This is a genomic window from Pseudomonas batumici (assembly GCF_036585405.1).
Classification (GTDB): domain Bacteria; phylum Pseudomonadota; class Gammaproteobacteria; order Pseudomonadales; family Pseudomonadaceae; genus Aquipseudomonas; species Aquipseudomonas batumici.
Genome location: NZ_CP144470.1, coordinates 3,362,104 through 3,419,774, shown reverse-complemented (window position 1 = coordinate 3,419,774; position 57,671 = coordinate 3,362,104). Strand labels below are relative to the sequence as shown.

51 protein-coding genes and 1 pseudogene (2 of these 52 only partly in view) are annotated in these 57,671 nt (G+C 63.5%); 30 read left to right on the top strand and 22 right to left on the bottom strand.

Translation table 11 applies throughout. The annotated features are described in order from the left end of the window. From NUH87_RS15385 to NUH87_RS15375, 3 genes are all read left to right on the top strand, one after another. Nucleotides 1-606, top strand: partial view of a glucan biosynthesis protein G gene (locus NUH87_RS15385; protein ID WP_338521362.1) — the 3' portion only. The gene continues 1,164 nt to the left of window position 1, outside the view; 606 of the gene's 1,770 nt are visible here — the last part of the coding sequence; its start codon lies beyond the left edge, outside the window; the stop codon is at nt 604-606. Continuing rightward, nucleotides 599-3,169 carry a glucans biosynthesis glucosyltransferase MdoH gene (gene mdoH / locus NUH87_RS15380; RefSeq protein WP_338521360.1) on the top strand — a complete coding sequence of 857 codons (2,571 nt, stop codon included), beginning with the start codon at nt 599-601 and terminating at the stop codon, nt 3,167-3,169. The genes NUH87_RS15385 and mdoH overlap by 8 nt, the downstream gene beginning before the upstream one ends. Nucleotides 3,170-3,377: 208 nt before the next feature. Next, on the top strand, nt 3,378-4,175 hold the full coding sequence (locus tag NUH87_RS15375) for a transporter substrate-binding domain-containing protein (protein ID WP_338521358.1): 798 nt from the start codon (nt 3,378-3,380) through the stop codon (nt 4,173-4,175). A 6-nt stretch (nt 4,176-4,181) separates the two neighbouring features. On the opposite strand, the gene NUH87_RS31290 is transcribed toward NUH87_RS15375, so the two are convergent. The 11 genes and pseudogenes from NUH87_RS31290 to ubiE all read right to left on the bottom strand — a co-directional run bounded on the left by NUH87_RS31290 (nt 4,182) and on the right by ubiE (nt 12,400). Then, nucleotides 4,182-4,895: a methyl-accepting chemotaxis protein gene (locus tag NUH87_RS31290; protein ID WP_422393945.1), complete on the bottom strand. Its 714-nt coding sequence runs from the start codon at nt 4,893-4,895 to the stop codon at nt 4,182-4,184. A gap of 144 nt (nt 4,896-5,039) precedes the next feature. Further along, a pseudogene (locus NUH87_RS31285) lies at nt 5,040-6,125 on the bottom strand (methyl-accepting chemotaxis protein); the annotation flags it as partial. 215 nt (nt 6,126-6,340) lie between these two features. Continuing rightward, nucleotides 6,341-7,048, bottom strand: coding sequence for a 16S rRNA (uracil(1498)-N(3))-methyltransferase (locus tag NUH87_RS15365; RefSeq protein WP_338521354.1), 708 nt, complete (start codon nt 7,046-7,048; stop codon nt 6,341-6,343). Beyond that, nucleotides 7,045-7,827, bottom strand: a complete 783-nt coding sequence (tatC, locus tag NUH87_RS15360) for a twin-arginine translocase subunit TatC (protein WP_338521352.1) — start codon at nt 7,825-7,827, stop codon at nt 7,045-7,047. The genes NUH87_RS15365 and tatC overlap by 4 nt, the downstream gene beginning before the upstream one ends. Beyond that, the gene (gene tatB, locus NUH87_RS15355; protein WP_338521350.1) at nt 7,824-8,285 is read right to left on the bottom strand and encodes a Sec-independent protein translocase protein TatB; all 462 of its coding nucleotides are present in this window, start codon (nt 8,283-8,285) and stop codon (nt 7,824-7,826) included. The genes tatC and tatB overlap by 4 nt, the downstream gene beginning before the upstream one ends. Nucleotides 8,286-8,295: 10 nt before the next feature. Further along, a complete protein-coding gene (locus tag NUH87_RS15350; protein WP_338521348.1) occupies nt 8,296-8,574 on the bottom strand; it encodes a twin-arginine translocase TatA/TatE family subunit in 279 nt (92 codons plus the stop codon). 23 nt (nt 8,575-8,597) lie between these two features. Continuing rightward, entirely contained in the window at nt 8,598-8,930 is a 333-nt protein-coding gene (locus NUH87_RS15345; protein ID WP_040063626.1) for a phosphoribosyl-ATP diphosphatase, read from the bottom strand. Between the two features lie 2 nt (nt 8,931-8,932). Continuing rightward, entirely contained in the window at nt 8,933-9,325 is a 393-nt protein-coding gene (hisI, locus tag NUH87_RS15340; protein ID WP_338521345.1) for a phosphoribosyl-AMP cyclohydrolase, read from the bottom strand. A gap of 80 nt (nt 9,326-9,405) precedes the next feature. Beyond that, a complete protein-coding gene (gene ubiB / locus NUH87_RS15335; RefSeq protein WP_338521343.1) occupies nt 9,406-11,010 on the bottom strand; it encodes a ubiquinone biosynthesis regulatory protein kinase UbiB in 1,605 nt (534 codons plus the stop codon). Beyond that, complete coding sequence (locus NUH87_RS15330) at nt 11,007-11,630, bottom strand: ubiquinone biosynthesis accessory factor UbiJ (RefSeq protein WP_338521341.1); 624 nt, start codon at nt 11,628-11,630, stop codon at nt 11,007-11,009. The genes ubiB and NUH87_RS15330 overlap by 4 nt, the downstream gene beginning before the upstream one ends. Next, nucleotides 11,630-12,400: a bifunctional demethylmenaquinone methyltransferase/2-methoxy-6-polyprenyl-1,4-benzoquinol methylase UbiE gene (gene ubiE / locus NUH87_RS15325; protein WP_040063633.1), complete on the bottom strand. Its 771-nt coding sequence runs from the start codon at nt 12,398-12,400 to the stop codon at nt 11,630-11,632. Before ubiE ends, NUH87_RS15330 begins: the two co-directional genes overlap by 1 nt. A gap of 154 nt (nt 12,401-12,554) precedes the next feature. On the opposite strand from ubiE, the gene NUH87_RS15320 reads away from it, so the two are divergent. From NUH87_RS15320 to NUH87_RS15310, 3 genes are all read left to right on the top strand, one after another. Beyond that, nucleotides 12,555-12,830 carry a polyhydroxyalkanoic acid system family protein gene (locus NUH87_RS15320; protein WP_040063634.1) on the top strand — a complete coding sequence of 92 codons (276 nt, stop codon included), beginning with the start codon at nt 12,555-12,557 and terminating at the stop codon, nt 12,828-12,830. 139 nt (nt 12,831-12,969) lie between these two features. Then, on the top strand, nt 12,970-13,392 hold the full coding sequence (locus NUH87_RS15315) for a phasin family protein (RefSeq protein ID WP_338521338.1): 423 nt from the start codon (nt 12,970-12,972) through the stop codon (nt 13,390-13,392). Between the two features lie 10 nt (nt 13,393-13,402). Then, nucleotides 13,403-14,176 (top strand): phasin family protein, encoded by a 774-nt coding sequence (locus NUH87_RS15310; RefSeq protein WP_338521336.1) that lies wholly within the window; start codon nt 13,403-13,405, stop codon nt 14,174-14,176. A gap of 127 nt (nt 14,177-14,303) precedes the next feature. On the opposite strand, the gene NUH87_RS15305 is transcribed toward NUH87_RS15310, so the two are convergent. The 10 genes from NUH87_RS15305 to NUH87_RS15260 all read right to left on the bottom strand — a co-directional run bounded on the left by NUH87_RS15305 (nt 14,304) and on the right by NUH87_RS15260 (nt 27,062). Next, on the bottom strand, nt 14,304-14,924 hold the full coding sequence (locus NUH87_RS15305) for a TetR/AcrR family transcriptional regulator (RefSeq protein ID WP_338521334.1): 621 nt from the start codon (nt 14,922-14,924) through the stop codon (nt 14,304-14,306). A gap of 63 nt (nt 14,925-14,987) precedes the next feature. Then, complete coding sequence (gene phaC, locus NUH87_RS15300; protein ID WP_338521332.1) at nt 14,988-16,670, bottom strand: class II poly(R)-hydroxyalkanoic acid synthase; 1,683 nt, start codon at nt 16,668-16,670, stop codon at nt 14,988-14,990. Between the two features lie 132 nt (nt 16,671-16,802). Beyond that, a complete protein-coding gene (gene phaZ / locus NUH87_RS15295; protein ID WP_338521330.1) occupies nt 16,803-17,660 on the bottom strand; it encodes a poly(3-hydroxyalkanoate) depolymerase in 858 nt (285 codons plus the stop codon). Nucleotides 17,661-17,846: 186 nt separating this feature from the next. Continuing rightward, the gene (phaC, locus tag NUH87_RS15290; RefSeq protein WP_040063646.1) at nt 17,847-19,526 is read right to left on the bottom strand and encodes a class II poly(R)-hydroxyalkanoic acid synthase; all 1,680 of its coding nucleotides are present in this window, start codon (nt 19,524-19,526) and stop codon (nt 17,847-17,849) included. Between the two features lie 257 nt (nt 19,527-19,783). Beyond that, a complete protein-coding gene (locus tag NUH87_RS15285; protein WP_338526717.1) occupies nt 19,784-20,164 on the bottom strand; it encodes a DUF971 domain-containing protein in 381 nt (126 codons plus the stop codon). 63 nt (nt 20,165-20,227) lie between these two features. Next, entirely contained in the window at nt 20,228-21,565 is a 1,338-nt protein-coding gene (gene hslU / locus NUH87_RS15280; protein WP_338526716.1) for an ATP-dependent protease ATPase subunit HslU, read from the bottom strand. Between the two features lie 43 nt (nt 21,566-21,608). Further along, nucleotides 21,609-22,139, bottom strand: a complete 531-nt coding sequence (hslV, locus tag NUH87_RS15275) for an ATP-dependent protease subunit HslV (protein ID WP_040063652.1) — start codon at nt 22,137-22,139, stop codon at nt 21,609-21,611. Nucleotides 22,140-22,279: 140 nt separating this feature from the next. Next, nucleotides 22,280-22,984, bottom strand: coding sequence for an SPOR domain-containing protein (locus tag NUH87_RS15270; protein WP_338526714.1), 705 nt, complete (start codon nt 22,982-22,984; stop codon nt 22,280-22,282). Between the two features lies 1 nt (nt 22,985). Then, nucleotides 22,986-24,722, bottom strand: a complete 1,737-nt coding sequence (gene argS, locus NUH87_RS15265; RefSeq protein ID WP_338526713.1) for an arginine--tRNA ligase — start codon at nt 24,720-24,722, stop codon at nt 22,986-22,988. Between the two features lie 120 nt (nt 24,723-24,842). Continuing rightward, a complete protein-coding gene (locus tag NUH87_RS15260; RefSeq protein WP_338526711.1) occupies nt 24,843-27,062 on the bottom strand; it encodes a primosomal protein N' in 2,220 nt (739 codons plus the stop codon). A gap of 186 nt (nt 27,063-27,248) precedes the next feature. Here NUH87_RS15260 and rpmE point away from each other — a divergent pair, with 186 nt between their 5' ends. After that, on the top strand, nt 27,249-27,470 hold the full coding sequence (gene rpmE, locus NUH87_RS15255) for a 50S ribosomal protein L31 (RefSeq protein WP_040063659.1): 222 nt from the start codon (nt 27,249-27,251) through the stop codon (nt 27,468-27,470). A 289-nt stretch (nt 27,471-27,759) separates the two neighbouring features. Beyond that, nucleotides 27,760-29,028: a malic enzyme-like NAD(P)-binding protein gene (locus NUH87_RS15250; protein WP_338526710.1), complete on the top strand. Its 1,269-nt coding sequence runs from the start codon at nt 27,760-27,762 to the stop codon at nt 29,026-29,028. Nucleotides 29,029-29,237: 209 nt separating this feature from the next. Here NUH87_RS15250 and NUH87_RS15245 read toward each other — a convergent pair whose 3' ends face one another. Then, complete coding sequence (locus tag NUH87_RS15245) at nt 29,238-31,670, bottom strand: penicillin-binding protein 1A (RefSeq protein WP_422393944.1); 2,433 nt, start codon at nt 31,668-31,670, stop codon at nt 29,238-29,240. 206 nt (nt 31,671-31,876) lie between these two features. Between NUH87_RS15245 and NUH87_RS15240 the strand changes: the two genes are divergently transcribed. From NUH87_RS15240 to NUH87_RS15135, 22 genes are all read left to right on the top strand, one after another. Further along, nucleotides 31,877-32,941, top strand: a complete 1,065-nt coding sequence (locus NUH87_RS15240; protein ID WP_040063666.1) for a pilus assembly protein PilM — start codon at nt 31,877-31,879, stop codon at nt 32,939-32,941. Nucleotide 32,942: 1 nt separating this feature from the next. Continuing rightward, nucleotides 32,943-33,509 (top strand): PilN domain-containing protein, encoded by a 567-nt coding sequence (locus NUH87_RS15235; RefSeq protein ID WP_338526705.1) that lies wholly within the window; start codon nt 32,943-32,945, stop codon nt 33,507-33,509. After that, nucleotides 33,506-34,135: a type 4a pilus biogenesis protein PilO gene (gene pilO / locus NUH87_RS15230; protein ID WP_338526704.1), complete on the top strand. Its 630-nt coding sequence runs from the start codon at nt 33,506-33,508 to the stop codon at nt 34,133-34,135. The genes NUH87_RS15235 and pilO overlap by 4 nt, the downstream gene beginning before the upstream one ends. Then, nucleotides 34,132-34,659, top strand: a complete 528-nt coding sequence (locus tag NUH87_RS15225) for a pilus assembly protein PilP (RefSeq protein ID WP_338526702.1) — start codon at nt 34,132-34,134, stop codon at nt 34,657-34,659. Before pilO ends, NUH87_RS15225 begins: the two co-directional genes overlap by 4 nt. A gap of 11 nt (nt 34,660-34,670) precedes the next feature. Then, the gene (gene pilQ, locus NUH87_RS15220; protein WP_338526701.1) at nt 34,671-36,740 is read left to right on the top strand and encodes a type IV pilus secretin PilQ; all 2,070 of its coding nucleotides are present in this window, start codon (nt 34,671-34,673) and stop codon (nt 36,738-36,740) included. 4 nt (nt 36,741-36,744) lie between these two features. Beyond that, complete coding sequence (gene aroK, locus NUH87_RS15215; RefSeq protein WP_040063672.1) at nt 36,745-37,263, top strand: shikimate kinase AroK; 519 nt, start codon at nt 36,745-36,747, stop codon at nt 37,261-37,263. 149 nt (nt 37,264-37,412) lie between these two features. Further along, on the top strand, nt 37,413-38,513 hold the full coding sequence (aroB, locus tag NUH87_RS15210) for a 3-dehydroquinate synthase (RefSeq protein ID WP_338526699.1): 1,101 nt from the start codon (nt 37,413-37,415) through the stop codon (nt 38,511-38,513). Nucleotides 38,514-38,523: 10 nt separating this feature from the next. Continuing rightward, a complete protein-coding gene (locus NUH87_RS15205; protein ID WP_338526698.1) occupies nt 38,524-40,143 on the top strand; it encodes an AAA family ATPase in 1,620 nt (539 codons plus the stop codon). A gap of 350 nt (nt 40,144-40,493) precedes the next feature. Next, nucleotides 40,494-44,942, top strand: a complete 4,449-nt coding sequence (gltB, locus tag NUH87_RS15200) for a glutamate synthase large subunit (RefSeq protein ID WP_338526696.1) — start codon at nt 40,494-40,496, stop codon at nt 44,940-44,942. A gap of 31 nt (nt 44,943-44,973) precedes the next feature. Further along, the gene (locus tag NUH87_RS15195; protein WP_338526695.1) at nt 44,974-46,392 is read left to right on the top strand and encodes an FAD-dependent oxidoreductase; all 1,419 of its coding nucleotides are present in this window, start codon (nt 44,974-44,976) and stop codon (nt 46,390-46,392) included. Nucleotides 46,393-46,506: 114 nt separating this feature from the next. Next, entirely contained in the window at nt 46,507-47,574 is a 1,068-nt protein-coding gene (gene hemE, locus NUH87_RS15190; RefSeq protein WP_338526694.1) for a uroporphyrinogen decarboxylase, read from the top strand. A gap of 636 nt (nt 47,575-48,210) precedes the next feature. After that, nucleotides 48,211-49,671 carry an N-acetylglucosamine-binding protein GbpA gene (gene gbpA, locus NUH87_RS15185; RefSeq protein ID WP_338526692.1) on the top strand — a complete coding sequence of 487 codons (1,461 nt, stop codon included), beginning with the start codon at nt 48,211-48,213 and terminating at the stop codon, nt 49,669-49,671. A gap of 6 nt (nt 49,672-49,677) precedes the next feature. Continuing rightward, nucleotides 49,678-50,265, top strand: a complete 588-nt coding sequence (locus tag NUH87_RS15180) for a cytochrome b (protein WP_338526690.1) — start codon at nt 49,678-49,680, stop codon at nt 50,263-50,265. Beyond that, nucleotides 50,262-50,801, top strand: coding sequence for a type II secretion system protein N (locus NUH87_RS15175; RefSeq protein ID WP_338526689.1), 540 nt, complete (start codon nt 50,262-50,264; stop codon nt 50,799-50,801). The genes NUH87_RS15180 and NUH87_RS15175 overlap by 4 nt, the downstream gene beginning before the upstream one ends. Then, entirely contained in the window at nt 50,802-52,712 is a 1,911-nt protein-coding gene (gene gspD / locus NUH87_RS15170) for a type II secretion system secretin GspD (RefSeq protein ID WP_422393920.1), read from the top strand. It abuts the gene before it with no gap. Further along, nucleotides 52,709-54,172, top strand: a complete 1,464-nt coding sequence (gene gspE / locus NUH87_RS15165; protein WP_338526688.1) for a type II secretion system ATPase GspE — start codon at nt 52,709-52,711, stop codon at nt 54,170-54,172. Before gspD ends, gspE begins: the two co-directional genes overlap by 4 nt. Before the next feature lie 2 nt (nt 54,173-54,174). After that, a complete protein-coding gene (gspF, locus tag NUH87_RS15160) occupies nt 54,175-55,386 on the top strand; it encodes a type II secretion system inner membrane protein GspF (RefSeq protein ID WP_338526687.1) in 1,212 nt (403 codons plus the stop codon). Nucleotides 55,387-55,390: 4 nt separating this feature from the next. Then, entirely contained in the window at nt 55,391-55,831 is a 441-nt protein-coding gene (gene gspG / locus NUH87_RS15155) for a type II secretion system major pseudopilin GspG (RefSeq protein ID WP_338526685.1), read from the top strand. Nucleotides 55,832-55,834: 3 nt separating this feature from the next. Continuing rightward, on the top strand, nt 55,835-56,305 hold the full coding sequence (gspH, locus tag NUH87_RS15150; protein ID WP_040063691.1) for a type II secretion system minor pseudopilin GspH: 471 nt from the start codon (nt 55,835-55,837) through the stop codon (nt 56,303-56,305). Further along, nucleotides 56,295-56,660 (top strand): type II secretion system minor pseudopilin GspI, encoded by a 366-nt coding sequence (gspI, locus tag NUH87_RS15145; RefSeq protein WP_338526684.1) that lies wholly within the window; start codon nt 56,295-56,297, stop codon nt 56,658-56,660. Before gspH ends, gspI begins: the two co-directional genes overlap by 11 nt. Beyond that, a complete protein-coding gene (gspJ, locus tag NUH87_RS15140) occupies nt 56,653-57,210 on the top strand; it encodes a type II secretion system minor pseudopilin GspJ (protein WP_338526683.1) in 558 nt (185 codons plus the stop codon). Before gspI ends, gspJ begins: the two co-directional genes overlap by 8 nt. Then, nucleotides 57,207-57,671, top strand: the 5' portion of a protein-coding gene (locus NUH87_RS15135) for a type II secretion system protein GspK (RefSeq protein ID WP_338526682.1). It continues 396 nt past the right edge of the window; only the first 465 of its 861 coding nucleotides appear in the window; its start codon is at nt 57,207-57,209; its stop codon lies beyond the right edge, outside the window. Before gspJ ends, NUH87_RS15135 begins: the two co-directional genes overlap by 4 nt.

Below are 57,671 nucleotides of genomic sequence, written 5' to 3'. Positions count from 1 at the left end.
GACGTCGGCCAGCCGATGAATTTCGCCTACCGCCTGCACTGGACCACCGACGAAGCGGCCCTGCATTCGCCGGAGAGCGCCTGGGTCAAGCAGACCCTCAAGTCCACTGGCGACGTCAAGCAGTCGAACCTGATCCGTCAACCGGACGGCAGCGTGGCCTACCTGATCGACTTCGAAGGTCCGTCCCTCAAGGCCTTGCCTGAAGACGCGCCGGTTCGCAGTCAGGTCAGCGTCGGCGACAACGCGGAACTGGTGGAAAACAGCCTGCGCTACAACCCGGAAACCCAGGGCTGGCGCCTGACCCTGCGCCTGAAGGTCAAGGAACCGGGCAAGGCCACCGAACTGCGCGCGGCCCTGGTCAAGGACCTCCCCACGGCGGATTCGGCCAAGATCTCGGTCTCGTCCCAGGTGGTCAAGGCCGACAAGGTCGCGGCCAAGCAGCAAGAGAAAGAGAAGGCCCAGGAGAAGAAAGAGCAAGCCCAGGACAAGAAAGAGCAAGCCGCCGCGGCGCCTGCTCCCGAGGCTACCCCACCCACCCCGGAACCGGTGCCGACTGAACAAGTCCTGACCGAGACCTGGAGCTACCAGTTGCCTGCCGATGAGTAACCCGATCGTACAGCCAGAGGCTCTTTCCGAGTACCTGGCGCATTTGCCGATGAGCAATGAGCAGCGTGCGGAGCTGTCGAGCTGCACCTCGTTCGCCGAGCTGCATGAGCGCCTGAGCGCGCAGCCGGCCGTTGACTCCGCCGAGGCCGCGCAGGCTTCGGTGGGGCAGCGCCTGATCCTCGACTCGGCGGCCGAGCTGGAAGACGCCGAGATGCTCGCGGTGGATGCCGCCGGGCGCGTGTGTCTCAAGGCCACGCCGCCGATCCGCCGGACCCGGGTCGTCCCGGAGCCCTGGCGCACCAATATCCTGGTGCGCGGCTGGAGGCGCCTGACCGGGCGCAGCAACCCGCCCGCGCCCAAGGACGATAAACGCGAGCTGCCCCACGCGCGCTGGCGCACCGTGGGCTCCATTCGCCGCTATATCCTGCTGGTGCTGATGCTCGGCCAGACCGTTGTCGCCGGCTGGTACATGAAAGGCATCATGCCCTACCAGGGCTGGTCGTTCGTCGATCTCAACGAAGTGGTGCATCAACCGCTGTTGCAGACCGCCCAGCAAGTGCTGCCCTATCTGCTGCAAACCAGCATCCTGGTGCTGTTCGGGATCCTGTTCTGCTGGGTCTCGGCGGGTTTCTGGACCGCCCTGATGGGCTTCCTCGAATTGCTCACCGGGCATGACAAGTACCGTATCTCCGGCGCCAGCGCCGGCAGCGAGCCGATCGCCAAGGATGCGCGTACCGCCATCGTCATGCCGATCTGCAACGAGGACGTGCCACGGGTGTTTGCCGGCCTGCGCGCGACTTTCGAGTCGGTCGCCGCCACCGGCGACCTGGATCGCTTCGACTTCTTCGTCCTGAGCGACAGTAACGACACCGATATCTGCGTCGCCGAGCAACAGGCCTGGCTGGACGTCTGCCGCGAAGCCTCGGGCTTCGGCAAGATCTTCTACCGCCGTCGCCGTCGTCGCGTGAAGCGCAAGAGCGGCAACCTCGACGACTTCTGCCGTCGCTGGGGCGGTGACTACAAGTACATGGTGGTGCTCGACGCCGACAGCGTCATGAGCGGCGAATGCCTGACCAGCCTGGTGCGCCTGATGGAAGCCACGCCGGACGCCGGGATCATCCAGACCGCGCCACGGGCGTCGGGCATGGACACCCTCTACGCCCGCATGCAGCAGTTCGCGACCCGCGTCTATGGTCCGTTGTTCACCGCCGGCCTGCACTTCTGGCAGTTGGGCGAGTCCCACTACTGGGGGCACAACGCGATCATCCGCATGAAGCCGTTCATCGAGCACTGCGCCCTGGCGCCGTTGCCCGGCAAAGGCGCCTTCGCCGGGGCGATCCTGTCCCACGACTTCGTCGAGGCCGCGCTGATGCGCCGTGCCGGCTGGGGCGTGTGGATCGCCTACGACCTGCCGGGCAGCTACGAAGAGCTGCCGCCGAACCTGCTCGACGAGCTCAAGCGCGACCGGCGCTGGTGCCACGGCAACCTGATGAACTTCCGCCTGTTCCTGGTCAAGGGCATGCACCCGGTGCACCGCGCGGTGTTCCTCACCGGGGTGATGTCCTACCTGTCGGCGCCGTTGTGGTTCTTCTTCCTGGTGCTGTCGACGGCCCTGCTGGCGGTCAACACGCTGATGGAGCCGCAATACTTCATGGAGCCGCGCCAGCTCTATCCGCTGTGGCCGCAATGGCATCCAGACAAGGCGGTGGCGCTGTTCTCCACCACCATCGTGCTGCTGTTCCTGCCCAAGCTGCTGAGCATCATCCTGATCTGGGCCAAGGGCGCGAAAGAGTTCGGCGGCAAGTTCAAGGTGACCGTGTCGATGCTGCTGGAGATGCTGTTCTCCATGCTGCTGGCGCCGGTACGGATGATTTTCCACACCCGTTTCGTACTGGCCGCGTTCCTCGGCTGGGCGGCGACCTGGAACTCTCCGCAGCGTGACGACGACTCCACGCCGTGGAGCGAGGCGGTGCGCCGCCATGGTCCGCAAACCCTGCTGGGTGCGCTCTGGGCGCTGCTGGTGATCTGGCTCAACCCGAGCTTCCTCTGGTGGCTGGTGCCGATCGTCGGTTCGCTGATGCTGTCGATCCCGGTCTCGGTGATCTCCAGCCGGGTCAACCTGGGGTTGCGTTCCAAGGATGAGAGCCTGTTCCTCATCCCCGAGGAATACAATCCGCCCCAGGCGCTGCTGGCGACGGATGAGTACACCCACGAAAACCGTTGGCATGCGCTCAATGACGGCTTTGTCCGGGCCGTGGTCGATCCGCGGCAGAATGCCCTGGCCTGCGCCCTGGCGACGGCCCGTCATGGTCACGCCGAGCCTATCGAATGGCTGCGTGTCGAGCGTGTGCGGCATGCGCTGAAGGTCGGCCCGGCCGGCCTGGACAATCAGTCGCGCCTGCACTTGCTGAGCGACCCGGTGGCCCTGACCCGCCTGCATGCGCAGGTCTGGAGCGAAGACCACGCCGAGTGGCTGGGGGCCTGGCGCGCTTCGATCAAGGCCGATCCCCATGCGCCGCTGCTGCCTCTGCAGCCGGCCACATCGGCGGCCCAGCCCGCCTGACGCCAAAGGGGCCGCGGTGTGACGAACACCGCGGCCCCTTTGTCATTTGGTAACAAAAGACCCGTCTCCCCTCGGTGTTGCCCCGCACCCGAGTACGTTAGGATCGCCCCCCAAAATTGTGCCCGCCAGACCCAGGCGACTGTGCTTTCACGCAGGCGTCGCGGGGCTCGCCGGCACGACCGGAAAAGCGGCCCAGGGGAGTTTCAGGATGAAAAGGTTTCTGTCGATGTTGCTGCTGGGGGTCGTGGTGCTCGCTCATGCGTGTGCGCTGCAGGCGGGGGCCATTGACGATGCGGTCAAGCGCGGCACGCTGAAAGTGGGTACCAATCCCACCTATATCCCCTTTGAGATGACGAACAAGCGCGGCGAAATCATCGGTTTCGAGATCGATCTGTTGCGTGAGATGAGTCGGGCGCTGGGGGTGAAGCTGGAGTTGGTGTCCAGCTCCTACGCCGAGTTGCTCCCCGGTTTGCTGGCGAACAAGTTCGACCTGATCGCCAGCGGCATGACCCTGACCCAGCAACGTAACCTGCGGCTCAATTTCAGCGATGCCTTTATCGTGGTCGGGCAGACGCTGCTGATTCCCCTGGCACTGGGTGGCAAGGTGCAGGGTTTCGAAGACCTGAACGAGGCGGGTTATCGCATCGCCGCCAAGGCCGGGACCACGGGTGAAATCGTCGCCAGGAAAATGATGGGCGAGGCCCAGCTGAGCACTTATGCCAATGAGGAGGAGGGGGTGCGGGCGGTGCTCGAGGGCAAGGCCGATGCCTTTGTCCACGATGCGCCCTACAACCTGGTGGCGGTGAACAAGCTGGGCGACGGCAAGCTGTTGTGCCTGGACCAGCCGTTCACCTATGAACCGCTGGCCTTCGGGCTGAAGAAGGGTGACCACGACAGCCTCAACTGGATCAACCACTTCCTGCACCAGATCGCCGAGGATGGCACCTACGATCGTATCCACGACCAGTGGTTCAAGGCGAGCGACTGGCTGGCTGAGATCGATTGACCGCTCCTACACCTTGAAACGCTCTACCAGGCGCTGCAACTGAGCGCCCAACTGGCTCAGTTGCAGGCTGGCGGCGGCGGTGTCGTCGCAAGCGCTGGCGGTCTGCTGTGACATGTCGCGCACATGCAGCACGCTGCGGCTGATCTGCTCGGCGACGACGCTCTGTTCTTCGCCCGCCGCCGCGATCTGCTCATTCATCCCGAGGATCTGCGACACGCTACGGCTGATGGCCTCCAGCTTGCCGCCGCTGTGGCGGCTCGATTCGACGCTGTTGCGAGTCAGCTTGCGGCTGCTGTCGAGCATGCCCGCGACCTGCTGGGTGCCGCCTTGCAAGGCCGCGATCAGCTCCTTGATCTCCTGGGCCGAGTCCTGGGTGCGTTGCGCCAGGCTGCGCACCTCATCGGCGACCACGGCAAAACCGCTCCCGGCCTCGCCGGCCCTGGCCGCCTCGATGGCGGCATTGAGGGCCAGCAGGTTGGTCTGTTGGGACACCGACTTGATCACGTCCAGTACGCTGCCGATCCGTTCGCTTTCCCGCTGGAGCCCGTCCATGGCCTGGGAGCAGAGCTGCATCTGTTGCTCGAGCTGTTCGATCTGCTCGATGGCATAGGCGACCGCACCGTCACCGTCGCGGGCCTGCTGGTCGGCCTGGGTGGCCGCCAGGGAGGCGGCATCGGCGTGACGGGCCACCTCCCGCACGCTGGCGGTCATCTGTTTCATGGCGGCGGCCACTTGCTCGGTAGCGGCATTCTGGCTGCTGACGCTGGCATCGGTCTGTTCGGTGCTGGTCGACAGGTGCTCGGCGGCGCTCGCCACCCGGGAAGCGCTGGTGCCAATGCCACGAATCAGTTCCCGTAATCCGAGGGTCATGCCTTGCATGGCCTGCTGCAACTGGCCGAGCTCGTCGCGGCGATCGACCGCCACATCGCGGCTCAGGTCACCCGCGGCGATGTGGCGCGCCAGTTTCAGGCTGCGCGACAGCGGGATCAGCAACTGGCGGCTGAGGATCCAGGCGGCGAGGCTGGCGATCAACCAGGCCAGCAGGGCTATTTTCGCCAGCATCCATTTGGCCGCCTGGGCCTGACGGTCGCGGGTCTGGGTCTGGCTGCGGCTCAGTTCCTCGTTGCCGGCCAGCAGCCTGTCGCCCAATCCTTCCATGACGTTGTGAGCGGCTTCGGCGAGTAGTTGTGCGTCCTTGAACTGCTGGAGCGCCTCGCGATAGTGGCGCAGCTCCACCAGCATGCGCTTGTGGTCGTCGGCCAGGGCCGGGGTCAGTGGCATCACTTGTGTCTCAAGTTGTCCCAGGCGGTCGATCGCCCTCAGCGCCTGCTCCGAATAAGCCTGCAGCGAATCGGACAGATAGGCCGGTGCCTGGATGCTGGCGTGGGTGTCGTTGATCAGTTGACGCAGCGCTTCGACCCGTTTGAGCGGCGCCTGCCACTGCAGGTCATGGGTGTTTTTGCTCGCCTCGCGCAGTTGATGGGCTTCGAAGCGGGCCACCGCCTGCGTGGCCTGGATCACGCCGGCATTCATCCGCTGGCGAGCGCGTTCGCGGTCGCGAAGGCTTTCATCGAGATCGTCGAGGGTGGTCTGGAAACCCTGGATTGCCTGTTGTTGGTCGTTCAGGACCTGGCGGTCGCCCGGGTCCGGCAGGCGTGGCAGAAGCCCGCTCAAGAGCTTCTCGATGCCCGCCAGTTGGCGGGTGATCCGGGTGCGGCTCTGTGGGTCGTTCAGCACCCGGAAGGCGATGCGGTCGGCGCGCATGTCGCTGGTGAGGCGGCTGAGCCGGGCAATGCTCGAGAGCGTCTGCGAGCGTTCTATGGTGGTGCCCAGGGCGTGCCAGCCGGTCAGGGTGACCCCCAGGGTCAAGAGCAGTACGAGGCCGAAGCCCAGGGCCAGTTTGAAGCGGATACTGCGGTCGCGCAGTGCGCGGATCAGCCAACGGAACATGGTGAATCTCCTGCCAAACGGATGAGTCCATGGCCCTCACGTGCAAATGCGTGGGGCATGTCCTCTCATCGGCTTGGCGGCGGGAGACGCGACCTGAATGGGCTGTAGGGTAATTCTTTGAAAGATGAAGGTTTTTTCTGTCGGCCAGTCAGCCAAGGCTGAGCACGCTTCCTGTAGGAGCAGCCGGTCGACGCTCCTACAGAGTGCGGGGAGGATCAGAACAGGCGGGCGAGCAGGGCGGTCACGGCGGTCTCGACCCGCAGGATGCGTTCGCCGAGCTGTACCGGTTGCAGCCCGGCCTTGCCCAGCAGGTCGATCTCGTAGGGAATCCAGCCGCCTTCCGGGCCGATGGCCAGGGTCACCGGCTCATCCAGGCCACGTGGGCAGGGCGGGTAGTTGCCGGGATGGCCGACCAGGCCGAGGGTGCCGGCACTGATGGCCGGCAGACGGTCTTCGACGAAGGGCTTGAAGCGCTTCTCGATGATGACCTCCGGCAGCACGGTGTCGCGGGTCTGCTCCAGCCCGAGGATCAGTTGCTCGCGAATCGCCCCGGGCTCCAGGAACGGCGTCTGCCAGAAGCTCTTTTCCACGCGGTAGCTGTTCACCAGTACCACCTTGGGCACACCCAGGGTGGCGACGGTCTGGAACACCCGGCGGAGCATTTTCGGGCGCGGCAGGGCCAGCACCAGGGTCAGCGGCAGTTTCGCCGGTGGCGCTCGATCCAGGCTGACCCGCAGCTCGGCCTCGTTGGCGTCCAGGCGCAGCACCTCGGCGCTGCCCATCAGGCCGCCGATACGCCCCACCCGCAGGCTGTCGCCCACCGCCACCCGGTGGACTTCCTGCATGTGGGTCAGGCGCCGGTCGCGCAGCACGACGAGGTCGGCCGCGATGAAGTCGGCCTCCTCCAATAGCAGCAGGTTCACGTCAGCGGGGCTGGCGGTTGGGCGTCGTTGTCGGCGGACTCTTCATCGCGGTGTTTGCGCACCAGGCCGCCGAACAGCACGCCGATCTCGAACAGCAGCCACATCGGCACGGCCAGCAGGGTCTGGGAGAACACATCCGGCGGGGTCAGGATCATGCCGACCACGAAGCAGCCGATGACCACGTAGGGGCGGATCTTCTTCAGGTATTTGACGTCGACCACGCCGATCCACACCAGCAGTACCACCGCCACCGGGATTTCGAAGGCCACGCCGAAGGCGAAGAACAGCGTCATGACGAAGTCGAGGTAGCTGGTGATGTCGGTCATCATTTCCACGCCGGCCGGGGTCGCGGCGGCGAAGAACTTGAAGATCAGCGGGAACACCAGGAAATAGGCGAAGGCCATGCCGGTGTAGAACAGCACGATGCTCGACACCAGCAGCGGCACGGCGATGCGTTTTTCATGCTTGTACAGGCCCGGCGCGATAAAGCCCCAGATCTGGTGCAGGATCACCGGGATGGCCAGGAACAGCGAGACCATCATGGTCAGCTTGAGCGGCGTCAGGAACGGCGACGAGACGTCGGTGGCGATCATCGTCGCCCCCGCCGGCAGGTACTGGCGCAGCGGAATGGAAACGAAGGTGTAGATCTGCTGGGTGAAGGCGAACAGCCCGGCGAAGATCAGGAAGATCGCCGCGACACAGCGCAGCAGGCGGGTGCGCAACTCGGTGAGGTGCGAAACCAGCGGCATGTGCTGGTCGTTTTCCGGAATATCGCTCATGGGGCTCGCGGCGGCAAAGTAGGGTCATGAGGCGCAGGCGTGCCGCTTGGCGTCGCGCTTGCGGGTTCTGTCGGGTGCGCCGCGGGCTCCACGGCGCCGGCTACCGCTACCGGCTCGGCGGCGCTCACTGGCGTCAACGGGACTTCCGGCGACACCGGCGGCACGGCGTGGATCGTCTGTTCCACCACCGGCTCGGCCGGGGTGCTCGCGGGCGTCGGCGAGAGCATCTTGCGGGCTTCCTGCTCCAGGGACAGGATGTGCTCGTTGTGCAGTTGCCGGCGGATCTCGTCGGCACCGATCTCGCGTTCCACTTCCTGCTTGATCGCGTTGAAGCTGCGCTTCAACCGGCCGACCCACAAGCCTGCCGTGCGCGCGGCATGGGGCAGGCGCTCGGGGCCGAGCACCAGCAGGGCCACCAGGCCCACGAGCAACAGTTCACTGAAGCTGATACCGAACATTAGTCAGTGCTCACGAGTGGTTGCGGGGTTCTTCAACCTTCTGCGCCTGCACGTCGATGGTATGCGGCGTGTTCTGCTGGGTGGTGGCCTGCGGCTGCACCGGCGGCGCCGGTTGCACTACAGGAGGGGCTGTCGGCTCGGCAGGCTTTTCGTCGTCGCTCATGGCCTTGCGAAAGCCCTTGATCGCATCGCCGACATCGGAGCCGAGGTTTTTCACTTTCTTGGTGCCGAACACCAGCACGACGACAATCAGGATAACGATCCAGTGTTTCCAGTCAAAAATGCCCATGGTGCTGCTCCTCTCGAAAGTTGTTAGGCGGACGGACGCGAGGCTTTCTCGACGTGTCCGGAAAGGCCGAAGCGACGATCCAGTTCGTCCAGCACGGCCTGCGGATGCTGCCCCAGTTGGGCGAGCATGACCAGACTGTGGAACCACAAATCGGCGGTTTCGTAGATCAGGTCGCTGCAGTCGCCGCTGATCGCGGCATCCTTGGCGGCCAGGATAGTCTCGACCGATTCTTCGCCGACTTTTTCCAGGATCTTGTTCAGACCCTTGTGATAGAGGCTGGCGACGTAGGAGCTGTCGGCGGCGGCGCCTTTGCGCTCTTCCAGCACCTGGGCCAGACGGTTCAGGGTGTCAGTCATGTTCAGTGTCCTGCGGCGTAGATGCTGTGCGGGTCCTTGAGGACCGGATCGACGATCTTCCAGCCGCCGTTTTCATACACGCGGTAGAAGCAACTGTGGCGGCCGGTGTGGCAGGCGATGTCGCCGACCTGCTCGACCATCAGGATGATCACGTCGGCGTCGCAGTCCAGGCGCATTTCGTGCAGGTGCTGCACGTGGCCCGACTCTTCGCCCTTGCGCCACAGCTTGCCACGGGAACGTGACCAGTAAATGGCGCGATTCTCGGCGGCGGTCAGCTGCAGCGATTCGCGGTTCATCCAGGCCATCATCAGGATGCGCCCGGTCTTGTGATCCTGGGCAATGGCCGGCACCAGGCCGTCGCTGTCCCATTTGATCTCGTCCAGCCAGTCTTTCATCTTCGACTCCGACAACCGGGCACCACCCGCGTGGTTGTGCCTCGGTGAATGAACAGTGTGCCAGCCCACGGCCTGACTGGCTATCGGCGCACGATCAGATACAAGCCCACGGCGACCATGATCGCCGCCGGCCAGTGACCCAGCTCGTGCAAAGGCCCGCTGGAGGCCAGTACCGCGCCGCTGCCCAGGTGCAGGCTGCCGAGCAAGCGCAGGAACCAGTCGTCCGAGCGCCGGTTTTCTTTCGGCTCGGGAGGGGCGACCGGGGGCTGGGCCATGCGTTCCAGCAGGTCGCGGGTCATGTGGGCCAGGTGCGGTAGCTGCTCGATCTGGCCGTGCAGGTTGCCCAGCAGGGTTTTTGGGCTGACGCGCTCGCGCATCCAGCGTTCGAGGAACGGCTGGGCGGTGCTCCACAGGTCCAGTTCCGGGTACAGCTGGCGGCCCAGCCCTTCGATGTTGAGCAGGGTCTTCTGCAAAAGAACAAGCTGCGGCTGGACTTCCATGTTGAAGCGCCGCGCGGTCTGGAACAGGCGCATCAGCACCTGGCCGAAAGAGATGTCCTTGAGCGGTTTTTCGAAGATCGGCTCGCACACGGTGCGGATCGCCGCCTCGAACTCGTTGAGCTTGGTGTGCGCCGGCACCCAGCCCGAATCGATGTGCAACTGGGCGACGCGGCGGTAGTCGCGCTTGAAGAAGGCGAACAGGTTGCGGGCCAGGTAGTCCTGGTCTTCCGGGGTCAGGCTGCCGACGATGCCGCAGTCGATGGCGATGTACTTCGGGCTCCATGGGTTGACGGTGCTGACGAAGATGTTGCCGGGGTGCATGTCGGCGTGGAAGAAGCTGTCGCGGAACACCTGGGTGAAGAAGATCTCGACGCCGCGCTCGGCGAGCAGTTTCATGTCGGTGCGCTGGTCGGCCAGGGTCGCCAGGTCAGTGACCTGGATGCCGTAGATACGCTCCATCACCAGCACTTTCGGCCGGCACCAGTCCCAATGGACCTGGGGCACGTACATCATGTCCGAGCCTTCGAAGTTGCGCCGCAGCTGGCTGGCGTTGGCCGCTTCGCGGAGCAGGTCGAGTTCGTCGTAGATGGTTTTTTCGTAGTCGCTGACCACGTCCACCGGGTGCAGCAGGCGGGCGTCGGCCGAGACCCGCTCAGCAGCCCGGGCGAGCAGGAACAGCCAGGCCAGGTCCTGGGCGATGACCGGCTTGAGGCCAGGACGGATGACCTTCACCACCACTTCTTCGCCGTTCTTCAACTGTGCCGCATGGACCTGCGCCACCGAGGCCGAGGCCAGCGGTTCGATATCGAAGCGGTTGAAGACCTCTCCGACCTTCTTGCCCAGTTGCGCCTCGATCAGCGCGACGGCGGTCTGCGAGTCGAACGGCGGCACGCGGTCCTGCAGCAGCATCAACTCGTCGGCGATGTCCTCGGGCAGCAGGTCGCGGCGGGTGGAGAGGATCTGGCCGAACTTGATGAAGATCGGTCCCAGGTCCTGCAAGGCCAGGCGCAAGCGTTCCCCCCGGCTCAGCGCCAGGGTCTTGCGCGGGAGCCAGCGCCAGGGCAGGGCAAAGCGCAGTGCCAGGAGGAACCAGGGCAGGGGCAGCTCGAACAGCAGGTCATCGAGACGGTAACGGATCACGACGCGCTGGATGCGCAACAGACGGCGGACGGCAAGCAGCTTCATGCGTTATCGCTGGAGTTGAGGGATCGGGAAAGGCGCTCGACGCGCGCCTCGAGACGTTCCAGGTCGAGCTTGACCCGGTCCAGTTCGGCGAAGCGCGCTTCGGCCTCGTGGGTGCCCACCAGGGCACGGGATTCTTCGCTGAGGTATTCAGCCAGGTTCTGCTTCAGGCTGACCAGGCCCTGCCGGTACAAGCCGGCCCGGCTGCGCAAGTGGCCGCTGAGCAGGGGCGTGGCGATCGGGCCGAGCCAGCGCGAGAGTTCATACTCCCAGTCCAGATCCAGGTCCTGGAGGACCCCGGCCAGGTCCAGCAGCACCGCGCTGTCGCCTTCCAGGCTGACCTCGGGGCTGTGCAGGACGGCGGTCTTGTCGCGGCTCAGGGCCAGGCTCAGCAGGCTCGAGGCCGGGGCGCGGAGGATGCAGTCGGCCTCGGTGGCCCAGTGCGCGGCCAGCAGCAGGCCTTGGTCGCTGGGCAGGATGAACAGCTTCAGGGCCGGGCTGGCGCAGTCGACTTCGATGAGCTTGCCCGTCAGGTGGCCCAGGCGGCTCAAGGCCGTGCCGTCGAGGCGCAGCACCCGGTTGAGACCGTGCTCGACGCCGGCGAGAAGGCCGCTGAGCAGCATCAGGGCTTGATGCCGCGATGCAGGGCGACGATGCCCGCGGTCATGTTGTGGTAGGTCACGCGGTCGAAACCGGCCTCCACCATCATCGATTTCAGGGTTTCCTGGTTCGGGTGCATGCGGATCGATTCGGCCAGGTAGCGATAGCTTTCCGAGTCGTTGGTGATCAGCTTGCCGGCCAGTGGCATGAAGGCAAACGAGTAGGCGTCGTAGACCTTGGACATCAGCGCGCTGGTCGGCTTGGAGAACTCCAGCACCAGCAGGCGGCCGCCGGGCTTGAGCACCCGCAGCATGGAGCGCAGGGCGTCTTCCTTGTGGGTGACGTTGCGCAGGCCGAAGGCGATGGTCACGCAGTCGAAATGGTTGTCCGGGAAGGGCAGTTTCTCCGCATCGGCCTGGACGAACTCGACGTTGCCGGCCACACCCAGGTCCAGCAGGCGGTCACGGCCGACCTTGAGCATGGAGGCGTTGATGTCGGCCAGCACCACCTGGCCGGTGGGGCCTACCAGGTGCGAGAACTTGCGGGTCAGGTCGCCGGTGCCGCCGGCGATATCCAGCACCCGGTTACCCGGGCGCACGCCGGACAGCTCGATGGTGAAGCGCTTCCAGAGGCGGTGCAGGCCACCGGACAACACGTCGTTCATCAAGTCGTACTTGGCGGCCACGGAGTGGAACACCTCGGCGACCTTTTCCGCCTTTTGGCTTTCCGGTACGTTCTTGAAGCCGAAGTGCGTGGTGGGTTCGGCATCGCTGCCTTTGCGCTGATCAGTCATGTCGCTGTCACCAGAAGAGAGTGCGGGCATTCTAATCCCGGTGGCCGGCTTTGTCTTGGCAAGGGTGCATGTAAGATAGGCAACCGCCGGGACGTTTTGACGCATTCAGGGTCAGGATTCGCCGGGCAAGACCCGATAGAGCAGGAGTCATTCGATGGCCCGTATTAGTGTTGAGCGCGTCCACCGCCTGGGCAAGGCCGGTGCGCGCGAGAAGGCCGATCAGTTGGCGCAGAAGTTGGCCGGGCAGTATGGCCTGGAGCCGCAGTGGTCCGGCGACACCCTGAACCTCAGGCGTTCCGGGGTCAAGGGCGCGGTGCATGTGGGCGACGAGACGATCCGCATCGATGTCGAACTGGGCCTGCTGATGTCGGCCATGAGCGGCACCATCAAGGCCGAGATCGAAAGGGCCCTGGACAAGGCGCTGGCCTGATACGCCGTTCCTGCTCCCGCGAAGAGGGGAGCAGGGTGGCTTCGGGTTAGGGTGCCCATTCTAATTTTTCTCATTACTTTGTGCATGAGCCCCCATTCCGGTGGGCAGATCCTCCAACCGTTCACCCGTGAGGTGCACCATGGCCAAAGTAAGTCTGAAGAAAAAAACCGACGGTCAGCCAACCGCCCTGGCTGAAGTGAAAGTGTATGCGCGCAAGATCTGGCTGGCGGGTCTGGGTGCTTATACCAAGGTCGGCCGGGAAGGCAGCGAGTACTTCAAGGAGCTCGTGAAAGCCGGTCAAGACGTTGAAAAGGAAGGTAAAAAACTGATTGGCGTGCAGCGTGAAGCGGCCAACAGTCAGATCGACAGCGTGAAGGGCGAAGTCACCAGTCTCAAGGGCAAGGTGGAAGTGCAACTGGACAAGGTCGAGAAAGCCTTCGACCATCGGGTCGCCAGTGCCTTGAATCGCATCGGGATTCCGTCTAAACATGATGTGGAAACACTTTCTGCCAAGCTCGATGAGCTGACGGCATTGCTCGAACGTGTTGCGCGTAAACATTAAGGAGAACGGGATGGCTGGCAAGAAGAATACCGAGAAAGAAGGCAGCTCGTGGATCGGGAAGGTTGAGGAGTATTCCCGCAAAATCTGGCTGGCTGGTTTAGGCGTGTACTCGAAGATCGATACCGACGGCAGCAAACTCTTCGAGTCGCTGGTCAAGGACGGCGAGAAGGCCGAGAAACTCACCAAGACCGCGGTCGACAAGAAAGTCGATGCGGCCAAGGACTCCGCCAGTTCCGCCAAGTCGCGCATCGCCGGGGTCAAGGATCGTGCGCTGGGTAAGTGGGACGAGTTGGAAGGGGCTTTCGACAAGCGCCTGAACAGCGCTATTTCGCGCCTGGGCGTACCGAGCCGCAATGAAGTGAAAGCGCTGCACAGCAAGGTCGATACCCTGACCAAGCAGATCGAGAAACTCACCGGTCAGGCGGTGACTCCGGCCTCGACGAAAACCGCAGCTGCCAAGCCGGCGGCAAAAGCGGCAGCCAAGCCCTTGGTGAAGGCCGCGGCCAAACCCGCTGCCAAGCCTGCGGCGAAAACCGCGGCGGCCAAGCCGGCCGCGAAAGCCGCTGCCAAGCCTGCGGCGAAACCTGCAGCGGCCAAACCGGCTGTGAAGCCAGCCGCCAAACCGGCAGCGGCGAAAAAGCCTGCTGCCGCGAAGCCGGCTCCTGCCGCTGCGGCCAAGCCTGCCGTGGCTCCGGTATCGGCAGCCAACTCCGCTGCGGCTCCGACATCGGCGCCCGCTCCGGCGGCGACACCCAGCGCACCGACTCCAGCCTCTCAAGCCTGAGTCGTTACCCGCTGAATGAAAACGCCCGGCCTGTGAAGGTCGGGCGTTTTTGTTTGGGCAGCGATGAGACCCTTGAGTCTTGCGGTGTCCATCCGGGCGCTATCGCCAGCAAGCCGGCTCCTACATCTCAGTCGTGATCCTCCAGGTAGTGCAGGGCCATCTGCTCCGTCGCCAGCCGCGCCGGGGTCAGCAGGTGTGGGGCCACGAGCATCATGATCTGGTACACCACCAGTCGCACCTCGCCTTCGCGCCCGAGAATCCGCTGGTAATCCAGGGAAAACAGCAGCGTCAGGGTGATCTGTTCCACCAGTTGCCCGAGGGCCTGGGTTTCACTCATCAGCAAGCCTTGCGCCTTCAGCCGCGCCAGCAGCGACGCCAGTGTCCGCTTGAGGGCATTGAGCAGGTTGCGGATGCCCTTGGCCAGCTTGGGCAGGCGCCCGGACAGATTGGACAGGTCCTGGAACAGGAAGCGGTAATGGGCCAGCCGCTCGACGATCAGGTGCAGGAACAACCAGTAGTCCTCGGGTGCCAGCCGGGCGTCGGCCGGTGGGTCGAGCAAAGGGGCCAGTTCGCCCTGGAAGCGCTCGAACAAGCCCAGGACCAGGGGCTCCTTGCCGTGGAAATGGTAGTAGAGGTTGCCTGGGCTGATCCCCATTTCATTGGCCACTTCCATGGTCGAAACGTTGGGTTCGCCTTTCTGGTTGAACAGTTGCAGCGCACATTCAAGGATCCGGTCGCGGGTTTTCATCCAGCCTTCTTAGGTCGTTCCGGCAGTTCGCCACGGCTGCCCGGCAGCCGTGATCGGTCATCGTCAGCGCACCCGGACATAAGTGCCGGGTGCCGCCTCCATAGGGGGGTAATTGGCATTGCCCAGGGCCATCTGGGTTTCACGCTGAGCCCCCGAGCGTTCCTGGACCCACAGCAGCCACTGGCTCCACCAGCTGCCATCGACCTGCTTGCCGTCGTAGTACCAGGCCCGCGGATCGCTGCTCAACTTCGGGTTGTCGACGTAGTTGGCCTTGGGATTGCTCGGCGGGTTGAGGATGCTCTGGACATGGCCGCTGTTGGACAGCACGAAGCGGCGATTGCCCCCCAGCAGCAAGGTCGAGCGGTAGACCGCATCCCAGGGCGTGATGTGGTCGTTGATGCCGCCGACGCTGAAGCTGTCGACCGTGACTTTCTGCAGGTCGATGGGGGTGCCGCAGACTTCCAGGCCGCCCGGATGGCTCAGCGGGTTGTGCTTGAAGAAGTCCAGCAGGTCGCCGTGAAACGCCGCGGGCAGGCGGGTGTTGTCGTTGTTCCAGTAGAGAATGTCGAACGCCGGCGGCTCCCTGCCCAGCAGGTAGTTGTTGACCCAGTAGTTCCAGATCAGGTCGTTGGGCCGCATCCAGGCGAAGACCTTGGCCATGTCGCGGCCATCGAGCACGCCTTGCTGGTAGGAGCGACGCTTGGCCGCTTCCAGGGTCTGCTCGTCGGCGAACAGGGCGGCCGGGCTGTCCAGCTGGCTGTCGAGCAGGCTGACCAGGTAGGTGGCGCTGGACACCCGGCGCAGCTGTCGCTTGGCCAACAGGTGGCCTTGCAGGGCGGCAATGGTCAGGCCGCCGGCGCAGGCGCCCATCAGGTTGACCTCGCGGCTGGCGGTGATTGCCCGGCAGACGTTCATGGCCTCTTCCACGGCCTCGACATAGCTGGACAGGCCCCATTCGCGGTGACGCACATCCGGGTTGCGCCAACTGATGATAAACACCTGGAGGTTGTTCTTGAGGGCGAACTGCACGAAGCTGTTCGACGGACTCAGGTCGAAAATGTAGTACTTGTTGATCTGCGGCGGCACGATCAGCAACGGCCTGGCGAACTGCTTTTCGCTCATGGGCCGGTACTGGATCAGTTCCAGCAGTTCATTGCGAAACACCACTGAACCGGGGGTGGTCGCCACGGACTTGCCGACTTCGAACGAGTGCTTGGTGACCTGGCTGGGCAAGCCATTGTTGTGCAGCAGGTCGTCCATCAGGTGGCTGATGCCGCGCACGATGCTGTTGCCGCCGGTGTTGAACAGCTCCTTGATCGCCAACGGATTGAGCAGGGTGTTGGAGGGGGCCAGGGCATCGTTGAGCAGGGTGAAGATAAAGTGCGCCCGGGCGCGATCGTCGGCGCTCATCCGGCTGTCGTCGATCCAGAGCCTGATTTCTTTCTGCCAGGCCAGATAGGCTTGCAGGCCGCGGCGGTAGAAGGGGTTGAGGCTCCAGGCCGGGTCGGCGAAGCGCGCGTCCTGCGGGTTGGGCTTGTGCAGCGTGTCGCCGAGCAGCACCTTGCCCAGTTGTCCGCCCAGGGCCAGGACATGCCGGGCGGTGTGGAACGGATTGCGCAGGCTATGGGCGGCCACGCTACGCAGGCTGGAAAACAGATCCCGGCCGCGCAGGCCGGTAATCGCACTCTGTGCGTTGATGAACGTGGCGGGTGTGGGCATCGAGCCCGTCGCTGGTTTGTCTCGCATGAGTCAACACTCCTTCGCCATCAAGCTATCAACCAACACCGGGGGGCCGCGCGGACAGGCTCGTCGGTCCCGGACCTCGTTGCGCGACACGGACTTCCTGCCCGTGCACGCCTACTGCCAGGAAAAAGACTGCTAGGTACTCTTGAAAGGCGTCGGGTGCGGGTGCATCACCGCCCGCAGACGTTCTTCCTCGAGGAACTTCATGATGATCGGTGCGACGGCCTCGGCCCGGGTGATCAGGAATAAATGGCCATCGTCGATTATGTGTAGCTGGGCATTGGGAATTCGCCAAGCCAGCAGGCGCATATTGACCAGCGGAATCAGCGGATCGTCGTCGCCTGCCAGCACCAGGGTCGGCTGGTGGATCCGGTGCAGCCAGTGGATGCTGGTCCAGCCCAGGCCCGCGAACAGTTGCCAGTAGTAGCCCAGCTTGCCGGCGGAGCGGACCTTGGCGGCATGTTCGGCGGCCAGGTGCGGATCGCGGCGAAAGGCGCCGCCGTAGATGGTCGGCGCAATGCGGATGACGTGGGACGGCTGGAGGTAGCGCCGCGGACTGGCCATGTTCCACAGCACCTTGGGTTTACCGGGGACCATCACCATGCCGGCGGCGGTGGCGGCGAGGATCAGCTTCTTGCAGCGCTCCGGGTAGTCATGGGCGAACTGCTGCGCCAGGGCGCCGCCCCAGGACACCCCCACCACATTGACCTGGCCGTAATCCAGGTAATCGAGCATGCGCGCGGTGAGTTTGGCCAGGCCCGCGAAGCGATACGGCCGGTTGGGGGTCGACGAGCCGCCGACGCCGGGAACGTCGAAGGCGATGACTTCCAGGTCCGGGTCCAGGGCCTGGACGAACGGAAACACCAGCTCCAGGTTGGCGCCGATGCCGTTGAAGATCAGCAAGGGCGTCAGATGAGGCTTGCCGGGGCGAACCGCGGTGCGGATGGTCTGGCCATCCAGATCGATGGTTCGGAAGATGAACGGTTGCGGCATGCTCGAAGCCCTGTGGTTAAAACCGGTTTTGCTGCCCGGCCCCTGTAGGAGCAGCCGGTCGACGCTCGATTGCTCGCGATGGTAGCCGGGGCACCGCGGGGCATCAGGTTTCCCGCGTCATCGTTGGCCTCCATCGCGGGCAATCGAGCGTCGACCGGCTGCTCCTACAGGGTGAGGGCTGTTGTTCTACCGCTCGTGCACGTAGGTGCCTGGCGCCGCCTCGCCCGCCGGGTAGGCCTTGCTGCCCAGGCTGGTCGGTGATTTCTTCAGTTTGCCCGAGCGCTCGGCCTGCCACGCCTGCCAATGCAGCCACCACGAATCGGTGTGCTTGGTGGAGTTCTCCTGCCAGTCGTCGGCCTTGGCCGGCATCTCGGTGCTGGTCATGTAGCGCGATTTCGGGTTGCCCGGCGGGTTCAGGATGCTCTGGATATGGCCGCTGCTGGAGAGCACGAACTCGACCTTGCCGCCGAACAATTGCGCCGACTTGTAGCAGGACTTCCAGGGCGTGATGTGATCGTTGGTGCCGGCCAGGGAGAAGATGTCGGCATCGACCTTCTTCAGGTCGATGGGCGTGCCGCACACTTCCAGGGCATCGGCGCGTACCAGTGGGTTGTTCTTGAACATCTCGATCAGGTCGCCGTGGAAGGCGGCCGGCAGGCGCGTGGTGTCGTTGTTCCAGAACAGGATGTCGAACACCGGCGGCTCGTTGCCCAGCAGGTAGTTGTTGACCCAGTAGTTCCAGATCAGGTCGTTGGGTCGCATCCAGGCGAAGACCTTGGCCATGTCGCTGCCTTCCAGCACGCCGGCCTGGTAGGAGTGGCGCTTGGCAGCTTCGAGGGTCTCTTCGTCGACGAACAGCGCCACCTGGGTGTCGAGGGTGGTGTCGAGCACGCTGACCAGCAGGGTCAGGGCGTTGACCTTCTTCTCGCCGAGGGCGGCGTAGTGGCCGAGCAGGGCGGTGCAGGTGATGCCGCCGGAGCAGGCACCGAGCATGTTCACGTCCTTGCTGCCGGTGATGGCAGTGACCACGTCGACGGCTTCCTTCAGGGCGTCGATATAGGTCGACAGGCCCCACTCGCGCTGCGCCTTGGTCGGGTTTCGCCAGCTGACGATGAAGGTCTGCACGTGGCTGCGCAGGCAGAAGCGCGCCAGGCTCTTGTCCGGACTCAGGTCGAACACGTAGAACTTGTTGATCTGCGGCGGCACCACCAGCAACGGACGCTCATGCACCTGCTCGGTGATGGGGCTGTACTGGATCAGCTCCAGCACGTCGTTGCGAAACACCACCGCGCCTTCGCTGGTGCCGAGGTTCTTGCCGACCTCGAAGGCGCTCATGTTCACCTGGCTGGGCATGCCGCCGTTGTGCACCAGGTCCTTGGCCAGGTTCGAGAGGCCGTCGAGCAGGCTCTTGCCGCCGGTTTCGAAGAAGCGCTTGACCGCCGCCGGGTTGGCGGCCGTGTTGGTCGGGGCCATGGCCTCGGTCATCAGGTTGATGACGAAATGACCACGGCTGATGTCCTGGGGCGACAGCGCGCTCTCGTCGATCCAGGCGTGCAGTTCCTTGCGCCAGGCCAGGTAGATTTGCAGGTAGCGCCGGTACAGCGGGTTCTGGCTCCAGGCCGGGTCGCAGAAGCGACGGTCGTCGCTTTCCGGTTGCAGGCCGGACTTGCCCAGCAGCACGTTCTTGAGCTCGACGCCGAAATGGGCGACGTGCTTGACGCTGTGGATGGGTTGTTTGATGGCTTGGGTCAGTACCATTCGTGCAGAAGTAAGAAGATCCTTTCTACGCAAGCCGACGACGGGGTTCAGGCCCAGGGTGTTTTCCGAGGCTTGTCTTTGCAGGTCATCGTTGTTCTTGTTACTCATCTACGACGCTCCATTGTCCTGAGACGAGTACCGGGTACAGCTGTGCAAATGGCACGGCGAATGCCACTTGCTTCTGATACCAGGCACTACTGCTCGGGTGACCGTTGATTGCGCATCGTTAAATGCACGGAACTTGCCAGCCCCATTGGTTACCCGAGTTTTATTTATTTCGCAAGCGCGCCAGTCGTTAGCCACGCCGTGGGGGATTGAATCAGATGTGATTAGAAAATGCCCCCCAAAACGACCAGAGGTCCGGGCTAGAGCATCAGCCTGACGACGGACTCGGACGGGTCGCGGGATTTTCCGGCCGCCTGGAGTGCGACAAGATAGTCGGCCCACAGCTCATCCTGGCGACGCGCCAACTCGTAGAGGTAGTCCCAGGTGAACAATCCGCTGTCATGACCGTCGTCGAAGGTCAATTTCAGTGCGTACTGGCCGGCGGGTTCGAGCTTGCTCAGGCCAACATTCAGCTTGCCGAACTGGAGGATAGGTTTGCCGTGGCCCTGGACCTCGGCGGAGGGTGAGTGCACCCGCAGGAATTCGGCGGGCAGGTGGTATTCCTCGTCCGGGCCGTACTTGAGGGTCAGGGTTTTCGAGGCTTTGTGCAGGTTGATGGCGGTGGGGAGTCTGGTGGTCATGGGGCTGCCCGGCAATCGATCAGCGTAGGAGCGAGCAAGCCCGCTCCTACAGGAGGAGTCTCCTTACAGGATATACCGGGACAGGTCTTCGTTCTGCGCCAATTCGCCCAGGTGGCTGTTGACGTAGTCGGCGTCGATGCGGATCGGCTCTTCGCTGTGGGTGCTGGCCAGGTCGCCGGCGCTGAACGAGACTTCTTCCAGCAGGCGCTCGAGCAGCGTGTGCAGGCGGCGGGCACCGATGTTCTCGGTCTTCTCGTTGACCTGCCAGGCGATTTCCGCCAGGCGCTTGATGCCGTCCGGCTGGAACTCGATGGTCAGGCCTTCGGTTTTCAGCAGTTCGCGGTACTGCTCGGTCAGCGAGGCGTGCGGTTCGCTGAGGATGCGCTCGAAGTCTTCCGGGCTCAGGGCCTTGAGTTCGACACGGATCGGCAGGCGGCCTTGCAGTTCGGGCACCAGGTCGCTCGGCTTGCTCATGTGGAACGCGCCGGAGGCAATGAACAGGATATGGTCGGTCTTGACCATGCCCAGCTTGGTGTTCACCGTGCAGCCTTCGATCAGCGGCAGCAGGTCGCGCTGCACGCCTTCACGGGACACATCGGCGCCGCCGACGTTACCGCGCTTGGCGACCTTGTCGATTTCGTCGATGAACACGATGCCGTTCTGCTCGACGGCTTCCAGGGCCTTGGCCTTCAACTCGTCGTCGTTGACCAGGCGTCCGGCTTCCTCATCGCGCACCAGCTTGAGCGCGTCCTTGACCTTGAGCTTGCGGCTCTTGCGCTTGCCCTTGCCCATGTTGGCGAACAGGTTCTGCAGCTGGTTGGTCATTTCCTCCATGCCCGGCGGCGTGGCGATCTCGACGCCGAACGACTCGGCTACCTCGATTTCGATCTCCTTGTCGTCCAACTGGCCTTCGCGCAGGCGCTTGCGGAACAGTTGGCGGGTGTTGGAGTCCTGGGCCGGGGCGGAGTCCTCGTTGAAGCCCATGCGTGCCGGCGGCAGCAGGGCGTCGAGGATGCGGTCCTCGGCGGCGTCTTCGGCGCGATGGCGGACCCTGGTCATCTCCTGCTCGCGCAGCAGCTTGATGGCGGCGTCCGCCAGGTCGCGAATGATCGACTCGACGTCGCGGCCGACATAGCCGACTTCGGTGAACTTGGTCGCTTCGACCTTGATGAACGGCGCGTTGGCCAGCTTGGCCAGGCGCCGGGCGATTTCGGTCTTGCCGACGCCGGTCGGGCCGATCATCAGGATGTTCTTGGGGGTCACTTCGACGCGCAGTTCCTCGGGGAGCTGCATCCGCCGCCAGCGGTTGCGCAGGGCAATGGCGACGGCGCGCTTGGCATCGTCCTGGCCAATGATATGGCGATTGAGTTCGTGGACGATTTCGCGGGGGGTCATGGGCATAATATGTGGGTCCTCAAGCGGGAACGGCAGCCGGACGGGCTGGTTATTCCGCGAGGTCCTGCTCCTCGATGGTGGCGTTGTGATTGGTGAAGACGCAGATGTCGGCGGCGATACCCAGGGCGGTTTCGACGATTTCCCGGGCCGACAGGTCGGTTTTCTTCAGCAGCGCGCTGGCCGCGGCCTGGGCGTAGCCGCCACCGGAGCCCATGGCGATCAGGCCGTCTTCCGGCTCGACGACGTCGCCGTTGCCGGTAATGATCAGCGAAGCGTCCTTGTTGGCGACCGCCAGCATGGCTTCCAGGCGACTCAGGGAGCGGTCGGTCCGCCATTCCTTGGCCAGTTCGACGGCGGCGCGGACCAGATGACCCTGGTGTTTTTCCAGCTGGCCTTCGAAGCGCTCGAACAGGGTGAAGGCGTCAGCGGTGGCACCTGCGAAACCGGCGATGACTTCACCGTGATAGAGGCGCCGGACTTTTTTCGCGTTGCCCTTCATGACGGTGTTGCCGAGGGAAACCTGGCCGTCGCCACCCATGACGACTTTGCCGTGGCGACGAACTGAAACGATGGTGGTCAAGGGAGAATCTCCACGCAGCGGGGCGAAAATGCCTGATGGAAACTCATATGGGGGTGGTGGTGGGTTTTTCAACCGTGGGCGGGAGTAGAGGATGAGCGGCGTAGGAAATGGTGAGCGGGCAAGTCCGCTCACCACCCTTTTCAGCGGCTCTGGCGCTGTTGCAGCAACAGGTTGTTGAAGCCGCTGGCGGCCAGTTGTTTCTGCGCCTTGGTCAGCTGTTCGCGGTTGCTGAACGGTCCGACCAATACCCGATACCAGGTTTCGTCCTTCACGGTCCCGGATTCCACCGACACCGACTGCCCGAGCAGGATGACTTGCGCCCGGACCTTGTCCGCATCGGCTTCCTTGCGGAACGAGCCGGCTTGCAGGAAGAACTGCGTCACCGCCGCCGGCTTGGCCACTGGCGGCGGTGGCGGCGGGGTGATGCCGGCCAGGGCGGCCTGGGCCCGGGCGGTGTCGATCTTCGCCGCTTCGGCCGGGGTCACCGGCGTGGTCGGCGTCGGCACGGTCTGCGGCGTCGGCAGGGTTTTCTCCGGCACGGCTTCCGGCGGCACGATGACTTCCGATTCCGGCAGCAAGGTATAGAAGTCGTACTTGGGTTTCACCGGCTGGGTCGGACTCGGCGGCGTCTTGTTGGCTTCGGCGATCTTGCTCGCCTTCACCTGTTCCTGCTTGACCCGTTTGACGTCATCGCCCTTGCCCGGCTCCAGCTTCATCAGGAAGACGATGAACGCGCCCACGCCGAGGCCGATCGCCAGCCACAACCAACCCGGGATCGGCTTTTTTGCAGGAGCTTGGTAACGGCTGGCGCCACGTTTGGGTGCGGGGGTTTTCTTGGCAGCCAACTTACATACGCTCCAGGGTTTCCAGACCCAGCAGTTCCAGGCCTTGCTTGAGGGTGCGGCCGGTCAGCGCGGCGAGGCGCAGGCGGCTCTGTTTCTGTTCCGCCGTGTCGGCAGCCAGGATCGGGCAGTTCTCGTAGAAGCTGGAGAACAGGCCGGCGACATCGTACAGGTAGGTGCACAGCACATGCGGGGTGCCTTTCTCGGCAACGCTGCCCAGCACTTCGCCGAACTGCGCCAGCTTGGCGGCCAGTTCCTGCTCGTGGGTGGCCTCCAGGCTGATCTGCCCGTCGACCTGGGTGAAATCCGTGCCCAGTTTGCGGAACACGCCGGCCACGCGGGTGTAGGCGTACAGCAGGTAGGGCGCGGTGTTGCCTTCGAAGTTGAGCATCAGCTCGAAGTTGAAGCTGTAGTCGCTGGTGCGGTGCTTGGACAGGTCGGCGTACTTGACCGCGCCGATGCCCACCACGCGGGCGATGTTGCGCAGCTCTTCCTCGGCGAGCGCCGGGTTCTTTTCCTTGACCAGGGCATAGGCGCGCTCCTGGGCTTCGGTCAGCAGGTCGATCAGCTTCACGGTGCCGCCGTCGCGGGTCTTGAACGGACGGCCGTCGGCGCCGTTCATGGTGCCGAAGCCCATGTGCTCCATTTCCATCGGATGGGTCACGAAGCCGGCCTTGCGCGCCACCGCGAACACCTGCTGGAAGTGCAGGGCCTGGCGCTGGTCGACGAAGTACAGGGCGCGATCGGCCTTGAGCTGGCCACTGCGGTAGCGCACGGCGGCGAGGTCGGTGGTGGCGTACAGGTAGCCGCCGTCGGCCTTGACGATGATCACCGGCAGCGGTTCGCCTTCGGCGTTCTTGAACTCGTCGAGGAACACGCACTGGGCGCCGTTGCTCTCCACCAGCATGCCCTTGGCCCGCAGGTCATTGACCACGTTGATCAGGTCGTCGTTGTAGGCGCTTTCGCCCATGACGTCGGCCATGCTCAGCTTGACGTTCAGCAGCTCGTAGATTTTCTGGCAGTGGGACAGCGAGATGTCCTTGAAGCGGGTCCACAGCGCCAGGCAGTCCGGGTCGCCGGCTTGCAGCTTGACCACCAGGCCGCGGGCGCGGTCGGCGAACTCCGGCGATTCGTCGAAGTGTTTCTTCGCCGCGCGGTAGAAGTTTTCCAGGTCCGAGAGCTCGTCGCTGGCAATCGGGTTTTCCTGCAGGTAGGCCATCAGCATGCCGAACTGGGTGCCCCAGTCGCCGACGTGGTTCTGGCGGATCACGGTATCACCGAGGAACTCCAGGACACGCGCCACGCCGTCGCCGATGATGGTCGAGCGCAGGTGGCCGACGTGCATTTCCTTGGCCAGGTTGGGGGCCGACAGGTCGACCACCACGCGCTCCGCAACGCCTGCCTTGCGCACACCGACCCGGGCGTCGGCCAGGGCGGCGTCGAGGCGCGCGGCCAGGGCCTGGGTGTTCTGGAAGAAGTTGATGAAGCCGGGGCCGGCGATCTCGGCCTTGCTGACGCTATCGACGACGGGCAGCGCGGCGATGATCTTTTCCGCCAGGTCGCGGGGTTTGAGGCCGGCCGGCTTGGCCAGCATCATCGCGATGTTGCTGGCGAAGTCGCCGTGGGTCTTGTCCCGGGTGTTTTCCACCTGGATCGCCGGCGACAGCCCTTCAGGCAACACACCTTCGGTGACGAGTTGGGTGATGGCTTGTTGGATCAGCTGGCGAATGGTGTCTTTCATGGTCTTCTCTTTCGACCGCAAGCGCGGCGGCGCTTCGAGGCGCAGGTGGAAAAACTGGGCATTATCCGTTGCCGGGGCGAGCTTGCCAACCTCAGTCGACAGGCCGTTGTGCCATAAGGGTCAATACAAATCCACCGGATCGACATCCAGCGACCAGCGCACCTGGCGCCCGCTGGGCATCTGTTCCAATACCAGCAGCCAGCTGCTCAACAGCCGGTGCAGCGAGGCCCGGCCATTGGCCTGCAACAACAACTGCGCCCGGTAACGTCCGGCCCGGCGCTCCATGGGCGCCGGTACCGGCCCGAGCAGCTCGATGCCGCCCAGGCTCATCTCGGCGAGCAAACGCTCGGCCTCGCTGCAGGCTTCGTCGAGAAAACCCTCGGCCTGCCCTGGCTTGTGGGCTTCGGCCCGCAGCAGTGCCAGGTGCGCGAAGGGCGGCAGGCCGGCCCCCCGGCGCTCGCTCAAGGCCTGTTCGGCAAAGGCGAAATAGCCCTGCTCGGTCAGCTGGATCAACAGCGGATGGTCCGCCAGGTGCGTCTGGATAATCACCTTGCCCGGTTCTTCCGCCCGTCCGGCCCGGCCCGCCACCTGGACGATCAACTGGGCCATGCGCTCGCTGGCGCGGAAGTCGCCGGAGAACAGGCCGCCGTCGGCGTCGAGGATAGACACCAGGGTGACCCGGGGAAAGTGATGGCCTTTGGCAAGCATCTGCGTGCCCACCAGGATGCACGGCTGGCCTTTCTGGATCGTGGCGAACAACTGGTTCATCGCGTCCTTGCGCGAGGTGCTGTCACGGTCGACCCGCAGTACCGGGTAGTCGGGAAACAGGATGCCCAGGCGTTCTTCGGCGCGCTCGGTCCCGGCGCCCACCGGTCGCAGGTCGACCTTGCCGCACTGCGGGCAATTGCGCGGCACCCGTTCGACATAGCCGCAGTGATGGCAGCGCAGTTCGCCGTAGCGCTGGTGCACGGTCATGCGCGCATCGCAGCGTGAACATTCGGACATCCAGCCGCAGTCGTGGCACAGCAGCGTCGGCGCAAAGCCGCGACGGTTGAGGAACACCAGCACCTGTTGGCCGGCGGCGAGGGTCTGGCCGATGGCCTGCTGCATCGGTCCGGAAATTCCGCTGTCCAGCGGGCGGCTTTTCACGTCCAGGCGCAGGAAGCGCGGCTGCTTGGCACCGCCGGCGCGCTCGTTCAGGCGCAACAGGCCATAGCGCCCGGTGTAGGCGTTGTGCAGGCTTTCCAGGGACGGCGTGGCCGAGCCCAGCACGATCGGGATGTTTTCCTGGCGGGCCCGCACCAGCGCCAGGTCGCGGGCGTGATAGCGCAAGCCTTCCTGCTGCTTATAGGAGCCGTCGTGTTCTTCGTCGATGATGATCAGCCCGGGATTTTTCATCGGAGTGAACAGCGCCGAACGTGTGCCGATAATGATGTCGGCCTCACCGTCGCGCGCGGCGAGCCAGGCGTCCAGGCGCTCGCGGTCGTTCACCGCCGAGTGCAGCAGGGCGATGCGCGCATTGAAGCGCTGTTCGAAGCGCGCCAGGGTCTGCGGCCCCAGGTTGATTTCGGGGATCAGCACCAGCGCCTGCTTGCCGGCTTCCAGGGTCTCGCGGATCAGTTGCAGATAGACTTCGGTCTTGCCGCTGCCGGTGACGCCGGCCAGCAGGAACGCGTGAAAGCTGTCGAACCCGGCGCGGATGGCGGCGCAGGCGGCGCGTTGTTCGCTGTTGAGCGGCAGCTCCGGTTGCGCCAGCCAGTGTTCGTGGCGCTCGCCGGGGGCGTGGCGGCGAACTTCCACCTGCACCAGGTCCTTGGCCAGCAACAGGTCGAGGCTGTCCTTGCTCAGCATCAGTTTGCTCAGCAGTTGATGGGCCACGCCGTGGGGATGCTGCGCCAGGGTCGCCAGGGCTTCGCGCTGGCGCGGGGCGCGGGCGATGCGCGGATCGTCGAGGCGGGCGCCGGGGACGATCGACCAGAAGCGTTCCTGGCGCGCCTCGGCCGGCTCTCCCTGGCGCAGCAGCACCGGCAGCGCCCAGTTCAGGGTGTCGCCGAGGCTGTGCTGATAATACTGGGCCGTCCACAGGCACAGCTTGAACAGCGCCGGCGGCAGCGGCGTGGTGGCGTCGAGCAAGGCCGTAGCGTGCCTGAGCTTGTCCGCCGGGACTTCGCTGTGCGCGGCGATCTCCACCAGGATGCCGATCATCTCCCGACGGCCGAACGGCACCCGCAGGCGCATGCCGGGCTGCAGCGCGCTACGCGGCACGCCCTCCGGCGCCCGATAATCGAACAGGCGACGCAGTGGCGAGGGCAGGGCAAGGCGCAGGATGGCGTCGGGCACGCGGTTTTCTCAGGGAGGGCTTCATGGAGGGCGCGAGCCTAGCAGACCGCCCGGGCAGTGTCTTCCCGACGGAGGGGCTCATGGCCGCTTGCGTCATGGCAAAGGTCTGGTATGATCGCCGGCTAAATTACGTGCGGTGTTCAACAATCGTGTTGAGCGGCGGCACGCCAGCCTGAGGAAGTCCCCATGAAAGCCGATATCCATCCAGTATACGTAGACATCGACGTTACCTGCAGCTGCGGTAACAAGTTCGTGACCCGTTCGACCCACGCCAAGGCTCTGCCGATCGACGTGTGCAACGAATGCCACCCGTTCTACACCGGTAAGCAGAAGACCCTGGACACCGGCGGCCGCGTTCAGAAGTTCGCCGACCGTTTCGGCATGTTCGGCGCTGTCAAAAAGGCCTGAGGCTGATCGCTCCGGGAAAAGCCGCTGGTTTTTCCCGGTCGATGAAAAAGGCGTCCCACGTGGACGCCTTTTTTGTGGGCGGCGTTTGTGTCGGCGGCCTTTGTATAAAAAATTGTAGACATTTTTCTGAATGATTGTGCACAGTCTTGACCCTTGTATTTCCTGGCTCTTGGGCCAAAGTAGTAGGGACAGGTGCTTGACACCTGTGACTGGTCAGTCTTGTGAGGACTTGGCGACACGAGTATCCTCGGCGGTCCGTCTGTCCCACAGTAAAAAGCGGAATGCCCACATGTCAGATTTGAAAACTGCCGCTCTCGAGTATCATGCCAATCCTCGTCCGGGGAAGCTGAGCGTCGAGCTCACCAAAGCCACCGCTACCGCCCGTGACCTGTCGCTGGCCTACAGCCCTGGCGTAGCCGAACCAGTACGCGAAATCGCCCGCGATCCTGAGCTGGCCTACAAGTACACTGGCAAGGGCAACCTGGTTGCAGTCATTTCCGATGGCACCGCGATTCTCGGCCTGGGTAACCTCGGCCCATTGGCGTCCAAGCCGGTCATGGAAGGCAAGGGCGTGCTGTTCAAGCGCTTCGCCGGTATCGACGTGTTCGACATCGAAGTCGACTCGGAAAGCCCGCAAGCCTTCATCGACACCGTCAAGCGTATCTCCATCACCTTCGGTGGCATCAACCTGGAAGACATCAAGGCGCCTGAGTGCTTTGAAATCGAACGTGCTCTGATCGAGCAGTGCGATATCCCGGTGTTCCACGATGACCAGCACGGCACCGCGATCGTTACCGCGGCCGGCATGATCAATGCTCTGGAAATCGCCGGCAAGACCCTGCCGGAAGCCAAGATCGTCTGCCTGGGCGCCGGCGCTGCCGCGATCTCCTGCATGAAATTGCTGGTGAGCATGGGCGCCAAGATCGAAAACATCTTCATGGTTGACCGTACTGGCGTGATCCACGCCGGCCGTGACGACCTGAACCAGTACAAGGCGGTGTTCGCCCACGCGACCGACAAGCGCACCCTGGCTGACGCGCTGAAGGGCGCTGACGTGTTCGTCGGCCTGTCCGGCCCGAACCTGCTGGACGCTGAAGGCCTGCTGTCGATGGCGGCCAACCCGATCGTGTTCGCCTGCTCGAACCCGGATCCGGAAATCTCGCCAGAGCTGGCTCACGCCACTCGCAGCGACGTGATCATGGCCACCGGTCGTTCGGACTACCCGAACCAGGTCAACAACGTCCTTGGCTTCCCGTTCATCTTCCGTGGCGCCCTGGACGTTCGTGCCAAGCGCATCAACGAAGAGATGAAAGTGGCCGCGGCCAATGCCCTGCGCGAACTGGCCAAGCTGCCGGTGCCTCAGGAAGTGAGCGACGCCTACGGTGGTATCAAGCTGGAATTCGGTCGTGAGTACATCATTCCGAAGCCAATGGATGCCCGTCTGATCACCGTGATCTCCGATGCCGTGGCCAAGGCCGCAATCGAGACCGGCGTGGCGACCCTGCCGTATCCGAAGCACTACCCGCTGAAAAGCGTGGATGACGTGTTCAACGGCTAAGCCGTTGTAGCGTCAAACAAAAAGCCCCGGCTCGAATGAGTCGGGGCTTTTTTGTGGCTGCCGTTTGAGGGGCAAATCAGTGAGGCTGGACGCGATCTCCTGTAGGAGCCGGCTTGCTGGCGATGGCGTCCGCATGAGCGGTGCATGGCTCGGAGGCCTCATCGCTGGCAAGCCAGCTCCTACAGAGAGGGCGTGATGACCCTCTCGGATCAGAACAGGTCGATCGGTGCCGCCTCGTCTGCCGGCAGCGGGCTGCCCGGGGCGTTGCCGCCATTGCCGATTTCGTTGACCGACGGCGGCGTGTCTTCGCTCTTGAACAGTTCGAAGTAGGCGTTCGGCGTGCCCGGTGTCGCCGCACGGCCGCTCACCGGATCCACCCGCAGGCTGAGGATGCCTTCCGGCTCCGCCTGGGTGTGGAGCGGTCGGCCCTTGAGCGCGGCGCCCATGTAGTCCATCCAGATCGGCAGCGCCACCGTGCCGCCGAACTCGCGGCGACCCAGGCTTTCGGGTTGGTCGAAGCCGGTCCAGACGGTGGTGATGTAGTCGGAGTTGTAGCCGGTGAACCAGGCATCCTTGGATTCGTTGGTGGTACCGGTCTTGCCCGCCAGGTCGCCACGACCCAGTGCCAGTGCGCGACGCCCGGTGCCGAGCTTGATCACGTCTTCGAGCATGCTGTTGAGGATGAAGGTGGTCCGTCCGTCGATGATCCGTTCGGCCACCGCCGGTGCCTGGGCTGCCGGCGCAGGTGCTTCGCTGGTGTTGTTGACGGTGAAGGCTGGCTGGCTCGGTACCGCGATGCCGCTGCTGGCCGCCGCGCCCGTCGGCACGCTCGGTGGGTTGGCGACGAACAGGGTGTCGCCATTACGGCTTTCGATCTTGTCGATCAGGTACGGCGCGATCTTGTAGCCGCCGTTGGCGAAGGTGCTCCAGCCAGTGGCAATCTCCATCGGCGTGAGGGTCGCGGTGCCCAGGGCCAGGGACAGGTTGCGCGGCAGGTCCTGCTTGTTGAAGCCGAACTTGGCGATGTAGTCGATGGTCTTGTCGACGCCCAGGCTTTGCAGCAGGCGAATCGAAACCAGGTTGCGCGACTTGTACAGCGCCTCGCGCATGCGGATCGGGCCGAGGAAGGTGTTGGTGTCGTTTTTCGGCCGCCAGACCTTGTCCAGGTATTCGTCGACGAACACGATCGGTGCGTCGTTCACCAGGCTGGCCGGGGTATAGCCGTTATCCAGGGCGGCGCTGTAGATGAACGGCTTGAAGCTCGAACCCGGCTGGCGCTTGGCCTGCGTGGCACGGTTGTAGTTGCTCTGCTCGAAGGCGAAACCACCGACCAGGGCGCGAATCGCACCGTTTTGCGGGTCGAGCGAGACCAGCGCACTCTGGGCCGCCGGTATCTGGCTGAACTTCAGGCTGTTGTCGGCCTGGCGCTGTACGCGGATCAGGTCGCCGACCTGGGCCACGTCGGCCGGTTGCTTGGGCGCGGCACCGAGGCTGTTGGTGTTGAGGTACGGACGCGCCCATTTCATGCTGTCCCAGCCGACGATTTCCGGACCGTTGCGGGTCAGCACGTGCAGGCTGGTCTTGTCCACCTGGGTGACGATGGCCGGGTCCAGGCCGCTGATGGTGCGCTGCTTGCCCAGCTCCGCGATCCAGGCGTCGCGGGTCTTGCCCGGCAGGCGCGATTCCGGCCCACGGTAGCCGTGGCGCTGGTCATAGGTGATCAGGCCTTCCTCGACCGCGTGGTTGGCCAGTTCCTGAAGGTTGCTCGGCACGGTGGTGGTGACGCGGAAGCCTTCGGTGTAGGCGTCGCTGCCATAGCGACCGACCATTTCCGCGCGAGCCATTTCGGCGATGTACGGCGCGTTCACTTCCGGCGTCGGCACGTGGTAGCTGGCGTTGATCGGCTCGACGATGGCGGCCTGGTAGGCGGCTTCATCGATCTTGCCCAATTTGTACATGCGGCCCAGGATCCAGTCGCGGCGCTCCTTGGCGCGCACCGGGTTGGCCAGCGGGTTGAAGCGCGACGGGGCCTTCGGCAGGCCGGCGATCATGGCCATCTGGGCCAGGGTGATGTCGCGGATCGACTTGCCGTAATAAACCTGTGACGCCGCTTCGATACCATAGGCACGGTTGCCCAGGTAGATCTTGTTCACGTACAGCTCGAGGATCTCGTCCTTGGTCAGCTGGCGCTCGATCTGCAGGGCGAGAAGGATTTCGTTGGTCTTGCGCGAGAAGCTGCGCTCGCTGGACAGGAAGAAGTTCTTCGCCACCTGCATGGTGATGGTACTGCCGCCGGACTGGATGTGCCCGCTCTTGACCAGCTGGGTCGCGGCGCGCATCAGGCTGCTGGGGTCGACGCCATAGTGGTTGGCGAAGTTGTCATCCTCGGCGCTCAGCAAGGCGTTGATGAAGTTCGGCGGAATGTCGACGAAACGCAGGGGCGAACGGCGCATTTCGCCGAACTCGGCGATCAGCTTGCCATCGCTGGTGTAGACCCTGAGCGGAATCTGCAACTGTATGCTGCGCAAAGTCTCGACGGACGGCAGGCCCGGACTAAGATAAAGAAATGCGCCGCTCAAGACGAGCAGCAGCCCGCAGAACACAGCGACGAAAGACCACCCGAAAAACTTCAGCAGACGAATCAAGGCTTGTGGATTTCCAGATAAAAGAATGAGTTAGGCGTCAGGCTAAATTCGCAGCAAGCGCAGGTTCCGCGATTCGGACAAAAACGCTGGGCATTATAAGCATTTTTGGGCGTGAGCGTCATTTGCGCTTATGTCAAGACTGCTATTAAATGCCCTTGATCATAAAGGGTCCGTAAGTCGCGGATAGTAAAAGGGAATCGGTAGTGCTTGGACTCTTTGGCAAAAAAGCGCATTCGCTCCTGGGGATAGACATCAGTTCCACCTCGGTAAAACTCCTCGAATTGAGCCGTTCCGGCCATCGCTATCGAGTCGAGTCCTATGCCGTGGAACCGCTGCCGGCCAATGCCGTGGTCGAAAAGAACATCGCCGAGCTCGAAGGCGTCGGGCAGGCCCTTGCGCGGGTGCTGCTAAAGGCCAAGACCAGTGTGCGCGGCGTGGCGGTGGCGGTGGCCGGTTCCGCGGTGATCACCAAGACCATCGAGATGGATGCCGGGCTTTCCGATGACGAAATGGAAAACCAGCTGAAGATCGAGGCCGACCAGTATATTCCCTATCCCCTGGAAGAAGTGGCCATCGATTTCGAGATCCAGGGTTATTCGGCGCGCAATCCCGAGCGTGTCGAAGTGCTGCTTGCCGCCTGTCGGAAAGAAAACGTCGAGGTCCGCGAAGCGGCCCTGGCCCTGGCCGGCCTCGAAGCCCAGGTGGTCGATGTCGAGGCCTACGCCCTGGAGCGCTCCTTCGGCCTGCTCGCCGCGCAGTTGGCCAGCGACTACGAGAAATTGACGGTGGCGGTGGTGGACATTGGCGCCACCATGACCACCCTCAGCGTCCTGCATAACGGCCGGATCATCTACACCCGCGAACAATTGTTCGGCGGTCGCCAGCTCACCGAGGAAATCCAGCGGCGCTACGGCCTGTCCAACGAAGAGGCGGGGCTGGCGAAGAAGCAGGGCGGCCTGCCGGACGACTATATCGCCGAGGTCCTGCAACCGTTCAAGGACGCCGTGGTCCAGCAGGTGTCCCGTTCCCTGCAGTTCTTCTTTGCCTCCGGACAGTACAACGATGTCGACTACATCCTGCTCGCCGGCGGCACGGCGTCCATTGCCGGGCTCGATCACCTGATCCAGCAGCGGCTCGGCACGCCCACCCTGGTGGCCAACCCCTTCGCCGACATGGCCTTGAGCAGCAAGGTCAACGCTGGAGCCCTGGCCAGCGATGCGCCGGCCCTGATGATCGCCTGCGGTCTGGCCTTGAGGAGTTTCGACTGATATGGCGCGCATCAACCTTCTGCCCTGGCGCGAACAGCTGCGCGAAGAGCGTCGCAAGCGTTTCCTGACGGCCCTGGTCGGCGTGCTGGTGGTGGCGGTCGGCGTGGTCCTGCTGACGGACCGCTACTTCAGCGGCGCCGTCGACCGGCAGGTCGCCCGCAATGCCTACCTGAACAAGGAAATCGCCCAGCTCGACAGTCGGATCAAGCAGATCAGCGAACTCAAGGCGCGTCGCCAGCAACTGATCGAGCGCATGAAGATCATCCAGGACCTGCAGGGCAACCGCTCCATCAGTGGGCGGATCTTCGATCAACTGGTCCGGACCCTGCCGGACGGCGTGTATTTCACCGATGTGAAGATGACTGACAAGACCATCGCGATCAGCGGTGCGGCCGAGTCCAACAACCGGGTTTCGGATCTGATGCGCAATCTCGAAGCCTCCGATTGGCTTACCGGCCCCACGTTGACCGAGGTCAAGGCGACCACCGCCGGCGCGGTGGACCAGGCCAATACGTTCCAGTTGAGCGTGCGCCAGACCCAGCCGAAGTCTGAGGGGGCGGCCAAATGAATGTTTCCACCTGGATGGAAAGCCTGCGCAAGATCGACCTTGCCGACCTCGACATGCAGAACATCGGCTCCTGGCCGGTGGTGGTCAAGGTGGCGAGCGGCGTACTGACCGCGATCCTGGTCCTGGCCCTGGGGTACAACTTCTATATCAAGGACCTGACCGATCAACTGGATCAGCAGCGCGGGGTGGAAGTGACCCTCAAGGAGCAGTTCGCCACCAAGGCGCACCTGGCCGCCAACCTCGAAGCCTATACCCGGCAGATGCAGGAGATGGAGGACTCGTTCGGCGCCTTGCTCAAGCAGTTGCCGAGCGACACTGAAGTGCCGGGACTGCTGGAAGACATCACGCGCACAGGCTTGGGCAGCGGGCTGGAGTTCGAGGAGATCAAGCTCTTGCCCGAAGTCACGCAGCAGTTCTATATCGAGTTGCCGATCCAGATCACCGTGACCGGTGCCTATCACGACCTGGCCACCTTCGTCAGTGGCGTGGCCGCCCTGCCACGGATCGTGACCCTGCATGATTTCGAGATCAAGCCGATTACCCCGTCCCCGTCCGGCGGCAACAAGTTGCGCATGAGCATTCTGGCCAAGACCTATCGCTACAACGACAAGGGGCTGCAGAAATGAGCCGCTTGCAAGCGATCTGTGTGGCCCTGCTGGCGCTGATGCTGGGTGGTTGCGGCAACGGCAACGACTTCAACGACCTGGATGCGTATATGAAAGAGGTGCGGGCGCGTCCGGCGGGCAGTATCGAGCCGACGCCGAAGTTTCGCGCCTACGAGACGTTCACCTACAGTGCCGCCGCGCTGCGCAGCCCGTTCCAGCCGCCGATGAAGATCGACCTGGTCAATCGCCAGAAAGGCTCCCACGAGGTCAAGCCTGATCCGAATCGGACCAAGCAGTTCCTCGAGGGCTTCAACATCGAGCAGTTCGAGATGGTCGGCACGCTATCCAATGCCAGCGGCACCTTTGCCTTGTTGCGTGGGGCCGGTGGTGTTCATCGATTGAAAGTGGGCGACTACCTGGGACGCAATGATGGCCGTATCGTGGCCATCACCGACTCCCAGGTCGAGGTGATCGAGATCGTTCCGGATGGCGAAGGCGCCTGGCTGGAACGACCGCGCACCATCCCTTTGAAAGAGCACTCATAGTGGAATTCGATATGAACAGGATCATCTCATCCCTCGGCATTTCGCTATGGATAGCGCTGGTATCGCCGATGGTGTTGGCGGCCAACCTGAAAACCCTGGATGTGGCGGCGTTGCCCGGGGATCGGGTGGAGCTGAAGCTGGGCTTCGACAGCCCGCCCAGCGCGCCCCACGGCTACACCACCGACCAGCCAGCGCGTATCGCCCTGGACCTGGCCGGTGTCTCCAGCCAGTTGGCCAACAAGACCCGCGACCTGGGGGTGGGCAATGCGCGCAGCGTCACCGTGGTCGAGGCCAAGGACCGCACGCGGCTGATCATCAACCTGACCAAGCCTGCGCCCTATAGCACGCGTATCGAAGGCAGCAACCTGTTCGTGGTGGTGGGGCAGGGTACGGGTGCCCCGGCAGCAGCCAGCGTGCCAAGGCCCGCGGCGGCGGTGGCGCTGCCGGCGCGGACGGCGCCCAGACCCTATGCGGCGGTGGGCCGGGCGATCCGTAATGTCGACTTCCAGCGTGGCGAGCAGGGTGAGGGCAATGTGATCATCGAGCTGTCCGATCCGTCCATCAGCCCGGATATCCAGGAACGTGGCGGCAAGATCAGCGTGGACTTCGCCAAGACCCAACTGCCCGATCCGCTGCGGGTTCGCCTGGACGTGAAGGACTTCGCCACGCCGGTGCAGTTCGTCAACGCCAGTGCCGCCGCCGACAAGGCGAGCATTTCCATCGAACCCAGCGGTGCCTTCGATTACTCGACGTACCAGACCGACAACAAGCTGACCATCAGCGTGCGCCCGCTCACCGCCGACGATGTGCAGCGGCGTAACACCGAGCGTTTCGTCTACAGCGGCGAAAAGCTCTCGCTGAACTTCCAGGACATCGACGTGCGTTCGGTGCTGCAACTGATCGCCGACTTCACCAACCTCAACCTGGTGGCCAGTGACACGGTGCAGGGCGGCATCACCCTGCGCCTGCAGAATGTGCCCTGGGACCAGGCGCTGGACCTGGTGCTGAAAACCAAGGGCCTGGACAAGCGCAAGATCGGCAACGTGCTGCTGGTGGCCCCGGCGGACGAGATCGCCGCCCGCGAGCGCCAGGAACTGGAGTCTCAGAAGCAGATCGCCGAGCTCGCCCCGTTGCGCCGTGAGCTGTTGCAGGTCAACTACGCGAAAGCGGCGGATATCGCCAAGTTGTTCCAGTCGGTGACCAGCGCCGAATCCAAGGCCGACGAGCGTGGCTCGATCACCGTGGATGAGCGCACCAACAACATCATCGCCTACCAGACCCAGGATCGTCTCGACGAGCTGCGGCGCATCGTTGCCCAGCTGGACATTCCGGTACGCCAGGTGATGATCGAGGCGCGTATCGTCGAAGCCAACGTCGGCTATGACAAGCAGCTCGGCGCCCGCTGGGGCGGCAAGATCAGCGGCGGCAACTGGAATACCTCGGGTGGCTCGCCGACCCTCTCCAAGCTGACCGGCCAGAGCAGCAGCACGCCGTTCGTCGACCTCGGGGCGACCACCGCTACCTCCGGGATCGGCATCGGCTTCGTGACCAACAACACGACCCTGGACCTGGAGCTCAGTGCCATGGAAAAAACCGGTAACGGCGAAGTGGTTTCCCAGCCCAAGGTGGTCACTTCCGATAAGGAAACCGCCAAGATCCTCAAGGGCACCGAGATTCCGTACCAGGAATCCAGTTCCAGCGGCGCGACCTCGGTGGCCTTCAAGGAAGCCTCGTTGTCCCTGGAAGTGACCCCGCAGATCACCCCGGACAACCGGATCATCATGGAAGTGAAGGTGACCAAGGATGAGCCGGACTACCAGAACGTGCTGAACAACGTGCCGCCGATCAAGAAGAACCAGGTCAACGCCAAGGTCCTGGTCAACGACGGCGAAACCGTGGTGATTGGCGGCGTGTTCTCCAATACCCAGAGCAAAACCGAAGAGAAGGTGCCATTTCTCGGCGATGTGCCGTATGTTGGCCGTCTTTTCCGTCGAGACATTGTCTCGGAAGCAAAATCCGAGCTGCTGGTATTCCTGACTCCGCGTATCATGAATAACCAGGCGATTGCTGTGAGTCGTTGATTCTGTGCGAAATTTGATTCTTGTAGGGCCTATGGGGGCTGGAAAGAGCACCATAGGCCGTTTGCTGGCCAAAGAGCTGCGCCTGCCTTTCAAAGATTCCGACAAGGAAATTGAACTGCGTACCGGCGCGAATATCCCGTGGATCTTCGACAAGGAAGGCGAACCGGGGTTTCGCGACCGCGAACAGGCGATGATTGCCGAGCTGTGCGCGTCTGACGGCGTGGTGCTGGCCACCGGCGGCGGCGCGGTCATGCGCGACGAAAACCGCCAGGCCCTGCACGCCGGTGGCCGGGTGGTCTACCTGCATGCTTCGGTGGAGCAGCAGGTGGGGCGCACGGCGCGTGATCGCAACCGACCGTTGCTGCGTACTGCCGACCCGGCCAAGACCCTTCGTGACCTGCTGGCGATCCGTGATCCGCTGTATCGGGAAATCGCCGATCTGGTGATAGAAACCGATGAGCGACCGCCGCGCATGGTGGTGCTGGACATCCTTGAACGCTTGCAGCAGCTGCCTCCCCGTTAAAGCGTGGGAGGAAATGCGCTATTCTCGACCACCGCCATGCTCGGGGTCGTTCATGGCTCAAAGCCATCGGGCCGCGTCCACACCAGGCGCCGCCGACAATCGTTAATCCTGAGACTGGACGGGCGCGTCCATCTTCACTGTGGGGACACATGCAGACACTTAAGGTCGATCTTGGCGAGCGTAGCTACCCGATTCACATTGGCGAAGGACTGCTGGACCAGCCCGGGCTGCTGACGCCGCACATTGCCGGTCGGCAGGTTGCCATTATCTCCAATGCAACCGTCGCTCCGCTCTACCTCGAGCGCCTGACCCGCAGTCTGTCGGCCTATTCCGTGATCTCGGTGGTGTTGCCCGACGGCGAGGCCTTCAAGACCTGGGAGACCCTGCAACAGATTTTCGACGGCCTGCTGACGGCCCGCCATGACCGCCGCACCACCGTGATCGCCCTGGGCGGCGGGGTGATCGGCGACATGGCCGGCTTTGCGGCGGCCTGCTACCAGCGCGGCGTGGACTTCATCCAGGTGCCGACCACCCTGTTGTCCCAGGTCGACTCGTCGGTGGGCGGCAAGACCGGGATCAACCATCCGCTGGGCAAGAACATGATCGGCGCCTTCTACCAGCCCAATGTGGTGCTGATCGATACCACGACCCTGAACACGCTGCCGGCCCGCGAGCTGTCGGCGGGTCTGGCGGAAGTGATCAAGTACGGCCTGATCTGCGACGAACCCTTCCTGACCTGGCTCGAAGCCCATGTCGACCAGTTGCGCGCCCTGGACCAGGGCGCCCTGACCGTCGCCATCGAGCGCTCCTGCGCGGCCAAGGCCGCCGTTGTCGGTGCCGATGAGCGCGAGTCCGGCGTGCGGGCCACGCTCAACCTCGGGCACACCTTTGGCCACGCCATCGAAACCCACATGGGCTATGGTGTCTGGCTGCACGGCGAAGCCGTGGCGGCGGGAACCGTGATGGCGCTGGAAATGTCCACGCGCCTGGGCTGGATCAGTGCCCAGGAGCGTGATCGCGGTATTCGTCTGTTCCAGCGTGCCGGCTTGCCGGTCATTCCGCCGGAGGAAATGACCGAAGCCGATTTTCTCGAACACATGGCAATTGACAAGAAAGTGATCGACGGTCGCCTGCGCCTGGTGCTGTTGCGCCGAATGGGCGAAGCCGTGGTGACCGACGATTATCCGAAAGAAGTTCTACAGGCCACGCTGGGGGCGGACTACCGCGCTCTGGCTCAGCTTAAAGGTTGATAGGATTCCGATGACCAGTTTGCATGCCGACGAGGCTTTCCTCGGCCATTACCAGTTAAGTCACGACCCTTTCGCTCCCCGGGTGCCTGGCTTCAAGTTCTTCCCCGCCCAGCGCAAGCCGGTGCTCGGGCAATTGCACCACCTGGCCCGTTACAGCCAGTTGCTGCTGGTGGTCACCGGTCCGCAGGGCAGTGGCAAGACGCTGCTGCGCCAGGCGCTGGTGGCGAGCACCAACAAGCAGTCGGTGCAAAGCGTGGTGGTCTCCGCGCGCGGCGCCGGCGACGCGGCGGGTGTGCTACGGCAGATCGCCCAGGCGCTGAATGTCGCCCAGGCCGATATCCGCGAGATCCTCAACCAGGTGGTGCAACTGGCGCTGACCGGCCAGGAGGTCTACCTGCTGGTGGACGATGCCGAGTCGCTCGACGACTCCGCCATCGAGGCCCTGCTGGCCCTGGCGGCCGGCGCTCCGGAAGGTCGTCCCCATGTGTTCCTGTTCGGCGAATCGTCGCTGATCGCGGCGCTGGAGCAGCATGGCGCGGAGGAAGAACGCTTCCATGTGATCGAACTGCAGCCCTACACCGAAGAAGAAACACGTGAATACCTGGCGCAGCGTCTTGATGGCGCAGGTCAGGGAATCGAACTTTTTTCCGCTGAGCAGATCACTGAGATTCACGAAGGCGCCGAGGGTTGGCCTGGCAACATCAACCAGGTCGCCCGTGACGCCATGATCGAAGCCATGATCGCCAGCCGCTCCGCGGTGAAGCGTCCAAGTATGGGGTTCAAGATGCCTAAGAAGCAGGTATTGGCGTTGTCCGCCGTGGTAGTGGTCGCCGTCGCCGCGGCCTGGGTGATTCCGGGGCGCAACAAGGCGCCGTCGACTGCCGGCACAACCGCCAGCGAGCAGGCCCAATTGCCATTGGGGCAGGCACCGAAGCCGAACGCCTCGGGTAACCCGACGGTGGAATTCGCCGGTAATTCGCAACCGATGCCGCTACCGTTGGTCGGTCAGTCGCAGCCGGTGATGCGCGGTCCGCTGGCCGAAGCGGCTGGCGGCAGTGGCGGCCTCGAAGGCGATGATGGCGTTGCGCCGCCGGTTGATGGTGGTCCGGCCAAGCCACCGACCGTCACCACCATTGCGCCGCCTGTCGGCGTGCCAGCGGGCCCTACACCGACCCCGACGCCGACTCCGGTGCCCAAGCCGGCACCCGCCCCGGTGGCCGCTGCCAAACCGGCCCAGACCCCGGTTCCGGTGCCCAAGCCGGTCGCCAAGGCGCCGGAGAAGGTCGTCGAGAAGGCCGTTGAGAAACCGGCGGCGCCGGCCAAGGCCGTCGCGACCGCGACCGGTCACAGCTGGTACAGCGGCCAGGCGCCGGGCAACTACGTGGTGCAGATCCTCGGCACCAGCTCCGAGACCACCGCGCAGAATTTCGTCAAGGAGCAGGGCGGCGAGTACCGTTACTTCAAGAAAGTGCTCAACGGCAAGCCGCTTTACGTGATCACCTACGGCAGCTTCTCCAACCGCGATGCCGCCATCAACGCCATCAAGGCCTTGCCAGCGAAGGTTCAGGCTGGTAAACCTTGGCCTCGTACTGTCGCCAGCGTCCAACAGGACCTCGCTACAACTCGCTGAAGAATCGGCGGCCTTATCCAGGCCGCCCTCCCGGCACCTCAAAATTTCCGCAACGGCATGCTGCTTCCAAAGCCGCGTGCCTTGTGGTGTCTGCGTTAGAGTGGTTTTGAGTCGTCACGGTCAACATTCAAAAATATTTTGACTAGCACGAGATATCGCTTTAAACCTTTCATAAATGCGACATGAATTTTCGACATTTCGTCGTTAAATTTGTGGGGCGTCTATGTCGGTGTGTACAATGACCTCCCTTTTGCCCCTGCAAAGCCGGCGTACGTTCGGCGTGGATGGTAAGTGGTTGAATTGAAAAGAAATTTGCCTCGAAAAAGAGGCAGCCTGGTGAGAAAGTGTCTATGAAAGCAGGTCTGTACCAACCAGATGAATTCAAGGATAACTGTGGTTTCGGCCTGATTGCCCATATGCAGGGCGAACCCAGTCATCACCTGTTGCAGACGGCCATTGAGGCCCTGACCTGCATGACCCACCGCGGTGGGATCAACGCCGACGGCAAGACCGGCGACGGTTGCGGTCTTCTGATCCAGAAGCCGGACCAGTTCCTGCGTACTGTCGCCAAAGCGACATTCGGTAGCGATCTGCCCAAGCAATATGCGGTGGGCATGGTGTTCTTCAACCAGGACCCGGTCAAAGCCGAAGCCGCCCGCGAACACATGAATCGCGAAATCCTCGCCGCCGGCCTGCAACTGGTGGGCTGGCGCAAGGTGCCGATCGATACCAGCGTCCTCGGCCGCCTGGCCCTGGAGCGCCTGCCGCAGATCGAGCAGGTGTTCATCGGCGGCGAAGGCCTGAGTGACCAGGCCTTCGCCATCAAGCTGTTCAGTGCCCGTCGTCGCTCGTCGGTGGCCAATGCCGCCGACACCGATCACTACATCTGCAGCTTTTCCCACAAGACCATCATCTACAAAGGCCTGATGATGCCGGCGGACCTGACCGCCTTCTATCCGGACCTCAGCGACCCGAGCCTGAAAACCGCGATCTGCGTGTTCCACCAGCGCTTCTCCACCAACACCCTGCCGAAATGGCCGTTGGCGCAGCCGTTCCGCTTCCTGGCGCACAACGGCGAGATCAACACCATCACCGGCAACCGCAACTGGGCCCAGGCCCGGCGCACCAAGTTCGCCAACGACCTGATCCCCGATCTCGACGAGTTGGGCCCGCTGGTCAACCGTGTCGGTTCCGACTCCTCGAGCATGGACAACATGCTCGAACTGATGGTGACCGGCGGCATCGACCTGTTCCGTGGCGTGCGCATGCTGATTCCGCCGGCATGGCAGAACGTCGACACCATGGACGCCGACCTGCGTGCGTTCTACGAATACAACTCCATGCACATGGAGCCGTGGGACGGCCCGGCGGGCGTGGTGATGACCGAAGGTCGCCACGCGGTCTGCCTGCTCGACCGCAACGGCCTGCGTCCGGCCCGTTGGGTGACCACCAAGAACGGCTATATCACCCTGGCGTCGGAAATCGGCGTGTGGAACTACCAGCCGGAAGATGTCATCGCCAAGGGCCGGGTCGGTCCTGGGCAGATCTTTGCCGTGGACACCGAAACCGGCCAGATCCTCGACACCGATGCCATCGACAACCGCCTGAAGTCGCGTCACCCGTACAAGCAGTGGCTGCGCAAGAACGCCTTGCGCATCCAGGCGACCATGGAAGACAACGACCACGGTTCGTCGTTCTACAACGTCGAGCAACTCAAGCAGTACATGAAGATGTACCAGGTCACGTTCGAGGAGCGCGACCAGGTGCTGCGCCCATTGGGCGAGCAGGGCTACGAGGCGGTCGGCTCCATGGGCGACGACACGCCGATGGCGGTCCTGTCCCAGCGCGTGCGCACCCCGTACGACTATTTCCGCCAGCAGTTCGCCCAGGTGACCAACCCACCGATCGACCCGCTGCGTGAAGCCATCGTCATGTCGCTGGAGATCTGCCTCGGTGCCGAGCGCAACATCTTCGAAGAGTCGCCGGAGCACGCCTCGCGGGTGATCCTCAGCTCGCCGGTGATTTCCCCGGCCAAGTGGCGCTCGCTGATGAACCTCGAGCGTCCGGGCTTCGCCCGCCAGGTCATCGACCTGAACTATGACGAGAGCGTCGGGCTGGAAGCCGCGGTGCGCAACATCGCCGACCAGGCCGAGGAAGCCGCGCGCGCCGGACGGACCCAGATCGTCCTCAGCGACCGCCATATCGCCCCGGGCAAGCTGCCGGTGCACGCGTCCCTGGCGACCGGTGCGGTGCACCACCGCCTGACCGAGAAAGGCCTGCGCTGCGACAGCAACATCCTGGTGGAAACCGCGACCGCTCGCGACCCGCACCACTTTGCCGTACTGATCGGTTTCGGTGCGTCGGCGGTCTATCCGTTCCTGGCCTATGAAGTGCTGGGCGATCTGATCCGTACCGGCGAAGTGCTGGGCGATCTGTACGAAGTCTTCAAGAACTACCGCAAGGGCATCACCAAGGGCCTGCTGAAGATCCTCTCGAAAATGGGGATTTCCACCATCGCTTCCTATCGCGGTGCGCAACTGTTCGAAGCCATCGGCCTGTCCGAGGAAGTGGTCAACCTGAGCTTCCGCGGTGTGCCGAGCCGGATCAAGGGTGCGCGTTTCGTCGACCTCGAAGCCGAACAGAAACTGCTGGCCACCGAAGCCTGGAGCGCGCGCAAGCCGATCCAGCAGGGCGGCCTGCTGAAGTTCGTCTACGGCGGCGAATACCACGCCTACAACCCGGACGTGGTCAACACCCTGCAAGCCGCCGTGCAGCAGGGCGACTACGCCAAGTTCAAGGAATACACCGCGCTGGTGGACAACCGTCCGGTGTCGATGATCCGCGACCTGTTCCAGGTGAAAACCCTGGACACGCCGCTGGCGATCAGCGAAATCGAACCGCTGGAGTCGATCCTCAAGCGCTTCGACTCGGCGGGTATTTCCCTCGGCGCCTTGTCGCCGGAAGCCCACGAAGCCCTGGCCGAAGCCATGAACCGCCTGGGCGCGCGTTCCAACTCCGGCGAAGGCGGTGAAGATCCGGCCCGCTACGGCACCATCAAGAGCTCGAAAATCAAGCAGGTGGCCACCGGCCGTTTCGGCGTGACGCCGGAATACCTGGTCAACGCCGAAGTGCTGCAGATCAAGGTGGCCCAGGGCGCCAAGCCCGGCGAAGGCGGCCAGCTGCCCGGCGGCAAGGTCAACGGCCTGATCGCCAAGCTGCGCTATGCGGTACCGGGCGTGACCCTGATCTCGCCACCGCCGCACCACGACATCTACTCTATTGAGGACTTGTCGCAGCTGATCTTCGACCTGAAACAGGTCAACCCACAGGCGCTGGTTTCGGTGAAGCTGGTGGCGGAAGCCGGGGTCGGCACCATCGCCGCCGGCGTGGCGAAAGCCTACGCCGACCTGATCACCATTTCCGGCTATGACGGCGGCACTGGTGCATCACCGCTGACCTCGATCAAGTACGCCGGTGCTCCGTGGGAGCTCGGCCTGGCCGAAACCCACCAGACCCTGCGCGGCAACGACCTACGCGGCAAGGTCCGGGTGCAGACCGACGGCGGCCTGAAAACCGGCCTCGACGTGATCAAGGCGGCCATCCTCGGCGCCGAGAGCTTCGGCTTCGGCACCGCGCCGATGATCGCCCTGGGCTGCAAGTACCTGCGCATCTGCCACCTGAACAACTGCGCCACCGGCGTCGCGACCCAGAACGAGAAGCTGCGCAAGGATCACTACATCGGGACCGTCGACATGGTGGTGAACTTCTTCACCTACGTCGCCGAGGAAACCCGTGAGTGGCTGGCCAAGCTCGGCGTGCGCAGCCTCGAGGAACTGATCGGGCGTACCGACCTGCTGCAAGTCCTCGAAGGCGAAACCGCCAAGCAGAATCACCTGGACCTGACGCCGCTGTTGGGCAGCGATCACATCCCGGCGGACAAGCCGCAGTTCTGCCAGGTCGACCGCAACCCGCCATTCGACCAGGGCCTGCTGGCCGAGAAGATGGTCGAGATGGCCCGGCCGGCGATCAACGACCTCAGTGGCGCGGAGTTCGCCCTGGATATCTGCAACTGCGACCGCTCCATCGGCGCGCGGATCTCCGGTGAAATCGCCCGTGTCCACGGCAACCAGGGCATGGCGAAAGCGCCGATCACCTTCCGCTTCAAGGGCACCGCCGGCCAGAGCTTCGGCGTCTGGAACGCCGGTGGCCTGAACCTGTACCTGGAAGGCGATGCCAACGACTACGTGGGCAAGGGCATGACCGGCGGCAAGCTGGTCATCGTTCCGCCCAAGGGCAGCGCCTACAAGACCCAGGACAGTGCCATTATCGGCAACACCTGCCTGTACGGCGCCACCGGCGGCAAGCTGTTCGCCGCCGGCACCGCGGGCGAGCGTTTCGCCGTGCGTAACTCCGGCGCCCACACCGTGGTGGAGGGCACCGGCGATCACTGCTGCGAGTACATGACCGGCGGTTTCGTCTGTGTACTGGGCAAGACCGGGTACAACTTCGGTTCGGGCATGACCGGCGGTTTCGCCTACGTGCTGGACCAGGACAATACCTTTGTCGACAAGGTGAACCACGAGTTGGTGGAGATCCAGCGGATCAGCGGCGAAGCGATGGAAGCCTATCGCAGCCACCTGCAACGCGTGCTGGACGAGTACGTCGAGGAGACCGACAGCGAGTGGGGTCGTAACCTCGCCGAGAACCTGGACGACTATCTGCGTCGGTTCTGGTTGGTCAAGCCCAAGGCGGCCAGCTTGAAATCGTTGCTTTCCAGCACCCGTGCCAACCCGCAGTGATGCGCCTGAAGAGTTTGATGAGGTTTTTGTAATGGCTGAACGTCTGAGTAACGACTTCCAGTTCATCGATGTCGGGCGCAAGGATCCGAAGAAGAAACTGTTGCGTCAGCGCAAGAAAGAGTTCGTGGAGATCTACGAACCCTTCAAACCCCAGCAGTCGGCCGACCAGGCCCATCGCTGCCTGGGTTGCGGTAACCCGTACTGCGAATGGAAATGCCCAGTCCACAACTTCATCCCCAACTGGCTGAAGCTGGTGGCCGAGGGCAATATCCTTGCCGCCGCCGAGCTGTCCCACCAGACCAACACCCTGCCGGAAGTCTGCGGCCGGGTGTGCCCGCAGGACCGCCTGTGCGAGGGTGCCTGCACCCTCAACGACGGTTTCGGCGCGGTGACCATCGGTTCGGTGGAGAAGTACATCACCGACACCGCGTTCGCCATGGGCTGGCGTCCGGACATGTCCAAGGTCAAGCCGACCGGCAAGCGTGTCGCGATCATCGGCGCGGGTCCGGCGGGCCTGGGCTGTGCCGACGTGCTGGTGCGCGGCGGGGTGACCCCGGTGGTGTTCGACAAGAACCCGGAAATCGGCGGCCTGCTGACCTTCGGTATCCCCGAGTTCAAGCTGGAAAAGACCGTGCTGAGCAATCGGCGTGAAGTCTTCGGCGGCATGGGCATCGAGTTCCGCCTCAACACCGAGGTGGGCAAGGACGTGAGCATGGAGCAGCTGCTCGCCGAATACGATGCCGTGTTCATGGGCATGGGCACCTACACCTACATGAAGGGCGGCTTTGCCGGCGAGGACCTGCCGGGGGTGTATGACGCCCTGGATTTCCTGATCGCCAACGTCAACCGCAACCTGGGCTTTGAAAAGTCGCCGGAAGATTTCGTCGACATGAAGGGCAAGAAGGTCGTGGTACTCGGTGGTGGCGACACGGCGATGGACTGCAACCGCACTTCGATCCGCCAGGGCGCCAAGTCGGTGACCTGTGCCTATCGGCGTGACGAGGCGAACATGCCCGGCTCGCGCAAAGAGGTGAAGAACGCCAAGGAAGAGGGCGTGAAATTCCTCTACAACCGCCAGCCGATCGCGATTGTCGGTGAAGACAAGGTCGAAGGTGTGAAGGTGGTCGAGACCCGTCTCGGCGAGCCGGATGCCCGCGGCCGTCGCAGCCCCGAGCCGATCCCGGGCTCCGAGGAGATCATCCCGGCCGACGCCGTGGTCATCGCCTTCGGTTTCCGTCCGAGCCCGGCGCCGTGGTTCGAGCAGTTCAGCATCCAGACCGACAGCCAGGGCCGTGTGGTGGCTCCGGAGCAGGGCCAGTTCAAGCACCAGACCAGCAATCCGAAGATTTTTGCCGGTGGCGACATGGTGCGCGGTTCCGACCTGGTGGTGACGGCGATCTTCGAGGGGCGTAATGCCGCCGAGGGGATCCTCGACTACCTCGGCGTCTGACTCGCCTCGACATTACCGCGACAAATTGACCCGATAGACAAAAGGCACGGCTCTCGCCGTGCCTTTTGCGTCGCGCTCTGAGAAAATGCCCGCACTTTTTTTCCGGATGCCGACATGACTGCCCTGAAGAACGACCGTTTCCTTCGCGCCCTGCTCAAGCAACCCGTAGACGTCACTCCCGTGTGGATGATGCGTCAGGCCGGCCGCTACCTGCCGGAATACCGCGCCAGTCGCGCCAAGGCCGGCGACTTCATGAGCCTGTGCATGAACCCGTCGTTCGCCTGCGAAGTCACCCTGCAGCCGCTGGACCGCTACCCGGGCCTCGACGCCGCGATCCTGTTCTCCGACATCCTGACCATCCCCGATGCCATGGGCCAGGGCCTGTATTTCGAAACGGGTGAAGGTCCGCGCTTCAAGAAAGTCATCAGCACCCTGGCCGATATCGAGGCCCTGCCGATCCCTGATCCGCAGAAGGACCTGGGCTATGTCATGGACGCGGTCAGCACCATTCGCCGCGAACTCAATGGCCGCGTGCCCTTGATCGGCTTCTCCGGCAGCCCCTGGACCCTGGCCACCTACATGGTCGAGGGCGGCTCGTCGAAAGATTTCCGCAAGACCAAGGCCATGCTCTACGACAATCCCCAGGCGCTGCACCTGTTGCTGGACAAGCTGGCGCAGTCGGTCACGTCCTACCTCAACGGTCAGATCCGCGCCGGTGCCCAGGCCGTGCAGATCTTCGACACCTGGGGCGGCAACCTGTCGGCGGCGGCCTACCAGGAGTTCTCCCTGGCCTATATGCGCAAGATCGTCAGCGGCCTGATCCGCGAGCACGAAGGGCGCAAGGTCCCGGTGATCCTGTTCACCAAGAACGGTGGCCTGTGGCTGGAAAGCATCGCCGAGGCCGGGGCCGACGCCCTGGGCCTGGACTGGACCTGCGACCTGGGCGAGGCCCGTCGTCGTGTCGGCCACCAGGTCGCCTTGCAGGGCAACATGGACCCCACCGTGCTCTATGCCAAGCCCGAGGCAATCCGGGCTGAAGTGGCGCGGATTCTCGCCAGTTACGGCGAAGGTTCCGGCCATGTGTTCAACCTGGGCCACGGCATCACGCCGGAAGTCGACCCGGAACATGCCGGTGCGTTTATCAACGCCGTGCACGAGTTTTCCGCGCAGTACCATCGCTGATTCCTCTCCCGCGTCCTCAATGACCCCGCCTCGGCGGGGTTTTTGCGTTTAGCCCTGCGCGTTTTTCCTTTTCTTGATGCTACTGGCTCATGGGTCGCGACATATTCGGTTCGCCGTCCGGATAACTGCCGGGTTATAGACGCGTCCGTAAAGCCTTCCTTTATGGACTGTCGGAGTATTCTTTTTCTGAACGTTAATACGGAGACATTTGTTCGAGGTCTTTAGAGATTGTTGTGTTTAGTTACAAAATTATAGGAAAAATTCGGGTGCTTGCCTGAATGAATGAAGTGCAGAGCAGTCGCGCGTCTTCACAAGATTTTTCCTACATATAAAAAAATGCAAGTTCGTACAATGCGTGCTCTGAAGTTGAAAGTCGTGGGAGTGAGCACTCGGCCCCTCCATTTCTGATTGTCGAGATTCCTTGGAAATAACCCTGGGTAGGTGCGGGCCTTTGTTCGAAGGGGAGGGTGCCCTTTTGAAAAAAATTGATAGGGCGCGGAACTTTCACGGTTGATCTCTGTGGTCAGGATGGCTGCGTGGATCGATTGAACACCGATGGAAGCAGTAAAAGGGGCAGTTCATCTTGGAGGGATGGCTTGCAACCCAATAAATAGGATAAGTCTGGAGTTGAATCGAATGAAAAGAAAGATGTCGGCACTCGGCAAGGCGTCGGGGTGTGTCTCTTCCCTGGCGGTGATCGCGACCTTGGTCGCCTCGCAGCAGGTTGCCGCGCACGGTTACCTGAACGATCCGCCGTCCCGGGCTTTTGCTTGCCAGAAGGGCTTGAACAAGGATTGCGGTGGTGCGCAGTACGAGCCGCACAGCGTCGGTGAAACCGCCAAGGGCTTCCCGGCTACCGGGGTGGCTGATGGCAAGATTGCCAGTGGTGGAATAACCCTGTTTGCCGCCATGGATGTGCAGTCGGCCAGCCGCTGGTACAAGACCGAAATCACTGATCGTACGATCAACTTTGACTGGTACTACAAGGCCAGTCACCCGGCAACCAAGTATGAGTATTTCATTACCCAAAACGGCTGGAACGCCAACCAGCCGCTGACACGTGCTTCGTTCGACCTGACGCCGTTCTGCTTTGTGGATGCGGGCGGTCGACAGCCCATCGACAAACCTCAGGGTAGTGAAGGGCCGGCTCGTGAGAAACATGAGTGCCAGATTCCCGCCGACAAGAGCGGGAATCACGTGATCCTTGGCGTTTGGACCGTGCATGACACCGGCAGTGCGTTCCACAACGTGGTCGATGTCAACATCGTGGCCGAGGAACAGGCACCGGATGGCTGGAAAACCGTCGGTAACATCACCCCGACCCAGACCCTGCTGGCCGGTGACAAGGTCAAGGCCCGCGCCATGACCGGCGAGGGTGAAAGTGCCGAGTACAGTACTGAAATCACCATCGCCGACAACGAGGACGGCAAGCCGGAGAACTGGTCGTTCAAGCTGGCTGAGCAAATCAACCGGAGCCAGACGCTGGTCCGTGCCGGTGTCCGTGGCGAAGACGGTGCCATCGAACCGATCAAGGGCGTGAACAAGCTGTTCGCCAAGGCTGAAAGCGGTGTGAATCGCTATGAGCTCGATGTGCTGATGCAGGAAGACGTCGATGCGAGCATGCGGATTTCCGCCATCGCTACCAATCTCGAACTCAAGGAAGGACGCTTGGCGATGCCTTTCCCGGTGCTCACGAACCGGAAAATGAAGGTCGAGGCCACGGTCTTCGATGCGGCCAACAATCCGGTAGGCGTTATGACGCAGTTGGTGGAGGCTGGTAGCACCTGGCTGAACGTGGACGTGAGCAGCGAGCCGGGTACCCATGAACTCAAGCTGGTCGGCGTGACTGAAGACGGTCGCACCACCCGTCAGGACCTTGCATCCGTGGAGCTTGGCGGTGAGGGTGGCAGCCAGGATTACGACTTCCTCTATCCGCAGGGCATCGAAAGCTATCAGTCCGGGACCAAGGTCTTGTCCGAGGACGGTAACGTCTACGAATGCAAGCCGTTCCCCGCAGAAGGCTGGTGCAAGATCAACAGCCACCACTATGTGCCCGGTGTCGGCCCGAACTGGTCGGATGCCTGGATCGCTAAGTAACAACCCGTGACAAGCGCCGGACTGCTGGGCAGTCCGGCGTATTCTGTTTATCGGCTATTTTTTTGTGGTTGTTATTGCCGGATTTTAGGTGAGCGCCAATTGTTTTACTCTAAAGCACAAATTTTTCTTCACTGGTTATCCGCCGCCATTATTTTATGGGCGTTGATCAGTGGCTTTTATGTTGCTTTATTTGACACTTCCTTGGTGCTCAAGGAAACCGTCGATTTTTTTAATGTTTCAATCACGGCAGCGTTTATTCCATTTTTTGTGGTCAGGGTTTTTCTTTCTTTTTTTCGGGGAAAGCAGACTGACCGAACGCTTGCGCAGTGGACGGCTTTTTGGGTGCATAAGGTTATTTATCTGGTGACCGGCATCGTATTGGCAACCGGCGTCATGATGATGGATCGAGCCATCAATCTATTTGGCCTTTTCTTGATACCCGCACCCGCTGAAAGTGCCGGAATCGTCGCTGTTTTCAAAAAAATCCACGATGTTTCCTGCGTTGTTCTGGCGGTCCTGGTGGTTTTGCATATTGGCGCAGTTATCCGTCATGAAGTTTCCGGTCATCGAATACTCAGGCGGATGCTGTGGTGAGTGCGCGAGTCCTCAAGGACCGAATGGGTGTCCTGGGCCTGGCGTTATGTGCATTGCCGCTGGGTTATGCCGCGCTGTCGTTGTGGGGCGAGCGGGGCTTCCGTCAGGCATTGCCGACGTTACCCACGCAGCAGGCCAGTAGCCGATCCGCGCCTGCCGAACGTGCGCCGCTCAATCACGCCGCTGTTGCCACGGTGATGGGGCTGGCGGCCCAGGGGACTTTGGCCCGCAGTGCCGAACCCTTGAAGCTACAGGCCAGCTTTGTTTCCAGCGCGGGCGACTCCCGTGCCTTGCTGGCGGGGGCCGAGGGCCAGCGGATCTACCGGGTGGGGGAAAGCCTGCCGGGTGGCAGTGTCCTGCGGCGGATCGAGATCGGCCGAGTGCTGCTCTGGCGCAATGGCCGCGAGGAGCTGTTGTCGCTGGAGTCGCCGGGCCGTACCACCTTGCAGGCGATCAAGAGCAGCGCCCCTGGCGCCTCAGCCCCAGCTTCTTCCCTTTATCTTCGACCGACCGCCACGAAGCGTCAGAGTGAGTAAATGAACAGATCCTTCGAACCCGGTCGGCGCTGCCTGAGGCTCTTGAGCCTGATCGTCATCCTCATGCTGCCCTCGGGTGTACTGGCCGATGAGCCGCAATGGCAACTGGCGATGAACGATGCCGAGTTGCGCGATGTGGTGCGGGAAATGTCCTCGATTCTTGGCACCACGGTGGTGCTCGACCCCAGGGTGCAAGGGCGGATTACCGTCCTCTCCGAACAGGCCCTGGACCGCGAGGGGGTACGCCGGCTGTTCTATTCGGTGCTCGACGCCCACAACTTCACGGTGATCGACGAAGGCGACCGCATTCTCATCGCGCCCGTGGCCGATGCCCGCACCCGCGCCAGTAGCGCCGACAGTAGCAGTGCCCAGACCGGCCAATTCGTCACGGAGGTGGTGGCGCTCGGCAGCAGCGTCGCGGCCGATATAGCCGGGTTGGTGCGGCCGCTGGTCTCGGTCAACGGTTATGTCGGCCCGTCTGCCTCGGCCAACGCCCTGGTCATCACCGATAGCGCGGCGAATGTCCGACGGATCGCGAAGATCGTCCGGCAACTGGACCTGGGGCAGAAGAATGCCCATGACGTCATCCAGTTGCGTCACGGGCTGGCGAACGAGTTGGCGCGGATGATGGAGCAATCCCTGGGCCGGCAAGGCGCCGAATCGGGGAGCCAGGTCATCGCCGATTCGCGCAACAACCGCCTGGTGATCATCGGTACCCAGGACGTGCGCAAGCGCCTGGGCGACCTGGCCCGCTCCCTCGACACGCCGGCGGCGGCAGTGACCGACAATGCCCGGGTGATCCGCCTGCGTCACAGCGATGCCAAGCAGCTGGCCGAGGTGCTCGACGCCATGGGCCAGGGGCTCGGCCAGGAAGCCGGCGCTGCCGCCAGCCGCGACGCCGCTTCCGCCAAGGCCGTGGTCAAGGCCGACGAAAGCCAGAACGCGCTGGTGCTGATCGCCGAGCCGAGCCAGGTCCGCACCCTGGAAAACATCGTTCGGCAACTCGACCAGCCGCGTTCGCAGGTGTTGATCCATGCGGCGATCGTCGAGATCTCCGGGGATATCAACGAGGCCCTGGGTGTGCAGTGGGGTAGCACGTCCGGCAGTGTCCAGGGTGGCATCATCTTCGACGGGGCCGGTATTACCCTGCCGAAGTTCAACGGAACCGATGCCAAGCTGCCCGATGGTGCCGTATTGCGCGTCGGTAGTGATCGTTTCGGCATGCTGGTGTCCGCCTTGGCGAGCAACACCCACAACAACGTGCTGTCCACGCCCAGCCTGCTGACCCTGGACAACCAGGAGGCGGAGATCCTGGTGGGGCAGAACGTGCCGTTCCAGAGCGGTTCCTACCAGACGTCCGGCACGGGTAACGACAAGCCCTTCACCACGGTCACGCGCCATGATATCGGGATCAAGCTGAAGATCCGTCCGCATATCAACGAGGGGTCGACCCTGCGCCTGCAGGTCGAGCAGGAAAACTCCGAGCTGACCAAGAGTGCGGAGATTACCAATGACCTGATCACCAACAAGCGCGCCCTGAAGAGCACGATCCTGGCCGACGACGGCGAGATCATCGTGATCGGCGGGCTGATCAAGGACAGCGTCCGTACCCAGGAAAGCGGTGTACCACTGCTGCGCGACATCCCGTACCTGGGGGCCTTGTTCCGCTGGAACAGCGAGAAACACGAAAAAACCAACCTGATGGTGTTCCTGCGTCCGACCATCGTCCGGTCCAAGGAGGATATCTCCGCGGTCAGCGAGAACCGCTACAACGCCCTGCGCCAGCTCAGCCAGCCCGCCGCCGGGAAGAGCAACTCACTGCTGTTGCCGCGCGAGGCCCGGGAGTTGTTCGATGGTCATGACAGCGAGCCGGCGATAGACCTGCGACGGCAGAAGGCCGGGGCGCCATGAAGCCGCGCCTGCCATTCGGGTTTGCCCGCCGCCATGGGGTCTTGCTGGAGCAGCAAGGCGAGGGGGCGTGCCTGTCGATCCGCGCCGACACTCCGTTGAGCGCCGTGTCCGAGGCCCGCCGTCTGATCGCTGGCGAACTGCCGTTGCAACTGCTCGACGAGCCGCTGTTCGCCGCTCGCCTCGCCGCCACCTACAGCGACGGCCATAGCGCGGCGCAGCAGGTGGCCCAGGGCCTGGACGACGAACTCGACCTGATGAGCCTGGCCGATCAACTGCCGCAGACCGCCGACCTGCTGGAGCAGGAGGGGGACGCGCCGATCATCCGCCTGATCAACGCGCTGCTTGGCGAGGCCGTGCGCGAGAAAGCCTCGGATGTGCACCTGGAAACCTTCGAGCACAGCCTGTCGGTACGCATGCGCATCGACGGCCAATTGCGTGAAGTACTCAAGCCGCGGCGCGAGCTGGCGAACCTGCTGGTGTCGCGGATCAAGGTCATGGCCCGGCTGGACATCGCCGAGAAGCGTGTGCCCCAGGATGGACGGATTGCCCTGCGGCTGGCCGGGCACGAAGTCGACGTGCGGGTTTCCACCTTGCCCTCGGCCCACGGCGAACGGGTGGTCCTGCGCCTGCTCGACAAGCAGGCCGGCCGCCTGGACCTGCAGCGCCTGGGCATGCCGGCAGATACCCTGGAGCGTTTCCAGCGCATTCTCGGTAAACCCCACGGGATCTTCCTGGTCACCGGTCCCACCGGATCGGGCAAGACCACCAGCCTGTATGCGGCACTGAGCAGCCTCAACGACCAGACCCGCAATATCCTCACCGTCGAAGATCCCATCGAGTACCACCTGCCGGGCATCGGCCAGACCCCGGTCAATCCCAAGGTCGAGATGACCTTCGCCCGGGGCTTGCGGGCGATCCTGCGGCAGGACCCGGACGTGGTCATGGTCGGTGAGATCCGCGACCGCGAAACTGCCGAGATCGCCGTGCAGGCTTCGCTGACCGGACACCTGGTGCTGTCGACCCTGCACACCAACAGCGCGGTGGGCGCGGTCACGCGGCTGCTGGACATGGGCGTGGATGCCTATCTGCTGGCGTCATCCCTGGTCGGGGTGCTGGCCCAGCGCCTGGTGCGCACCCTGTGCGGCGAGTGCAAGAGTGCCTATGTGGCGGACGCGGCCGCCTGCCAGCGCCTGGGCGTCGAGCCGAGCAAACCGCCGAGGCTGTTCCGGGCCACGGGCTGCGAACACTGCCAGCAAGGCTATCGCGGTCGCATCGGGCTCTACGAACTGATCGGCATCACCCCGGCCCTGGCGAAACTTATCCACAACGGCGCCAGTGAGCCCGAACTGGTTCGTGAAGCCCGCATGGCATCGCGCAGCCTGTTCCAGGACGGTCAGCGGCTGGTTCTCGAAGGCCGTACCAGCCTCGACGAACTGTTGCGCGTCACCCAGGAGGACTGAGGATGCCGGCTTTCGACTATCAGGCCCAGGATGCCAACGGTCGCCGCTGTCGCGGTCAGCAGGAGGCCGATAGTCCGCGTCATGCCCGGCAGTTGTTGCGTGAGCGCGGTCTGTTGCCCATGCAACTGAAAAGCGTCCGTGGCCAGTCGGGCACAGGCACCGGTTCCCATCGCTCCACCCACTTGAAGGCCAGTGAACTGGCGTTGCTGACGCTGCAACTCTCGACCCTGATCCAGGCCGGCTTGCCGTTGGAAGAGGCCTTGCGGGCGGTGGCGGCGCAGAGCGAAAAGCGTCGGGTCAGCAACCTCTTGGCGGCGGTGCGCAGCCGGGTCATGGAAGGGTATGACCTGGCGTCGGCGCTCGCGGGGTTTCCCAAGGCGTTCCCGGACATGTTCCGCGCGAGCATCGCCGCCGGCGAACGCTCCGGGCACCTGGGCCCGGTGCTCGAGCAGCTTGCCGAGTACACCGAGGCCCGCCAGCAGGCCCGGCAGAAGATCCAGCTGGCGCTGGTCTATCCGTTGATCCTGCTGTTCGCCTCGCTGGCTATCGTCGCGGGTCTGCTTGGTTATGTGGTGCCGGATGTGGTGAAGGTCTTTATCAACAACGGCCAGGCCTTGCCCCTGCTGACCCAGGGCCTGATCGCCGTGAGCGAGGCCCTGCAGCGTTACGGCTGGTTGCTGTTGCTCGGGCTGGCGGGGCTGGCCTTGCTCGTGCGTTGGGCGCTGGCCCGCCCCGCCGTGCGCTGGCGCTGGCATGCCTGGCTGCTGCGGGCGCCGCTGATCGGTGGGGTCCTCAAGGCGATGGAAGCCTCGCGTTTCGCCAGCACCCTGGCGCTGCTCGGCAAGAGCGCGGTGCCCCTGGTGGATGCCCTGGAAATCGCCGCGGCGGTGATCGGCAACCTGCCGATTCGCGCCCGCATGGGCGAGGTCGCGCGCTCGGTGCGCGAGGGCGGCACCCTGACCCGTGGCCTGGAGCGCAGCGGCGATATCCCGCCGCTGATGCTGCACATGATCGCCAGCGGCGAACGCGCAGGCGAACTCGACAGCATGCTTGCCCGCGCCGCCGAGCAGCAGGAGAAAACCCTCGCGGCGCGTATCGCGCTGGTGGTGAGCCTGTTCGAGCCGGCGATGCTGGTGATCATGGGGGCCATCGTGCTGTTGATTGTCATGGCGATTCTGTTGCCGATTCTTAGCCTCAACCAACTGGTGAACTGATCTTATGAGAACCTTCGGAACACAACGACAGGGTGGTTTCACCCTGATCGAAATCATGGTCGTGGTGGTGATCATCGGCGTGCTCGGCGCGATGGTGCTGCCGCAGTTCATGAGCCGTCCGGACCAGGCCAAGGTCACCGCGGCCCGCGCCGATATCAAGGCCATCGGCACCGCGCTGGAGATGTACCGGCTCGACAACTTCCAGTATCCCTCGACCCAGCAGGGGCTGGAGGCGCTGGTCAAGCGGCCGCTGGGCGTGCCGGAGCCGAGGAACTGGAACCCCCAGGGCTACTTGAAAAGCCTGCCGGTCGATCCCTGGGGGACGGCTTACCAGTACCTGAGCCCGGGCACCCGCAGCAAGGGCTACGACCTGTACTCCTTCGGCGCCGACGGCGTGTCCGGCGGCGAAGACTTTGCCGCCGATATCGGCAACTGGAGCGATTGATCCATGCCCGGACGTTCGCGTGGTTTCACCCTGCTGGAGTTGCTGGTGTCCATGGTGGTGATCGGCGTGCTGGCCGGCATGATCGCCATCGGCATGAGCCCCAGCCCGGCGCGCCAGGCCCGTCAGGAGGCCGGTGCCCTGGTGCATCTGTTGCAGCAGCTGCGCGAATACGCCGTGGTCAACAGCCAGGAATATGGTTTGCGGATCGGTGCCGAGGGCTATCAGGTGATGGTTTTCGAACGGCCCGACTGGCGGCCGGCGGGGGCGGCCTATCGGCTGCCCGACGGCCTGTATTTTCGCCTGGAGCTTGAAGGTCGCCCGCTGAAACTGGGCGACCGGGTGAACCAGCCGCAGTTGCTGGTACTGAGCAGCGATGAAATGAGCGCCTTCACTCTGCATTACGAATCCGCGCAGCAGCGCTGGGTGAGCGTGTCCGGTGACGGCTTGGGCGATCCGGCCATCGATGAAAGCTGAGTCGGGGTTTACCTTGCTGGAGGTGATGATCGCCCTGGCGATCTTTGCCTTGCTGGCGGCCTCCGTGCTGTCCGCCAGCCAGTTCGTGTTGCAGCAGAGCGGCACGTTGCAGGAGCGCCTGTTCGCCACCTGGCTGGCGGACAATCAGTTGCATGAGCTGCGCCTGAAGGGGTCCCCGAGCCAGGGGCGACAAGCGTTTCGCCAACGCTTCGACCAGCGCGAATGGCGCCTGGAGCAGGTGCTCATGCCGACCTCCGACCCCCGTCTGCTCAAGGTCGAGATCGCGGTGCGACTGGATAACGGTGGGCCGGTGCTGCACCGCACCAGTGCCTGGGTACAGGCCCGGGATGAATAGACAAAGCGGTTTTACCCTGGTCGAACTGGTCATTGCCTTGGCGATTTTCAGCCTGATCGGCCTGGCCAGTTATCGCCTGTACGAAGGGGTGCTGACGACCCAGGCCCGGGTCAGCGCGCATGAGCAGGTACTGCGCAGTCTGCAACGGGCGCTGGCGGTGCTGGAGCGCGATGTCATGCAGGCCACGATCCCGAAGGAGGGGCAGGCCGTGACCCTGGGGGCCGGGCAGTTGAACCTGCAACGTGGCAATGGGCGCAATCCGCTGGATGAGCCCCGCAGCGAGCGCCAGGAGATTGCCTATCGCCTGGAGGAAGGCACTTTGTGGCGCTATCGTCGCAGCCTTGATCTGCCCGAGATTCACAAGCTGCCGGTGCTCAAGGACGTGCGCGCCTTGCGCTGGCGGCTGTATGCGCAAAAGGACGGTTGGCGCAGTGACTGGCCATCGACGCCGGGCCGTTCCGCCGGGCATCCACGGGCGCTGGAAATCACCCTGTCCGCCGGCCGTTTCGAGCAGATCCGCCGCGTGATCCTGCTGCCGGAGGGCGCATGAGCGGTACCGACCAGCGTGGTGTGGCGTTGATCAGCGTACTGATGATCATGACCCTGGCCCTGTTCGTGGTCGGCGGCCTGTTGCGCAGTCACACGCAGGCGTTGCAGAGCAGCGCGCAGCATATGCATCAGGTGCAGCTGCGGCAGTGGGCGATCGCCGCGGAGAGTTGGGCGCGGGAGTTGTTGCAGCCACCTGACCTGCTCGAGGCGAAGACGATCAATCTGGCCCAGCCCTGGGCGCGTCCGGCGCTGCCGTTCGACCTGCCGGGTGTCGAGGTACGGCTCGAGATCGAAGACCTGGCCGCGCGGTTCAACCTGACCCGCCTGCTGCTGCCCGGCAAGGCCGACGAGATCAGCCTTGAACGCTGGGCCCGGCTACTGGAGGCGCTGGAAATCCCCGCGCTCGATCTGGCGCCGCTGCGTGGCACCGAGGTCAGCGACACCAGCCAGTTGCGCCTGTTG

Coding starts and splice junctions, on each gene's coding strand:
- NUH87_RS15310 (WP_338521336.1), top strand. CDS start 13,403: ATGGCTGGCAAGAAGAATACCGAGAAAGAAGGCAGCTCGTGGATCGGG.
- phaZ (WP_338521330.1), bottom strand. CDS start 17,660: ATGCCGCAACCGTTCATCTTCCGAACCATCGATCTGGATGGCCAGACC.
- gspI (WP_338526684.1), top strand. CDS start 56,295: ATGAAAGCTGAGTCGGGGTTTACCTTGCTGGAGGTGATGATCGCCCTG.
- NUH87_RS15330 (WP_338521341.1), bottom strand. CDS start 11,630: ATGCTGCTCAGCGGCCTTCTCGCCGGCGTCGAGCACGGTCTCAACCGG.
- NUH87_RS15350 (WP_338521348.1), bottom strand. CDS start 8,574: ATGGGCATTTTTGACTGGAAACACTGGATCGTTATCCTGATTGTCGTC.
- NUH87_RS15315 (WP_338521338.1), top strand. CDS start 12,970: ATGGCCAAAGTAAGTCTGAAGAAAAAAACCGACGGTCAGCCAACCGCC.
- mdoH (WP_338521360.1), top strand. CDS start 599: ATGAGTAACCCGATCGTACAGCCAGAGGCTCTTTCCGAGTACCTGGCG.
- argS (WP_338526713.1), bottom strand. CDS start 24,722: ATGAAAGACACCATTCGCCAGCTGATCCAACAAGCCATCACCCAACTC.
- NUH87_RS15305 (WP_338521334.1), bottom strand. CDS start 14,924: ATGAAAACCCGCGACCGGATCCTTGAATGTGCGCTGCAACTGTTCAAC.
- NUH87_RS15285 (WP_338526717.1), bottom strand. CDS start 20,164: ATGACCACCAGACTCCCCACCGCCATCAACCTGCACAAAGCCTCGAAA.
- pilQ (WP_338526701.1), top strand. CDS start 34,671: ATGAACAGGATCATCTCATCCCTCGGCATTTCGCTATGGATAGCGCTG.
- hemE (WP_338526694.1), top strand. CDS start 46,507: ATGACTGCCCTGAAGAACGACCGTTTCCTTCGCGCCCTGCTCAAGCAA.
- tatC (WP_338521352.1), bottom strand. CDS start 7,827: ATGAGCGATATTCCGGAAAACGACCAGCACATGCCGCTGGTTTCGCAC.
- tatB (WP_338521350.1), bottom strand. CDS start 8,285: ATGTTCGGTATCAGCTTCAGTGAACTGTTGCTCGTGGGCCTGGTGGCC.
- ubiB (WP_338521343.1), bottom strand. CDS start 11,010: ATGAAGCTGCTTGCCGTCCGCCGTCTGTTGCGCATCCAGCGCGTCGTG.
- pilO (WP_338526704.1), top strand. CDS start 33,506: ATGAATGTTTCCACCTGGATGGAAAGCCTGCGCAAGATCGACCTTGCC.
- hslU (WP_338526716.1), bottom strand. CDS start 21,565: ATGCCCATGACCCCCCGCGAAATCGTCCACGAACTCAATCGCCATATC.
- NUH87_RS15235 (WP_338526705.1), top strand. CDS start 32,943: ATGGCGCGCATCAACCTTCTGCCCTGGCGCGAACAGCTGCGCGAAGAG.
- gspG (WP_338526685.1), top strand. CDS start 55,391: ATGAGAACCTTCGGAACACAACGACAGGGTGGTTTCACCCTGATCGAA.
- NUH87_RS15345 (WP_040063626.1), bottom strand. CDS start 8,930: ATGACTGACACCCTGAACCGTCTGGCCCAGGTGCTGGAAGAGCGCAAA.
- gspE (WP_338526688.1), top strand. CDS start 52,709: ATGAAGCCGCGCCTGCCATTCGGGTTTGCCCGCCGCCATGGGGTCTTG.
- NUH87_RS15250 (WP_338526710.1), top strand. CDS start 27,760: ATGTCAGATTTGAAAACTGCCGCTCTCGAGTATCATGCCAATCCTCGT.
- phaC (WP_040063646.1), bottom strand. CDS start 19,526: ATGAGTAACAAGAACAACGATGACCTGCAAAGACAAGCCTCGGAAAAC.
- gbpA (WP_338526692.1), top strand. CDS start 48,211: ATGAAAAGAAAGATGTCGGCACTCGGCAAGGCGTCGGGGTGTGTCTCT.
- gspJ (WP_338526683.1), top strand. CDS start 56,653: ATGAATAGACAAAGCGGTTTTACCCTGGTCGAACTGGTCATTGCCTTG.
- NUH87_RS15375 (WP_338521358.1), top strand. CDS start 3,378: ATGAAAAGGTTTCTGTCGATGTTGCTGCTGGGGGTCGTGGTGCTCGCT.
- NUH87_RS15195 (WP_338526695.1), top strand. CDS start 44,974: ATGGCTGAACGTCTGAGTAACGACTTCCAGTTCATCGATGTCGGGCGC.
- gspD (WP_422393920.1), top strand. CDS start 50,802: ATGAACAGATCCTTCGAACCCGGTCGGCGCTGCCTGAGGCTCTTGAGC.
- NUH87_RS15205 (WP_338526698.1), top strand. CDS start 38,524: ATGACCAGTTTGCATGCCGACGAGGCTTTCCTCGGCCATTACCAGTTA.
- NUH87_RS15225 (WP_338526702.1), top strand. CDS start 34,132: ATGAGCCGCTTGCAAGCGATCTGTGTGGCCCTGCTGGCGCTGATGCTG.
- ubiE (WP_040063633.1), bottom strand. CDS start 12,400: ATGACTGATCAGCGCAAAGGCAGCGATGCCGAACCCACCACGCACTTC.
- NUH87_RS31290 (WP_422393945.1), bottom strand. CDS start 4,895: ATGAAACAGATGACCGCCAGCGTGCGGGAGGTGGCCCGTCACGCCGAT.
- aroB (WP_338526699.1), top strand. CDS start 37,413: ATGCAGACACTTAAGGTCGATCTTGGCGAGCGTAGCTACCCGATTCAC.
- rpmE (WP_040063659.1), top strand. CDS start 27,249: ATGAAAGCCGATATCCATCCAGTATACGTAGACATCGACGTTACCTGC.
- hisI (WP_338521345.1), bottom strand. CDS start 9,325: ATGAAAGACTGGCTGGACGAGATCAAATGGGACAGCGACGGCCTGGTG.
- NUH87_RS15320 (WP_040063634.1), top strand. CDS start 12,555: ATGGCCCGTATTAGTGTTGAGCGCGTCCACCGCCTGGGCAAGGCCGGT.
- gspF (WP_338526687.1), top strand. CDS start 54,175: ATGCCGGCTTTCGACTATCAGGCCCAGGATGCCAACGGTCGCCGCTGT.
- phaC (WP_338521332.1), bottom strand. CDS start 16,670: ATGCGAGACAAACCAGCGACGGGCTCGATGCCCACACCCGCCACGTTC.
- gspH (WP_040063691.1), top strand. CDS start 55,835: ATGCCCGGACGTTCGCGTGGTTTCACCCTGCTGGAGTTGCTGGTGTCC.
- gltB (WP_338526696.1), top strand. CDS start 40,494: ATGAAAGCAGGTCTGTACCAACCAGATGAATTCAAGGATAACTGTGGT.